We start from the raw sequence: 55,465 nt of genomic DNA, 5'->3' as shown, positions 1-55,465 counted from the left end.
CGGCCGCTCCGCGCTGCGGATCGCGGTCGCCGCCCGGGAAGCGGGCGAGCCCGTGGAACTGGGCGGGACCGAGCGGCCCCGGCGGGCGGGCCGGATCCCCCTGCGCCTCGACGTCGCGCTGGCACCGCTGGCGCCGCCGGCGCGGCTCGGGGACGCGACCGCAGGCGGGACGCCGGTGACCGCCCAGGCCCACCGCCTCACCGGCACCCTCGCGGTGGGCAGTGTGATCCACCGGGTCTCAGGCCAGGCGTGGTCGAGCCGGAGCCCGTTCGCGAGCACCGCCGTCCGCGCCGGATCGCGCGTCCACGCGGTGTTCCAGGACGACTCCGGCCTCTACGCCGCCCGCACCGAGGCGGTGGCGGACGGGCGGCTGGCGGCGCTCCAGCTTCACAACGCGATGAAGCGGCTGGACGTCCGGGAGATCCGGGTGGCGGGCCCGGAGCGCGGCGTCCCGTGGGACGTCACGTGTGAGCTGGGGGCGGCGACCGTGGTCACCGGTGCGCCGCGGCATTCGGAGGGCTACCAGCACGTGGCGTTCCTGCGGCCCGGCGGCGGCTCGGACACGTGGGTCAGGGTCGGGTACACGCCGTTCGACTTCGTGCGGGCCGGGAGGACCGGCTTCGGGCTGCTCGAGCACGTCGCCCGCGTGCCCGGCCCCGAGCGGCCGGAGCCGGTGCCCGGGCTGCCCGACCCCTGGGACTGAGCGCGGTCCCGCTTGACTCGCCGCCTCCCCGCTTGTTTCACTTAACCAACCAGTTAGTTGGTATCAACGCGATCGGAGCCCGCTGATGAAGGATTGGCCCTACGACGTCTTCCCGACCGGGTGGTACCAGATCGGGTACTCCGAGGAACTGGCGCCGGGCGATGTGCGTCCGGTCAAGTACTTCGACGAGGACCTCGTCCTCTTCCGCACCGAGGGCGGTGAGGTCTCGCTGCTGGACGCGCACTGCCCGCACCTGGGCGCCCACCTGGGCCACGGCGGCAGGGTCCGCGGGGAGTGCATCGCCTGCCCGTTCCACGACTGGCGGTTCACCGCCGACGGCGAGCTGCACGAGATCCCCTACGCGCCCGCGGCGACCCGCCGGGTCGGGCTCGGCCGCCGGCAGACGCGCGAGGTGCAGGGGATCATCCTGACCTGGTACGACGCGTTCGGCCGCGAGCCGTTCTGGGAGTGGCCGGGCATACCGGAGTTCGGCGACCAGGTGAACAACTATCCGATCTACCCCTACGGCGCCGACCACGTCGGCATCCGCCGGATCGTCGTGCAGTCGCCGGTCGAGAACACCCCCGACTACTTCCACTTCCCCGTCGTGCACGGCGCCGGCCAGCCCGGCCGGCCGCTCCTCTGGAAGGAGGAGAAGCACTACCTGCACACCCGCATCGGCTACTGGTTCGGGTACGGGCGTCCCGCGACCTGGCTGACCCCGAACGGCCCGGTCGACGGCGAGACGGAGACGGAGGCCTGGGGACTGGGCCTGTCCAACGCCCGGTTCCACATCGACGACATGGTCAACAACCAGCTGACCGCGACGACCCCCGTCGACAGGGAGCACTCCCAGATCTTCTGCACGATCTCGGTGACCCGCGAGCCGGGCAGCGACTCGGACGAGCCGACGGGCCGGGCGAAGAAGATGATCGAGTTCCAGAACGTCCAGATCCGCCGGGACTTCGCGATCTGGGAGAACCAGCGCTACGTGGAGCACCCCCCGTTCGCCGGCGGCGAGGACCTGTACTACGGGCGGTTCCGGCGGTGGTCGAAGCAGTTCTACTCCGACGCGCCGTACGTCGACGGGAAGACGATCGAGGGGGACGTCCGCAAGCCCGGCTCCTTCGTCGTCCCCGAGTACGAGCACAACCTCACCTGACGAGGCAGCCCCCACGAGCGTGGCCCCGGGCAGAGCCCGGGGCCACGCTTCTCACTTCCGCGTGGACTTTTCCCTGGCCCGGTACTCCTCGCGCAGCTCGCGCTTGAGCACCTTGAGCGCCGCCGACATCGGCAGCGGCTCGGTGCGCAGCTCCACGGACTTGGGCACCTTGTACCCGGCAAGCCGCTCGCGCGCGTGCCCGATCAGCTCCTCCTCGGTCACCTCGTGGCCGTCCCGTACGACCACCACGGCGTGGACCGCCTCCCCCCACGCCTCCGACGGGACGCCGATCACGGCCACCTGCTGCACGGCGGGATGGCTCGCCAGGACGTTCTCGACCTCCGTCGAGTACACGTTCTCGCCACCGGAGATGATCATGTCCTTGAGCCGGTCGGTGAGGAACAGGTAGCCGTCGTCGTCCAGGTAGCCCATGTCGCCGGTGCGGTACCAGCCGTCCCGGAACGCGCGGCCGGTCTCCTCCGGCCGCTCCCAGTAGCCGAGCATCGCGCTGCCGGAGCGGGCGACCACCTCGCCGACCCCGCCCCGCGGCACCGGGCGCCCCGACTCGGGGTCGCGCACCTCGACGCGCACCCCCGGAAGCGCCCGCCCGGCGGACCGCGCGCGCTCCCCGCGGTGGTCCGCGGTGCGCAGGCACGTCAGGACGGCCGCCATCTCCGTCATTCCGTACACCTGGAAGAGCTCCGCGCCCGGGAAGACCTCCAGCACCCGCCGGATCAGCGCCTCGGGCATCGGGGACCCGCCGTAGGCGACGCCGCGCACGGTGCGGAACTTCTCGGGCGTGAAGTCCGGGTGGGTGAGCAGCATGGAGAGCATGGTGGGGACGAGGCCGAGGAGGGTGACCTCGTGCTCCTCCACCGCGGCGATGGTGCTCGCCGGGTCGAACGACCTCTGGATGAGGGCCACGTTCCCCGCCGCCGGTGTGCCCATGGTCCCCAGGCAGCCGGCGACGTGGAACATCGGGGTGTTGAGCAGGCACACGTCGTCGTGGCTGAAGTACCGGTACATGAAGTCCATGTGGTAGATCGTCGAGACCTGGGCCCGCTGCTGGAGGAGCACCCCCTTGGGGGTCCCGGTCGTGCCGCCGGTGTACATGAGCACGACCACGTCGTCCTCGTCCGGCTCGTCCGCGGCCGCGGGGGCGTGCGCGGAGAGGAGATCCTCGTAGCGCATGTCGTGCGGGAGGTCGCCGTCGTCGAGCAGGACGACCTTCTCGATGCCGGTGGTCGACCGGAGGCGCTCCGCCACCGGTGCGTGCTCGCTGTCGGCGAAGATGACCCGCGTGCGCGAGTCCCGCAGGATGAACTCCAGCTCCGCCGCGGCCAGCCGGGGGTTCAGCGGGTTGATCACCCCGGCGCCGAACAGCGCCGCGTGCCAGAGTTCGAGGTAGCGGTGGCTGTTGCCGGCGAGGACGGCGAAGCGGTCGTCCTTGGCGAGCGACAGCTCGCGCCCGAAGGCCGCCTTGAGCCGCAGGACCCGGTCGAGGTGCTCCGCGTAGGTGGCCCGGTAGCCGCCGTCGTACGCCCCGATCACCGCGAGGCGGTCGGGCTGGCGCTCGACGACGGGGATCAGCAGCCGGGGAAAGTTCGCTTCTTGCACGGTCGTTCCTCAATGTCGGTGCCGAAGCCGGTGCCGCGCGGCCCCGGCGCTCGGGCGCGGTCCATGTCGTGGTGCGTGCGGGGTCGTGGTGCGTGCGGGGTCGTGGTGCGTGCGGGGTCGTGGTGCGTGCGGGCTGGAAGGCGTCAGCGGTCGGGGAAGCGGGGATCCGAGCGGGAGGTGAACGCGGTCTGCCCGATCTTCATGTCGGGCCGGTGCCGGTGCTCTTGCAGAAGCCGGGATTCCAGTTCGAGCCCCGCGTCAAGGGCGGCCCCGTCGAGCCCGTCCCGTACCGCCCGCTTCATGGACGCGACGGCCGCCGGGCTCCGGCGGGCGATCGTGCGGGCCATGCCGCGTGCGTGATCGAGCAGCTCTTCCGGAGGGACGACGGCGTTCACGAGGCCGATGGCCAGCGCCTCCCGGGCGTCGACGAGCTCGCCGCTGAAGAGCAGCCACGAGGCGTGCCGCTTCCCCGTGGTCCGGGGCAGCCGCTGGGTCGCTCCTCCGGAGGGGACCAGGCCCCACTTCGCGTGGCCGTCGCCGATCCTCGCGTCAGCGGCCATGGCGACCATGTCGCACGCCAGCGTCAGCTCGAGGCCGCCGGCCACCGCGACGCCGTGCACGGCCGCGATGGAGGGAACGGGCGACGATTCGAGCCGTTGGAGGACGCGTCGCCAGATCGCGGCGTGCCCCGCGAGTTCACCGGCGGCGTCGAGCCGGGCCCCGGCCGCCGCCAGGTCGGCGCCGGCGCAGAAGGCGCGGCCTTCGCCGCGGACGACGAGGGCCCTGACCGACCGCCGCGCCTCGATGAGGTCGATGCCGTCCTCGATGGCCAGCAGCATCTCTTCGGTGATCGCGTTCAGCCTGCGCGGCCGGTTGAGGATCAGCTCCGCCACCGAGCCATCGATGCCGACGACGACCTGCGGTTCCGCGATCACAAGCCACCCCGCCTCCGCCGCCGCCACCGACAATCCCCTGTATATCCAACCGATTAGTTGGTTGACAAGTCTCTGCAGGTGGTGGGCTCACGCGCGTGACCGGTCGGCAGCTCACCGTGTGGTTCGCGAGGTGCCGAGCCTCGGCGTCGAATCGCGAACCGGGTGCGCAGCCAGGCTGCGACCGCCGAGTCAGAGCCCCGGCGGGGGCGCAAGTGTCGGCACCGCTTAACCGACCATTCGGTTGACTAAGGCTCGGGGCGCGCCTTAGCCTCTCCTGCATGCGAGAAGTGGTGGGCCCCGAGCACCTGGACTTCCTGGCGGAGTTGCGCGCTTACCTCGACGGCCTCGACCCGGAGCTCGTCGAGGCGACCCGCGCGGAGAACATCGAGGATCCGATGCAGCCCCGGGAGAACGGCCGCCGGTTCCTGAAACGGCTGGCCGCCGACGGGTGGCTGGGCGTCTCCTGGCCGGCGGAGTACGGCGGCCGCGGGCTCGGGTGGATCGAGCAGTGGCTGTTCTGCGAGGAGCTCTACGACCGCCGGCTCCCCAACGGCCTGCTCACGCTCAACTCGATCGGCCCCACGATCGCGCTGATGGGCAACGAGAAGCACAAGCGCGAACTCCTCCCCCCGATCCTGGCGGCCGAGCGCGAGTTCGCGATCGGCTACAGCGAGCCCGACGCGGGCAGCGATCTCGGGTCGCTGCGCACGCGGGCCGTGAAGGACGGCGACGAGTACGTCATCAACGGCCAGAAGATCTGGACGACCGGGGCGTCCGTCGCCACCCATCTGTGGCTGGCCGCCCGCACCGGGGCGCAGGAGGACAGGCACCGGGGGATCACCCTGTTCGTCCTCCCGATGGACGCGCCGGGCATCACGATCCAGCCGATCCTCACGCAGGGCGGGGAGCGCACCAACGCGGTGTTCCTCGACGACGTCCGCGTCCACGAGGACTGGCGGATCGGCGAGGAGAACGAGGGCTGGGCCGTCGTCGTCTGCGTGCTCAACTTCGAGCGGATGTTCTTCCACAACGAACCGCGCTGGGAGCTGCGCCAACTCCGCGGCTGGGCCGAGGAGAGCGGCCTGCTGGACGGCGACACGCCCGAGGCGCACGCGCTGCAGGTGGCGATGGGCGAACTCGCCGTCGACGTCGAGATCTGCCGGCTGTTCGCCCTGCGGGGGGCCCGGATCCTCGCCGAGGGACGCGTGCCGCAGGCCGAGGCGTCGGCCAACAAGATCTGGTGGGGCGAGCTGAGGCAGCGCATCTGCGACACCGGGCTCGACCTGATCGGCGAGCGCGGGACGATCGCCCACGGCTCCGAGCACGCCCCGGCGCACGGCCACCTCGAACACGGGCTCCAGTCGTCGCCGGTATGGCGGTTCGGCGGCGGCGCCAACGAGATCCAGCTCGACATCATCGCCACACAGAGCCTGGGGTTGCCGCGATGACCGACGACATGCTCACCCGGGACGAGGCCGAACTCGCCTCGACCGCGCGGTCCTTCCTGTCCGGCTTCGCGGACAACTCCTACCTCAACGAGCAGGAGGAGTCGGAGGAGGGCTACGAGCAGGCCCGCTGGAAGCAGATGACCGGCCTCGGCTGGACGGCCGTGAACCTTCCCGAGAGGGTCGGCGGCGGCGACGGCAGCCTCGCCGAGGCGGCGATGGTGGCCCGTGAGATCGGCCGCGCGGCGTACGCCTCGCCGCTGCTGCAGACCATGCGGACCGGAACGCTGCTCGCCTCGCTGGAGCCGGGCGAGCAGGCCGACGACCTGATGGCGCGCATCGCCGGCGGGAGCCCCGCGGCGGCGGTCGCACCCCCGGACCGGACCGTGCGCGCGGGGGCCCGCGCCGGCGGGGCGTTCCTGCTCTCCGGATCCGCCGCGGTAGTGGAGTGGCTCACCGCGGCCGACACCGCGGTCCTGCTGGCGCCCCGCGCCGACTCGGACGGCTGGCTGCTGGCGACGCTGCCGCCGGAAATCGTGGGCGAGCGGGGCGTCGCCGTCCCCAGCGTCGACAACGAGCGCGAGTCCCTGCTCGACCTGGACGGAGTCGAGTTGCCCGCGAGCACGGCGCTGCGGGACGACGTGCCCGCCGCCGACGCGGAGTACGCGCTGGCACGGGCGAACCTGCTGCGGGCGAGCGCCATGGTCGGCGGAGCCGGGGAGGTGCTCGCGCAGAGCACGGAGTACGCCAAGACGCGGCACCAGTTCGGCCGGCCGATCGGCGCCTTCCAGGCGGTCCGCCACCACCTGGCCCGGATGGCCATCGCCGTGGACGGCGCCCGCCTGCTGACCGACGAGGCGCTGACGCGGGCGGAGCCCGGAGCCCACGAGACGGCGATCGCCGGCGCGGCGCTCTTCGCCGCGGGCAGGTCGTACGTCGAGGCCGTGCTCACCGGAGCGCAGGTGCACGGGGGAGTGGGCACGACCGTGGAGCACATCCTCCACCACCACTTCCGCCGGGCGAAGTCGATGCAGCTCCGCTGCGGCAAGCGCGCGAACAGACTGCGCGAACTGCACGGGTCGCTCGTGGTACGCCAAGAAGGCGGCCTGTGGTGAGGCGGGCATGACGGGCACGGGACGGGTCGCCGTCGTCACCGGCGCCAGCCGCGGCCTGGGCCGCGCGATATGCCTGCACCTGGCGTCCCAGGGCACCGGCATCGTCGCGCTGGCGCGCACCGAGGCCGACGTCCTGGAGACGGCGGAACTGGCCGCCGCGGAAGGCGTCGACGCCGTCGGCCTGGCCGTCGACGTCACCTCGTCCGAGCAGGTCGACCGCGCGCGAGCCGAGGCCGAGGCACGGTTCGGCCGCGTGGACATCGTGGTCAACAACGCCGGTGTGCTGCTCTACAAGCCGTTCGTGCCCCTCCCGGGCGTCACCGGACACCCGGGTTTCGACGAGCCGGTGAGCGACGACGAGTGGGCCGGGGTGCTCGACGTGCACCTCACCGGAGCCGTGCGGGTGCTGCGCGCCTTCGGCCCAGGCATGATCGAACGCCGGTACGGGCGCGTCGTGAACGTCGTCTCGAACGTCGTGCGCCGTACCGTCCCCTTCACCTCGGCGTACGACACCGCGAAGGGCGGGCTCGTGCAGCTCACGCGGTCCCTGGCGCGCGAGTGGGGCAGGTACGGCGTGACGGTGAACGCCGTTGCCGCGGGCCACTTCCCGACCGAGATGAGCAGGGCGCAGTTCGAGAACGAGGAGAGCCTCAAAAGGATGCTGCGCCGCGTTCCCGCGGGCCGCGCCGGCGACACCGGGGAACTCGCCTCGCTCGTCGCGTACCTCAGCGGCGAGGAGGCCGGCTTCATCACCGGCGAGACGATAGCCATCGACGGCGGCGAGACACTCTGAACCATCCCCCGGATCACAGGGTGAGGCACCCCGATGCCGCAACGCCCGCGTTAGGCGTCGCCCTTGTCCGACGTGCATCGCCGTACCGACGTGCATCGCCGTAGGCGTCGAGGTCGAGGCCCCGCGCAGAACCCGCCTCCCGCACAGAACCGGGGTCCCGCACCCGTGAACACCACGGTACGCCCGTTTGCCTATGGTGAGTAAATGATTACAATCTTATGTTGCATGGACCGGGTAGTCGCAGGCGAAAGGCAGCGTGGACAGTGGCACCGCAACGCGAAGTCCCCCGCATCAGCGGTGGGCCACCCCCGCTGACGAGCCTCAGTGTCGCCGAGGCCGTCGCGGCGCAGTTGCGCGCGCGCATCCTCGACGGGGACCTCACCGACGGCTCCGAGCTCCCGACCGAGGCGGTGCTGCTCGAAGAGTTCCAGGTCAGCAGGCCCAGCCTCCGCGAGGCGTTCCGGATCCTCGAGACGGAAGGACTGGTGAAGGTCCGGCGGGGGAAGCGCGGCGGCATGGTCGTGCTGCATCCGACGCACGATTCCGCCGCCTACCACGTGGGCCTCCTCCTGCATTCCCGCAAGATCCCGCTGGCGGACCTCGCCACGGCGCGCAACATGCTCGAACCGCTCTGCGCCGAAGAGGCGGCGCGGCGTCGCAGCCACGTGTCGATCGGCAGGAAGCTCGCGTCGCTGTGCACCCCGGACGAGGGGGAGCTCGAGGACGGCGTGGCCTTCACCGCCATGGCGACCAGGTTCCACGAGGAGCTCGTGGTCGCCGCGGGCAACAGCACCCTCGACGTGCTCGCCGGCATCCTGGAGAGCCTCTGGAGCGCGCAAGAGATCACCTGGGCCCGGTCGGCGGTGGACGAGGGCGACTACCCCGCGCTCAAACTCCGCCGCGAAGTGATCAACGCCCATCTGCGCATCAGCCGCGCGATCGAGAACGGCGACCATGTGGAGGCCGTACGCCTCACCCGCGGCCATCTCCGAGCGGCCACCCCGTTCGTGGTCTCCAGAGGCGGCCAGGTACGCGCCATCGACCGCGGAGGCCGCCGCGGCACCCCCCGCGGCTGACCGACTCCGCACGCTCCGCACCGCGAGTGCGCACTGGCGGCGGGTTAGCCGGTCGTGGGTTGGGAGCTTCGGTTGTGCTGGGCGGTGGTCGCGGTGTCCGGGATGGCTTGTTCGGTGAGGAAGCCGCCGGACTGGTGGTGCCAGAGACGGGCATAAGGGCCCTCGGACTGGAGGAGTTCGTGGTGGGAGCCCTCCTCGAGGATGCGGCCGCGGTCGAGGACGACCAGGCGGTCCATGCGGACGACGGTGCTGAGGCGGTGGGCGACGACCAGTGCGGTGCGGTCGCGCATCAGGTGCCACAGGGCCTCTTGGACGAGCAGTTCGCTCTCGGAGTCCAGCGCGCTCGTCGCCTCGTCCAGGAGCAGGATCGGGGCGTCTCGGAGGATGGCACGCGCGAGGGCGACGCGTTGCCGCTGACCGCCGGAGAGCTTGACGCCTCGCTCGCCGACCAGCGTGTCGAACCCGTCCGGGAGGCTCTCGACGAACTCGGTGACGTGCGCCGCCCGCGCGGCCCGGCGGATCTCGGCCTCGGTGGCACCCGGCCGGGCGAAGGCGATGTTCTCGCGCACGGACCGGTGGAACATGGCGGGGTCCTGCGGGACGTACGCGATCAGGTTGCGCAGGTCGCTCTGGCGCAGGCGCGCGATGTCCTGGCCGCCGACGAGGATCCGGCCGCCATCGACGTCCATCAGGCGCAGCAGCAGCCGGGTGAGGGTGGTCTTGCCGCCGCCGGACCGGCCCACCAGGCCGATCTTGGCGCCGCCGGGAATCTCCAGGTCCAGCTTCTCGAACAGGGGCGGGCCGTCGCCGTGCGCGAAGAGCACCCGTTCGAAGCGGACCGAGGCGTCGACGGGACGCAGCGGCTGCGGGTCGGGCGGGTCAACGACGGTCGGCGGTATCGCGAGCAGTTCGGTGAACTGCGCGCTCTCGGTGAGCGTGCTCTCCAGCCGCCGGTAGATCTGGTTGAACTCGAACATGATCCGTGTGGCGTTGGTGTAGTAGGAGAACGTCACCACGATGGCCTCCACGCCGAGTCCGCCGCGAAGACCCACCGCTACCAGGAGGCCCAGGGCGCTGGTCAGAATCGACATCGGAGCGACGATCGTGTCTACCCGCAGGTTGGCGTAATCCCAGGAGCGCAACGACAGGCGGTGCTGTTCGGCGACCCGGCCACGGAACTCGGCGGCTTCGCGCTGTTCGGCGGCGAACGCGCGGACCGTCTCCATGTTGGTGAGCACGTCGGCGACGTGGCCCGACACTTGCACCTTGGCCGCTTCGCGCCGGTCCACAAGCACCTGCCGGCGGCGGATGAGCGGGGTGACGATGAAGCCGGTGAAGACGATCAGCCCCAGCAGGACGACGACCAGAAGCGGATGGTAGCGCCACAGGATCACCGAGGCGAAGGACAACGGGATCACGTTGGCCACTACCGCGAAAGTGAGGGTGTCGGCGAAGTTTTCGAAGCCGCCGGAGAAGCTCAGTATCCGTTTGGTCAGCGAACCGGTGAAGTTGTCGTGGAAAAAGGCGGCGTCTTTGGCGAGCAACTCGTCCATGCCGATGATGCCGAGTCGTTCGATGCCCCGGCCGTTCGTTCGGTTGAGGAAATGCAGTCCCACCCGCCACAGTGCCTCGCCCGCCAGCATCAGGCCGGCGAAGCCGAGAACGTAGGGCAGGAGTGCGCCGAGGTCGCTTTCCCCGCCGTCTGCCAGGTGCCCCACCAGGGCGGCCACCACCAGCGGTGTCAGGTAGAACAGACAGGTATTCCCGAGCGCCGGTAATGTCATCGCCGGAATCGAGATACGCCACTGACGGCGCAGCACATCGCAGTAATAGCGCAGGGCCAGCAGAACCGCTCGCTGCCGGGCCGACCGGCCGCCCCTGGAGCCACCTCGTACTCCTAGCACGCCCACCCGCCCTCCACACCACCCGCTGCCCTCCCATGCTGCCTCAGACCGCCCGGCTGGGGCGAACGAATTTCGCGGGCGCAGATGCTGGTGCGCGATCGTCCTCAGAGGTAAAGGCGCACTGAACCTGAGTGGGCGATCTGAAGCAACACGGATGATCGCCCGGACGTAATCATATCAATGCAGGATGTTTGCTCACAGAAAGAACTCTGAGCGATACGCAGTGCTCCATTTTCCAGCCCATCCGGTATGCGTCACGGCGAGTGAGTGATGGCCTGTAGGCAGTGCCCGCTTTCGGGCAAACGGTGTTTGTGGCCGGACGTGGCCGCCACAGCGGCGAGTCACCCCAAGCTGGTCGATCTATAGTCACGGCAGCCAATTTGTCCCATTTGTGTGGTCGATTGCCGGGAGTGGCCGAATGCACCGTCGATACGCAGGTCAACGCTTATGCGCGATCTTGGTCGCCTTATCGGTCGGGCTGGCGCTCCTGCCCGGCTCGCCGGCCGGCCTGCGGGCCGGCGAGGCGGCCGCCGATGCGGAGGACGCGCCGCAGGGCGGGTGGTGCGCCGGCATGACCGAGCCGGAGGAGAACCACGCCTCCATCCGGCTGCGGGTCGACGAGCCGGCGGAGGGCGGCCGGGTCGCCGTTGGACGAACACGGAAAGATCGAGGTCAACGGCATCCTCCACAAGCACGCGACATCGTGGACGTCACGGACGAGTGCGTGGCCGTGCCCGAGTTCACGATCGGCCCGCCGCCGGACGGCGTGGCGGCCTGGGGCCTCGTCATGGACGGCGAGCATGCGGCCGCCGCACCTGGGTTCGAACAAGCTGTGCGCCCGCGCCGAACGCGACCCCAAGCGCACCGCGCGGATCGAGCGCTCCTTCACCGTGGTCGACCTGATCCCGCCGAGCGACGTTCCCGGCCTGACCGTCGGGAACATCACCGCGAACTCGGCCAGGGCGAGCTGGGGCGCGACCACAACAGCCTGAAGGTCTACGCCGAGACGGTAAAGATCACTAAGGATCTGACCGGCCTGTACGCGCCTCCGTTCGCATGGACCAGCGGGGACGACAGCAGGTTCAGGACGACCGTGGACCGGGCGTGCGCGGCCCAACAGGGGAGACCGACCAGCCCCTGGGCCGGCTGCGGCGATGACTTCGCCGTCTACGTCCCAGGAGGAACCAACTACAAGTTCGCTCCCATGAAGGAGACCGGCCGCCACATCGTGGACGCCATGGGCAACGGATTCCCGCGGCCCCCGTAACGGCCCCAGTGGTTCTGGCCGGCGCGCAGCGTGAACGGCCAGGCCGCACGCACCGCCGACTACAGCCGCCGCTGGTTCGAGACGGCGAAGTTCAGGCCGAACGCCTGTGTCGGCCGGCCGCGCGGCGACGTCTGCGACGAGTTCCCGTTCTGGAGCACGAACCAGGCGGTCGACCTGACGGGCATGGTGGCCAGCCTGAAGCCCGTTCCCGCCGCGGAGGCGGTGCCTCAGCGCGACGACATCAACCAGTTCTACCGAGAGCGCAAGGTGAAGGACACGGACAGGTTCATCGTCCTGCCGGTGAAGCCCTGGGTGGAGGCGAACGCGCCGAGCTTCGGCTTCCGGGTCACCCCGACCGGGGCCAGCGTGTGCATGGCGCCCGCCAAGCCCTGAGGACGGTAATGCTCGATGATCTTCGCGTCCTGCGGGACGCGGTGGACGGCTACCGCACGGCGGCGACGGCCGCGGGCCTGACCTGGCCCGAGCCCGCCGCCGCCGGCGGGCAGCCGCCCGGCATGGTCAACCGGTTGTTCGACGTGGACCGCATCGCCGAGCAACTCGTCTGGCTGCACGTCCAGGGATGGGGACCTGGAGCGGCTCTGGCCCAGCAGCGGATGGCTCATGCCATGGCCGGACGACGCGGGCGAGGCGCTCGCCAATCTGTCCCTGTCGGTGGCCACCCCCTTTCGCTGGCGGCATCAGATCCCGCTGTTCCACTTCGATTTCATCCTCTACACCTTCGTGCTCGCCGGTGACCGCGAGGGAGAGATCTGGCGCTACGACATCGACCCGGACGGCAGCGACACGATGCGCGCCGCCACCAGCCTGGCCGCCCTTTCAACGAATGGACGAAGGGCTTCGCCGCCGGCGTGATCGTCTATGCCGACGACGACAAATGCCTCCACACCGGCGAGGACGCGGGCGAGCCGTTCGACATGATCGTCCAACGGGCCCCAGACCTGGACCCGGCCGCGTTCCCCGAGCCGATCACGGACATGTCGCTGCTCAGAACATGGCAAAGGGAATGCGGCGTGGACATGGACCGCATCGACGATCCCGAGGCCTACGCAGAATTGCAAGACGCCGTCGACGCCACCCGACGGTCCCTCGACCTGTGAGGTCTAATCCGGGCGTCAGGGGATGTGGCCGGATGGGTCACTCGGTTTCGGCTAGTTCGCGCCATCGGTGCCAGGTGGTGAGGCGTTGCTGGTACACGCTTTCGGCGATCGGGTAGGGGTAGCCGCCAAGGAACAGGCGCAGCGGCGGTTCTGGCAGGTCGACCAGGCTGAGGACGACATCCGCGGTGACCGACGGGTCGCGCGGTGCGCGGGCGGTGGCGCCGGCCCGGCGGGCCTGCCGGATCGGCTCGTAGGCCGCGATCGGGTCGGTGTGCGCCGCGGACGCTCCGGCCCAGTCGGTGCCGTACGGTCCGGGCTCGAGGATCGTCACCTTGATACCGAGCGGGCCGACCTCCTGGGCCAGGGCCTCGCTCATGCCTTCAAGGGCCCACTTGGAGGCGTTGTAGAGGCCCAGCGTCGGGAAGGCGGCGATGCCGCCGATGCTGGAGACCTGGACGATGTGCCCGCCACCCTGCGTCCGCATGATCGGCAGAGCGGCCTGGGTCACCCAGAGTGAGCCGAAGAAATTGGTCTCGATCTGGGCTCGGGCCTGCTCCTCGGTAACCTCCTCGATCATGCCGAACAGGCCGTAGCCGGCGTTGTTGACGACCACGTCCAGGCCGCCGAAGGCTTTTGCGGCGCGGTCCACCGCGGCGAAGACCTGAGCCCGGTCGGTCACGTCGAGCGCGATGGGCAGGATGCGGTCGCCGTAGGTCTCGGCCAGGTCGGTGAGCGTTTCGGGTCGGCGTGCCGTCGCGGCGACCCGGTCACCGCGTTCGAGGGCCGCCGCTGTCCAGGTGCGTCCGAAGCCGCGTGAGGCACCGGTGATGAACCATGTCTTCATGGTCTCCGACCCTGCCGCTGCGCAGCATCGCCAGCCAGCACCCCGGCAGGGATACCCTGAACGGGCGATGACTCGCCACAACCTCCTCGGAGAGTTCCTCCGGGCGCGCCGTGCCCGCGTGCGTCCGGACGAGCTAGGGCTTGCCTCCTACGGCCGGCGCCGGGTCACCGGACTCCGCCGCGAGGAACTCGCAGGGTTCGCCGGGATCTCCGTCCAGTACCTGACAAGACTGGAACAGGGCGTGGACCGGCACCCGTCCGCACAAGTCGTGGACGCGTTGACCAAGGCGCTGCGCCTCGACCTCGACGCTGCCAGGCACCTGCGCGCCCTGGCCTGCCTGCCGACTGAACCACCCGGGCCAAGCGAAGTCGGCGCGGAGGTACAGCATTTGCTGGACTCATGGGGCGACACCCCGGCCTACGTCCGCGACCGCCGCTTCGATGTGCCGGCGGCCAACAAGGCGGCCATGGCGCTCGCCCCGATGTACCGACCCGGCCGCAACCTGGTCCGCGAGGTCTTCCTCGACCCCGCCGCCCGCAGCTTGTTCCCCGATTGGCCGGACATCGCCGAACAGACGGTCGCGGCCTTGCGGGCGACGGCCGATCTACGCGACCCGCGTACCGCCGCCCTCGTGAGCGAGTTGCAGCATCACGACCACTTCCGCTCGTTGTGGGCGAGACACGACGTACGCCCATCCCGCAACGAGACCAAGCGGTTCGATCACCCCGACGCCGGGCCCCTCACCCTACGCCGCCAGACGCTCACCATCGCCGGAGCCGAGGACCAGGCGATCATCGTCTACCAGCCCGAGCCCGGCAGCGCATCGGCCCACGCCCTGGCAAAACTGCTCCGCTCCGAAAGTCTGCCGCGTCCTCAGACCCCACGCGGCGATACCTTGACTGATTGAGCCGTGCCCGGCCATTCTCATCTGCCGCAGTCCGCGTGGCGCGGATGGAAGGTTAGTCGTCGAACTCGAAGCCGCTGGCCTCGCCGAGGCGATGAGCGTGCGCATGCGATCACCGTCTTCGGTGACGGTCGGTGATGTCGACACCGTGCTGCCGGTGGACGGTTCTAGCGCCGATGACGACGGCGCGGGATATCTTGCGCGAGCTCCACGACAAAGCCGTCGGGGTCCGCGACGTGCAGTGTCCGGTGTCCCCATGGCCGGTCGGCGGGGCCGCTGAGGATGGTGGCGCCCAGGTCCCGGAGCCGGCGGGACTCGGCGTCGACGTCCTCGACCATGAAGACGACCTCGGCCGCCGGGCCGGGCGCGGTCCGGCTGTCGGTCAGCCAGTCGGCGCGACGCTGCTCGTAAAGTGCGAACCTGATGGCCTCGGTGGCGAACTCCGCATAGCCCGCGTCCTCGAACTTGAACGCGAGCCCCACCACGTCCCGGTAGAAGGCGATCGAGGCGGCAAGGTCGCGAACGTACAGGATCACATAGCCAAGGCTGGGCGCCATGCCAACCTAGGTGCCCACGGACGGCAGCAATAAGACCTGAGACAGCCGGAAGCAACGCTCACTAACCATCGACCACGCCTGGCCCGAGGTCGCCCAGACCGCGCTCGTCGTCAAACGGTGTGCCTGAATAAGACCGGGGCGCGAGCCCCAGTCCGGCCGAACTCCCGGTTCAGGATGGGGGCCGTCCGGCAGGTCTCCCCGGCGCGGGATCAGGGGCGTTCGCCAGGGCGGTTGAGAGGATCGCCGCGGCGGTGTAGTCGTCCGCCGGTTCGACGTTCTGCCAGGCTCCGATCCGGTCGGCGTACCGGATGCCGTGCCCGTCGTACTGGGCGAGACCGGCGACCGTGCAGGGGCGCATGCCGTCGAGTGCGTCCGCGTCCTGGAAGGCCGTGACGGCGTTGGGGCCGTTGACGACGGCGCCTTCGAGGACGGCGCCCTGGGTCAGGTTGGCGACCGGGTGGTGGGGGCAGCGCGGATAGGTGGTCCCGGCACCGATGACGAACGACGATCCCCACGCGTTCGCGCCGAGGGCCCAGCCGCGCTGCCCGGTGCCGAGCGCGTCGTAGGACGTGCCGCCGCTCATCCGGCGGTAGAGCAGGGCTGTGCCCGCCAGGCCGAAGCTGGTCGCGGCCGAGTCGGAGACCGCCGGATCCGCGCCCGCCCCGAACGGATCGCGGGCGGCCCTCGCGGCGGCGGCGTCGAGCCGGTGCTTCACGCCCGCGACCAGCTCGTCCCGGCCGATGCCGAGACCGGTGGCGCCCTGGTCGAGGGCTTCGATCAGGTCGGCGTGGGCCAGCACGCTGACATCGCCGACACCCAAAGGACTCCGCTCGTCCGATTCCAGGGCTCTGGCGGCCCGGTGCGCCGCCTGGCGGAGCCAGCCGTCGGCCCGGCGGTCGCCGAGGGCTCGCGCCGCCCGCGCCAGTTCCACCGCCCCGAACTCCAGGTCGTCCGTCCAGGACTCCTCGGGGTAGAACTCGTGCGGGAAGGTGGTGACGAGGCCCTTGCCGGGAGCGGTGTCCGCGCGGGCATAAATGTCCGCCGCCTGTTCCAGTGCTCGGTGGGCTGCCCCGGGGTCATCCCGGGCGTGAGTCTGCGCCGCGAGCGCGAACGCGGCGGCGACGCGGCCGGCGAGGTTCGGGCTGATCGGCGCGCCGGGGGCGGCCGCGCGGAAGACGGGGCGGTACCGCAGCAGGTATTCGGGGTCGCCTCGCCCGACCCGCCGCATGTCGTCGCTTTCCGGCAACCGCCAGACATCGTGGTCGGACAGGTACCCCGCGCCGCCGATGCCGGTGCCGACCTGCGCGTACAGGGTGCCGGTCCGCCCGTCCCACATCTTGTCCAGCCACTTCAGGCCGTGGTCGGCCTCGGCGGCCAGCCCCGGCTCGGACGGCGCTGCACGGTATGCGTAGTAGAGAACGGCGGTGGAGTAGGACGCGGTGGCGGTGAACTTCAGGAAATCGCCCGCGTCCGCCCAGCCGCCGGACACGTCGACGGTGGCGGCGCCGGGCACCGGGACGAGCCCACCATTGCGGTGGCGCGGCGGCTGGTACACGGCGGCCGCCCGATCCGCCAGATGGCACGGCCGACGGCCGAGCACGGCCGGGACGACGTCGGCGCCGTCCCGCTGGGCCTGGAAGAACCGCAGCAGCCGGGGCAGCAGCGGCCCGAGCACCTCCGCGGCCGGGCCGACCCGGAACCAGGGGGAGTGCGCCCGCACGCCCGGACCGCTGACCGCGACGCGATAGGTGCCCCGGTCCGTCAGCCGTGTGAGGTCCAGGACGCGGACGGACGGGAAGGCCGCGTTCCACGAGCCGGTGCGCCGTCCGGGGGCCCCGGTGAGGACGGTCCGACCCCCGGCGTTCTCGACCGTGAAGCGGATCCCCCCGGTCTGCGCCGCCGCCGTCATCAGATATGCCCGCTTGGACTCGTCCGGACGGAAGCCGACCTGGTCGAGGCGGACCCTGGCGCCCCGGTCAGGCCCCGGCGAAGCCGGTGGGCCCGCGCCGCCCGAGGTGTGGCAGCCCGGCACGGCGAGCAGGAGGGTACCGCCCAGGATGAGCGGAACGGACCTGCTCCGCGTCACGAGCGGTTCTGGCTGACGAGGGCGTCCAGGCCGCCGGTGCGCTGCAGCTTGTGCCAGCCGAGCCGGATGCCGCCGGCCGCGGTGATGATCGACTGGATGAGGACCGCGTACATGAGCTGCCGGTAGACGAACTGCTGGACGGGCAGGGCCCACAGGACGCGCGCCTTCTCACGGTCCATGCGGAAGGCGTGGCACGCACCGATCAACTGGACGCCGAGGACGGCCCCCCAGGCGGCGGCCGTCTTGACCGGGTCGAGGAACAGGATCCCGTAGACGAGCAGGACGTCCACGAGCGGCGCGAGCAGCGGCAGCGTCACCTGGAACATCGCGAGATGCGCCAGGCCCCAGCGCCCGAACCGGCCGGACGGGCCGCGTTCGAGCACCGCGCGCCGGTGCTTCCACATCGCCTGCATCGTCCCGTACGACCAGCGGTACCGCTGCCGCCACAACTGGCCGATCGTGGAGGGCGCCTCGGTGTAGGCGACCGCGGACGGCTCGCACACCACCCGCCAACCGGCGCGGATGAGCTCGATGGTCAGGTCGGTGTCCTCGGCGAGGGTGTCGTCGCTGACCCCGCCCACCTCGCGCAGGGCCGACCGGCGGAACGCCCCGACCGCGCCCGGCACGGTCGGCATGCAGTGCAGCAGGTCGTACACGCGGCGGTCGATGTTGGTGCCGATGACGTACTCGATGTGCTGCCACCGGCCGAGCATGGAGTTCCGGTTGGCGATCTTGGCGTTGCCGGCCACCGCGCCGACCCGCCCGTCGGCGAACGGCTGGACGAGCCTGCGCACGGTGTCGCGGGTGAACACGGTGTCGCCGTCCATCATCACGACCAGGTCGCAGCGGGCCGCGGCGATCCCGGCGTTGAGGGCGGAGGGCTTGCCGCCGTTCGGTTTCCGGATCACCCGCACGCCCGGCAGGGCGAGCGACTCGGCGACGTCGGCGGTGCCGTCCGTGGAGCCGTCGTCCACGACGAGCACCTCGACCGGATGGGTGCCGCGGACCAGGGACCGGACCGTGTCGGCGATGCACTCCCGCTCGTCGTAGGCGGGGACGACCACGGACACGGGTTCGGTCACGGGCGGCCCCCACGACCAGCGGGCCGGACGCCGGATGCGCGCGTGCCGGCCGGCCACCACCACCATGAGCAGCAGCCGCACGACCATCAGCACCCCCACCAGCAGCAGGATCAGGGCCAGGACGGAGACGATGACGCCCGCGACCCCGACGATCCCGACCAGGAGGACGCCGCGCCAGTGCTGGTCGCGCGCGGCGGGCGGGTTCGCCTGCGACTCGCCGATGACCTCCGCGGTCGTCGCGAAGCGGTAGCCCTGTGCGCGCAGCCGCGGGATCAGCCGGTCCAGCGCGGCGACGGTGCGGGACCGGTCGCCGCCCGCGTCGTGCATCAGGATGACCTCGCCGCGGTGGCCGGCCGGTGTGGAGTTGGCGACGATCCGGCCCACCGGGGGGCGCTGCCAGTCCTTGGAGTCCAGCGTGGTGAGGACCGTGGTGTACCCCTCGTCGCTGAGGCCCCGCAGCACCCTCCATTGGCTGTCGTCGACCGCGTCCGTCGTGGAGGAGTAGGGCGGCCGCACGAGGGCGCTGGTCACGCCCGTCGCTCCCGCGAGCGCGAGCTGGCTCTGCGACAGCTCCATGCCGAACCGCCAGCCTGGCACCGTGGCGAGGTCGGAGTGCGTGAACGTGTGCAGCCCGATCTCGTGGCCCGACCTGTGCATGCGCTCGACGATGCCCGGGTGCTGGGTCACCTTGGAGCCGACGACGAAGAACGAGCCGTGGACCTTGTGCCGGTCGAGCACATCGAGGATCTGCGGCGTCCACTCCGGGTCGGGACCGTCGTCGAAGGTGAGGATGACCGTCCGGTCCGGTACGCGGGACTGCCATCGCTTCGCGCCGGCGCCGATGATGGGCCCGCCCGTCCGGACGTCCCGCGGGACCGTCGTCGCGCCGCGGGGCCGGGCCGCGTTCCCGTCCGCGCCGAACTCCGCGTTCACCAGGCCGTGGGCGAACAGCGCGCAGGCGAAGGCCAGTGAGGCCATGACCGTCAGCAGCCACCGTGGACGAAGGAGCGCGTGGACCGCTGCCTTCACCCCTGGGCTCCGGCCGCGGGCGCGGTCGGGTCGCTCTCGACGGTGAGGGGCGTGGCGGCCGCCGCCTGCGGTTCGGCGCCGGTCGACTCGGCCCCGACGTCGGCGCGCCGCTCGTCGACCGCGGCGGGCTCGCCGGTCTCCGGAGGACTCTCGGACGGGCTCGCCGGGTCCGCCGGCGGCGCCGCCGGCGGAGTGCCGCCCGGCCGGCTCGGCGTCACGGCCGGGGCCCGCGGCCCCGTGCGCCGCTCATCGGATGCCGGCGGGGACGGCACGGCCCCGGAGGGCGCGCTCCCGGAGACCCGGGGCAGCGGTGGCGCGCTTCCGGGCGTCCCCCGGACGGGCCAGGAGGGCCGGGGCGGCGGCAGCGCCGCGGGTCCGTCGTCGGCCGGCGGCCGGTGCTTCGAAGTCGGGACGACCTTGGTCTCGTCGCCCCCGCCCACTCTCGGCAGCAGCGTCTGCGGGGTGACCGGCCCGCCCACCAGGCTGATGCCGATCATGATCGAGTAGCCCCCGCACAAGGCCGCGGCCGCATAGCCGAGCCGGCGCAGCCGCCTGCGGCGGCGCCCGGTCACATCCACGAAGACCGGCGAAGCGGAACGGTCCCTCGAATCGATCACTTCTTGCTTGTCGGGCATTTAGTTACTCCCCAGGAAACAGTTCCCCCAAGTCCTGGAACCTAGCAGCAGAACCCCATTCGAATCGCCATTGGCGGCCGCGCCCCCCAGGCGTCTCGCGCGCTTGTGGCGTCCTTGATATACGGCCACTCCTGGACGACCGGGACCCGCATCTGCCGCCTCAATCAATAGGTCATCCCAGGTCAGCGCCATCGAGAGTGACACTCTAGACATAACCGAACTTGAGGACATTCTTCCCTCAGAGGCAATAAAGTGCATGTTCGAAGATCCATTAGCGGGCATCCCGGCCCCGCTTTCGCCGTGCACGGTGACCAGAATGGGTCAAGAGTTCGCAACCACTTAGAAGAGAATTCTAGTAAAGCGCCGCACGTCGTGCGCGTCAGGACGGTCGCCCCGGGGGTCAGCGGGTCAGCGTGGTTTCTTGCTCTATGCGGGACAGTTTTTCGGGGTTGCGGACGATGTAGAGGCCGGTGATGAGGCCGTCCTCGACCCGCATCGCCACGACGCCGTGGATGGTTCCGCCGAACCGCATGACCAGTCCCGGATGGCCGTTCACCTGGACGGCCTCGACCGTCATCCCGGCGGCGAACGTGCGCAGGCCGCTGTGCAGCAGGTTCGCCACCTTCCCGGCCCCAACGAGCGGCTGCTTCATCGCGTGTGCGACTCCGCCGCCGTCGGTCAGGAGGACGACGTCCGGTGCGAGGACGTCCAGCAGCCCCTGGAGGTCGCCGGTCTCGGTCGCCCGCTGGAAGGCCCGGATCGCGGCCCGGGTCTCGTCGGGGGAGACGATGTCGCGGGGGCGGCGCGCGGCGACGTGCGCGCGTGCACGGTGGGCGATCTGGCGGACGGCGGCGGGGCTCTTGCCGACGGCTTCGGCGATCTCGCCGTAGGCCAGGTCGAACACCTCGCGCAGCACGAACACCGCCCGCTCCGTCGGCGCGAGCGTCTCCAGGAGCAGCATCATCGCCATCGAGACGCTGTCGGCCAGTTCGACGTCCTCCGCCACGTCGGGCGTGGTCAGCAGCGGCTCGGGCAGCCACGGCCCGACGTAGGACTCCTTGCGCCGGCCGAGCGTGCGCAGCCGGTCCAGCGCCTGGCGGGTGGTGATGCGCACCAGGTAGGCGCGCGGGTCCCGCACCGTTTCCAGATCGACGCCCGTCCACCGCAGCCAGGTCTCCTGCAGGACGTCCTCCGCGTCGGCGGCGGAGCCGAGCATCTCATAGGCCACGGTGAACAGCAGGTTGCGGTGGGCCATGAACGCCTCGGTGGCCGGGTCCGTGCGGCCGCCCCCGGGCCTCCCCACCGTGCTCGCCGTCCGCCCGCCGCCCTCGCCCATCGTCCGGCTCCCCTCGTCGCCTCCCGACCATGCCATACGCACAAGACGCCGGTCCCCGCCGCCGTGTGACACCCGCGGGCCGTGGGTCACGTCACATCGCCCGCGCTGTCACAGGCGCCGGGACGCCGCCGTCTCGTGGGCATCAGGACGCCGTGCGAACGATCCGCGCGGCACGCACCACCGTGAATGAGGACGGATCCATGGCAACCACCAAGGCACCGGCGGGCAGTTCGCACCGCTGGGCCGTGCTGCTCTTCATCGGGCTGGCCCAGCTCATGATCATCCTGGACGCCACCGTCGTGAACATCGCGCTGCCGTCCCTCCAGCGGGACCTCGGGATCTCCGACGGCGACCGGCAATGGGTCATCACCGCGTACACGCTGGCGTTCGGCAGCCTGCTGCTGCTCGGCGGCCGGATCGCCGACTACACCGGACGCAAGCGGGCCTTCCTGATCGCGCTGCTCGGCTTCACCGGCGCGTCCGCGCTGGGCGGCGCGGCGAACGGCTTCGAGACGCTGCTGATCGCCCGTGCCCTCCAGGGCGGGTTCGGCGCGCTGCTCGGCCCGGCCGCGCTGTCGCTGCTGACGGTGACGTTCAGCGAGCCGAAGGAGCGGGCCAAGGCGTTCGGGATCTGGGGCGGCATCGCCGCCGCGGGAGGCGCCCTCGGGCTGCTGGTCGGCGGGGCGCTGACCGAGTACCTGGACTGGCGCTGGTGCCTCTACGTCAACATCCCCATCGCCCTGGTCGCGGCGATCGGCGGGCAGGCGGTCCTGACCGAGTCGCGGCGCCCGGGCGGGACCCGGTTCGACATCCCCGGCGTGCTGCTGGTGACCACCGGGCTCGTCGCGATCGTGTACGCCGCCGGCCGGGCCGAGGCCGACGGGTTCGACTCGGCACCGGTCATCGGGCTGCTGGCCGCCGGCGCGGTCCTGCTCGCCGCGTTCGGCTACGTCGAGAGCCGGGTGGCGCAGCCGCTGCTGCCCCTGCGCGTCATCGCCGACCGCACCCGCGGCGGCGCCTATCTGGCCGTGGGCGTCGTCGTCATCGGAATGTTCGGGGCGTTCCTCTTCATGACCTACTACATGCAGGTCGTCAAGGGGTACTCGCCGGTCAAGACGGGCGCGGCGTTCCTCCCGATGACCGCTGCGGTGCTGCTGGCGGCCGGCGGGCTCACCGCCCGGCTGCTGCCCAGGGTGCCGCCGCGCGCGCTGATCGTCCCCGGGATGCTGATCAGCGCCGGCGGGATGCTGTGGCTGCTCACGCTGGAGCCGGGCACCGGCTACGCGGGCGGCGTGCTGGTCGCGCAGGTCCTGTGCGGCTTCGGGGCGGGCATGATCATGCCGGTCGCCCTCAACTACGCCACCCACGGTGTCGCCGAGGGCGACTCGGGCGTGGCCTCGGCCACCGTCAACACCGCGCAGCAGGTCGGCGCCTCGATCGGTATCGCGGTGCTCAACACCATCGCCGCGGCCGCGACCGCGGACCACCTGGCCTCGCACGGCGCGACCCCGGAAATCGCCGGGCAGGCGGCGGTGGAGGGCTTCGCGACGGCCGGCGCCTGGGCGGCGGGGATCATCCTGCTCGGCGCGCTGGTCGTCGCCTTCGTGATGAACACCCCGCGCCCCGAGGCACGGCCCGTCCCCGACGGCGCCGAAGTACCGGAGCCGCTCCTCGCCCGCTCCTGACCCCTCGACCGGACGACCCCCGGCCGGCCCCGCAACGGCCGGCCGGGGCTCGCGCGCCCGATGCCACAAAACAGGGCGCTAGCGGCACTCGAAGGGAAGCTGGGACGAACCCTAGGGAGGGGCGTCCATCGGGCTGGGCTTTGGCGAGGGCCCGACGTCGCCTCAGTACCAGTGCTGTGTTGGCTGGGGCGTGGTGTGGGGGTGGGCCCAGGGCGGTGGGGTCACGCCCTTGATGACCATTGCCGGGTTGTGGGTGTGGAGGCGGTACACGAGGTCGCCGAAGTCCTTGCCGCCGTGCCCGGAGACGTACCTCAGGGACCATTTGGAGCGCGGTACGGGTGTGTGTCTCATGGCCTGCCAGATCCGGAACTTGCCGCCGTCGTGGTGGACCATTGCGGTGCCGAACCCGAGACGCCCTCTTCGCGAAACGGTGATTGCGTTGATGCGGTGCGCCTCAATGTCGAGACGCTGCCCGAATCCGGAGACGAGCAGGTGGCCGTCCGGTGTCAGGGTGACACTGCGCGCGAAGGCATTGGAGAGGCACCCGCTGATCAAGGGCACGACGAGAATCACCACGAAAGTCGGCAGGCCCGCGTACATGGCCGGCAAGGTCAGGGCCGCCAGCGCACCCGTTATCAGGACCGATAGGAGCATGGTGAGCCCGCCGGGCAGGGCGGCCTGATAGCGGAGCGAGTACCCGGCCGCCGGCCGGAAAGACGAGCCGGCCTCGCCGGGTTCCGGCGCTGCCATTTCGTCACCCTGCGAGTTCGGAGCCCAGTTTCGCCAGTTGGGCGTCGTAGATTCGCTGGAGGCCCTTGGGCGCGAAGGTTCTTTCGAAGAAGCCGCCGATGCCGCCCGCGCCGTTCCAGGTGGTCTTGATCTCGACCTGAGCGCCTTCGGCGGCGGGGGAGACGGTCCAAGTGGTGACCATCGAGGAGTTGGCGTCCTTCTCCACCAGCTGGTTCGGGCCGGGCGTGCTCACGGTGATGAGGCAGTCGCGTACGCGCTTGCTGGTGGCCGCCAGTTTCCAATGCACCACGGTGCCCTCGCCCTGTCCGCCTTCACGGACTTCGTACTCGCTGAAGTGCTCGGTCAGCATGCGCGGGCGCACGCCCGTGTAGTCGCCGAGTGCCTCCAGCACCCGCTCCGGGCTCGCGTTCAGCGTCTTTTCCGTGGTGACCACGACTTGTGCCATGCCGGTCATCTTCCCATGGCGCTCCTCCACACGCGCTCTGCCGGCGAGTTGACGGAAAGTGGAGATCATCTTGGCTCGTGGCCCTAAAATCGTGCGATCTGTAGCCAGGCGGGAGGTCTGTCCGTGACTGATGAGCATCATCCCGAGTGGGTGATCGATCCCGAGACCCCCAGTGTGGCCCGGATGTACGACTACTACCTCGGCGGCAAGGACAACTTCGCCGCGGACCGGAGGGCCGCCGACCAGGTGGTGGCGGCGATGCCGAACGTGCTTGAGTTCACCCGCGCGAACCGCGGGCTGCTGTCCCGGGCCGTGACGATGATGGCCCGGCGCGGCGTGCGGCAGTTCATCGACATCGGGTCCGGGCTGCCGACGCGGGAGAACGTGCACGAGGTGGCGCAGCGGGCCGCGCCCGACGCCCGCGTCGTCTATGTCGACAACGACCCGATCGTGCTCGTGCACGCGCGTGCGCTGCTGGCCGACAACCCGCTGACCGCGGTCGTGCAGGGCGACCTGCGCGAACCGGAGCGCATCATGGACGATCCCGAGGTCAGGTCGCGGATCGACTTCGACCGGCCGGTCGGCCTGCTGCTCCTGGCCATCCTGCACTTCGTCCCGGACGAGGACCGTCCCGCCGAGATCGTGGCGAAGCTGCGCAAGCCGCTGGCCCCCGGCAGCTTCCTGGCCATTTCCCACGGGCACCGGGGCGAGGTCGGCCAGGCCGTCGAGGACCAGGTGCGGTCCGCCTACGGCAGGACCGGGGCGGGCGACATCATCCCGCGCGGGATCGACGAGGTCATGAGGTTCTTCGAGGGCACCGAGCTGATCGGGCCCGGCCTGGTCCAGGTGGCCGACTGGCGGCCGGACGCCGAGCCGTTCGAGCCCGACATGTCCCGGCCCGGCTTCCTCGCCGGGGTGGGGGAAGTGGTGTGATGCTGCCGCTGGAGTTCCTGTTCGGCCGGGCGTTCACCGAGGACCCGTATGCCGCGTACGACGAGCTGCGGGCGTCCGGGCCGGTGCATCCGATCGACTTCCCCCGCGGCGCCACCGCCTTCCTGGTGGTGGACCACGAGCACGGCCGCGCGGCGCTGAGCGACCCCCGCCTCTCCAAGGACAGCGCGCACAGCTCCGTGCCCGTCGACGGCGAGCTGTTCTTCGGCGGGACGATGCTCGCCATGGACCCGCCCGACCACACCCGGCTGCGCGCGCTGGTCGCGAAGGCGTTCACCGCACGGCGGGTCGAGAAGCTGCGCCCCCGCGTCCAGGAGATCACCGGCGCGCTGCTGGACGGCGTCGCGGCCCGCGGCGAGGCCGACCTCATCGAGGAGCTCGCCGTCCCGCTGCCGGTCCAGGTCATCTGCGAGCTGCTCGGCGTCCCGGCGTCCGACCGGCCCCGGTTCCGCGAGTGGACGGCCGTGCTGACCGTCCCCGCGCTGACCGCGGAGGCCCGGGAGCGCCGCCGGGAGGCCGCCCGCGCGTTCAACGGCTACCTGGTCGACGTCATCGCCGAACGCCGGGCACACCCCGAGGACGACCTGATCAGCGGCCTGGTCACCGCCCGCGACGGGGACGCCGCCCTCACCGAGGCCGAACTGCTGGGCGGCATCGCGCTGCTGCTCATCGCCGGGCACGAGACCACGGTGAACCTCGTCGGCAACGGCGTCCTCGCCCTTCTCCAGGCACCTGACCAGCTCGAACTGCTCCGCGCGCGGCCCGAGCTGCTGCCGTCCGCGATCGAGGAGCTGCTGCGCTTCGACGGGCCGGTGGAACGCGCGAGCCAGCGCATCGCCCTGGCGGACATGGAGATCGCCGGGACCCCGATCCCCAAGGGCGCCTGGGTGCACGTCTCGCTTGGCGCCGCGGACCGCGACCCCGCGGTGTTCGAGGCTCCCGGCCGGCTGGACGTGACCCGCGCCCCCAGACGCCACGTCGCCTTCGGGCACGGCATCCACTTCTGCCTCGGCGCCCCGCTGGCCCGGCTGGAAGGCGAGATCGCCATCGGCTCGCTGCTGGAGCGCTTCCCCCGCCTGGCCCTGGCCGTACCGCCCGCCGAGCTGCGCCACCACCGCACCGGTTCGATCGTCCGCGGCCTGGTGTCCCTTCCCGTCCGGGTCTGAACGCCAGAGCGACCATTCGGATCGGCTCCGCCGTGATTCGCCCGGTGCTCGTCAGGGTTTCAGGGCGGGCAGCAGCATGCCGTCCAGGAAGGTGTCGACGTCGGTGGGCGGCGGGGCGACGACCAGCATCATGAAGACCCGCAGGAGCCAGTGGGCGAGGTCGAGCGGGTCCTGGGGCCGGATGCGCCCGGCGTCCATCAGGCTCTGGTAGAGCGGCGCCAGCATCCGGGCGCCCTGGTCGAGCATGGGCGCGGCGTGCACGGCGAGCGCGCGTCCGATGAAGTCGGGCTCGTCGCGCAGCACCTTGGCCAGCACCGGGTTGGCCCACGCGTGGCGCAGCAGCGCGGCCAGCGGCCGGGTGATCACTTCGGGGCCGTCGGCCTCGGCGAACATCCGGGGCAGCGTGCCGTAGAAGGCGTGCAGGTCGCGGGACAGCAGCAGCCAGGCGGCGTTCTCCACCGAGCCGATCTGCCGGTAGACGGTGCTGCGCGAGACGCCCATCTCCCGGGCGATGTCCGCCATCGAGGTGCGGGACAGGCCGTGCCGGGCCAGGCACAGCGCCGCGGCGTCCAGGCAGGGGCCGAGTTCCGGGGCGGGCGGGGGCGGCAGGCGCCGGGCGAGGTCCGGCAGGTCGATCGCGGCGTCCACGCGGCCATTATGCCCCCTCTGGACACATGCAACATTCTCGTGTCATCGTCTCAGCAACAAGTGAAGGAGGCCGGAATGGCGGCAGCTGAGCACCTCGACGACCCGGCCGTCCAGGCCGCCGAGCCCATCGGCCCGCAGTCGCTGCTGTGGCGGATCGCCGGTGACTCGCGGGCGGCGCTCGCGGGCGGCGCCACCGGACTGCTGCAGCTCATGTACCCGCCGCTGGGCACGGCCGTCGCCGAGCAGTCCGGCTTCTTCGACGACCCGTTCGGCCGGATCTGGCGGTCGGTCCCGCAGATCTGGGCGACGATCTTCGAGCCGGACGGCCCCGAGCGCGCCCGCAGGATCCGCGACCTGCACCTGGACATCAAGGGCGTGGACTCCTCGGGCCGCCGGTTCCACGCCCTGGACCCCGAGACGTTCTGGTGGGCGCACGCCACGTTCACCTGGCACATGTTCCGGACGGCCGAGCTGTTCTTCCCGGCCGGCGCCCTGACCGCCGCCGACCACGACCGCCTCTACGCCGGGACGGTCGCCTGGTACGCCCGGTACGGCGTGAGCATGCGCCCGGTGCCGTCCGACTACGCCGCCTTCCGGGAGACGTTCGACGCGTTCTGCGCCGAACGCCTGGAGATGACCGCCCCGGCCGCGCGGTCCATCGAGATCGCCCGCACGGACGGCATCGGCGCGGTCCCGTTCGTGCCGTCCATGGCGATCCGGGCGGCCCGGCCGGTGCTGCGGCCGCTGGGCACGCTGGTGGCGATCGGCTGCCTGCCCGAGCCCGTCCGGACCCGCTTCGACATCGAGTGGACCCCGCGCGACCAGCGCCGCTTCGACCGCATGGCCGCGCTGATCCGCACCTCGGCGCGCCTCGTCCCGCGGCGCCTCGACCAGTGGATGCTGCTGACCCAGCTGCGCATCATCGGCGCCAAGACCCGCAAGGAGCGCTACCGCCCCACCGAAAACTGACCCGCCCCGTCCGCCGGGCCGGCGGCCTGGGGTCAGTCCCAGCGGAGGCGTTGTTGGAGGAGGGCGTGCTGGGCCGGGTTGGTGGTGTGGGCCAGGGCGTGCTGGTCGGCGGTGCGGGCGGCCTCGTGGTGGCCGGTGGCGCGCAGGAGTTCGGCGCGGGTGGCGTGGAACGGCGGGTAGTGCTCCAGGGCCTTGCGGTCGGCCGGCGGGAGGGCGTCCAGGTCGGCCAGGGCGTTGCGGGGGCCGCCGCGGGGGCCGGGGTGGTGGTGCAGGGCGATGGCGCGCTGGAGCCGGTGGACGGGTGAGGGCGCCAGGGCCAGGAGCATGTCGTAGAGCACCACGATCTGCGGCCAGTCGGTGTCGGCCCAGGTCGGGGCTTCGGCATGGCAGGCGAGGATGGCGGCCTGGAGCTGGTAGGGGCCGGGACGGCGCAGTTTCGCGGCGCGTTCGATCAGGCGGGTGGCGTCGGCGATCGCCTCGTGGTCCCACAGGGCTCGGTCCTGGTCGGGCAGGAGGATGAGGCCGCCTGCGGCGTCGAAGCGGGCGCCGGTACGGGCCTGGTGCAGGCGGACGAGGGCGAGCAGGCCGAGGACCTCGGGCTCCCGGGGCAGCAGCCAGGCCAGCTGGGCGGCCAGCCATTCGGCGTCGCCGGCAAGGTCGGCCGCGTGGGGGCGCTCGCCGGTGCTGGTCAGGTAGCCCTCGTTGAACAGCAGGTAGATGACCGCGAGGACCTGGCCGAGGCGCTCCGGCAGCTCGGTGCCGGCGGGGATGCGGTACGGGATGCCCGCCTGGGTGATCTTGCGTTTGGCGCGGGTGATGCGCTGCCCGACGGTGGCCTCGGGGACGAGGAACGCGGCGGCGATCTGCGCGGTGGTCAGCCCGCACACGGTGCGGAGGGTCAGTGCGATCTGCGCGGTGCGGGGCAGCGCGGGGTGGCAGCAGGTGAAGATGAGCTTCAGCCGGTCGTCGGGCTCGGCCGGCGCCGGCCAGGCGAGCCGGGCCAGCTTGTCGCGGTAGGTGGCCTGGCGGCGCAGGAGGTCGATGCCGCGGCGGCGGGCCGTGGTCAGCAGCCAGGCGTCCGGGTGCTCGGGGACGCCGTCGGCGGGCCAGCGGCGCAGGGCGGTCTCGATGGCGTCCTGGACGAGGTCCTCGGCGGCGGCGAAGTCGCCCAGCACCCGCACCAGGCTCGCCGTCAGCCGGCCCGCGTGCTCTCGGACCACGCGGGCCAGCTCGGCGCGCACCTCGTCCTGCGGGTGTGCCGGGTCGTGCGGGTGCGCGGGGTCGTGCGGCGGTGGCATCCGGGTCAGGTGATCGGGCGGATCTCGACGACCGGGCAGCCCGGCCACGTGCGCGCGAGCGCCATCGCCTCGTCCAGGTCGGCGACCTCGATCTCTGCGTAACCCGAGACGACCTCCTTGCCCTCCACGAAGGGGCCGTCGGTGACGATGGCGTCGCCGCCGGCCAGCCGCATCGTCGTGGCCGTCTCCGGGCCGTGCAGGTGCGCGTGGTGCGTGATCTGGGCGGCGTGCTCGGTGAACCAGCGGCCGGCGGCCTCGAACGCCTCCTGGCGCTCGGTCTCGGTCATCGCCTCCAGCTCGCGGACGAACTCCTCGGTCTCCACGAACATCAGCACGTACTTCACGCTGTCTTCCCCTCCCGGATCGGTGTTGGCTGCGCCCCGCGGGCGGTCACTGAGCGTCGGACGGTTCGGCCAAGGGGCAGTACAGGTCGATGCCGTTCCCGTCTGGGTCGGTCACGGTGGCGTACCGCATCCCCCAGAAAGCGTCCCAGGGCTCCTGCACGCCGGGGTACCCGGCGGCGGTGAGCTCGGCGTACTTGGCGTCGACGTCGGCCGGGGCGGCGAACTGGAACGCCAGGAAGTTGCGCGGGTCGCCGGACGGGCTGCTCCAGCCCCTGGTCTGGCTGGAGGCGCGGAACTTCTCGGTGTCCAGCATCAGGTGCAGTCCGCCGGGCAGGTCGCAGCTCGCGTGGTCCGGGTAGGCGGGATCGACGGTGAAGGCCAGGCCGAGCCGGGCGTAGAAGCCGATGGCGGCCTCCATGTCGGCGACGACGATGTCGATGGTGTTCAGGGTCGGGTTCACGGGTCCGCTCCTTGCGCTGTCGGGAATCGTGTCTTCACCCCTAGACGAATGGGACGGGCCCCGATCCGACATCGGCCACGTGTGCGGCGCCTGTTCGGGCATGGATGGGCGGCTTGGCCCGTGATATGGCCCGTGATATTGAACGAGTATGGAGCCCCCTCGCCCGTTCAATACGTGGATCTCCGTCCGACCGGACGTGGTCGGTCCGGAGGTCGTGCGGCTGGTGGTCGACTTTCGTGAGGGGGAGGCGCAACCGGCCGCCGCGCCGGCCGATCGGCCCGTCGCCGAGGCTGCGGTCCGCGGGTTGTACGAGCTGGTCGGCGCGCCGCAGCCGCGGCTGGTGTGGATCGACTCTCCCCGCGGGGATCCGGACTGGGACTGGAGCGAGTTCGGTGCGCCGGATCCCGAGGAGATCGCGGCGGCCCACGGTGTGCCGGAGCCGGGGGAGTTCCTCCTGCTGCGGCTCAACGGTGTGGAAGGCGAGAAGGGCGGCTGGTTCTCCCGCGGCCGGCGCCGGAAGGTCTGGGAGCGCAGGCTGGCGCTGTGGCAGGACCTCGTCGGATCCTGCGGCGGCTGGTGGCCCTTCGAGGACGTCTGCCTGGTGTGCGAGCGTCCCGCGCAAATCCGTCTCGCCCCCGAGCCGAGGGCAGGGGAAGAGCCCTTGCGGCTGCACTGCCGGACAGGTCCGGCGATCCGCTACCGCGACGGCTTCCGCCTGTACGCGCTGCACGGAAGGGTCGTGCCCGCGGACGCCGTCGCCGGCGAGCGGACCGGGACCGGCCGGCCGGCCGGCTTACCGGAGAACCTGGCGGAACTGACCGAGGACAAGAGCGCCGGGGACCTGGCCCGCCTCGCCGGCAAGGACTTTCGCGGGGCCGACCTGCGGGGCGTCCGGTTCCCGCAGGGTGCCGACCTCATCGACGCCGACCTCAGCGGAGCCGACCTGCGCCGCGCCGACCTGTCCTGGGCCTGCCCGGGCCCGTCGGCCCTGTGCGTGGGAGTCGAGTTCGCGGGCGCCAGACTCGTCGGCGCCGATCTGCGCGGCGCCGACTTCGGCATCATCGGCGGATTCACCGGCGCCGACCTGACCGACGCGGACCTGAGCGGTGCCGCCCTCGGCGGCGCGCCCGAGGTCGGCGCCTCGAACTTCGACGGCGCCAAGCTCGTGCGGACCAGGCTCATCGGCGCCGACCTGCTCGGCGCCGTTTTCACCGGTGCCGATCTCACCGGCGCGGATTTCACCCACGCCCGCTTCGCCCACATGTCCGGACGGCCTTCCCCGGACCACGTGCTGACCCTCTTCGCCCGCAGTACCTGGGACGCCTCCACGAGATGGCCGGACGGGGGATGGGCCGAGGCCGTCCGCGAGGTATCCGACCCCATCGGCCAGGACGCCTTCCAAGTGCGTGAAGAGTCCCCTGAGCCGTCCGTACCGGAGAGGTCCGGTCCGCAATCGCCCGCGCCGGACGATTCCTACGCCGACTTCGATGTCGGCCACTGAGTATTCGCCGACGACGCCTGTCCCGCTCGACGGCTGCGAGGGCGCGGCTCCGGTCAGGCGGCCGAGCCGGTGATGTTGACCATCCAGTTGATGCCGAAGCGGTCGGTGCACTGGCCGAACTCGTCGCCCCACATCTGCATCTCCAGCGGGACCCCCACGGTGCCGCTCCCGGACAGCTTCTCCCAGTAGCCGCGCAGCGTGTCGGCGTCGTCGCCGCTCAGGCTGATCGTGATGTTGTCGCCGGGGTTGTGCGGCATGCCGGGCGGGGTGTCGGCGGCCATCAGCGTGTAGCCGAGCTCGGACTGCAGCGTGCCGTGCATGATCCTGTCGGCCTCCGGCGCGCTCTTGTCGCCGTACTCGCCGAAGGTGTGCATCGTCAGCTCGCCGCCGAGGACGTCCTTGTAGAACTCCAACGCCTCCCGGGCGTCGCCGTCGAAGCTGATGTACGGGTTGAGCTGCGATGTCACCGAACGCCTCCTCTTTGAGCCGGATTGCGCTTCGATCCTCGCCACCCGTCTCCGCGCGCGGCAACCGTCCTCGGGACTCGGCATGGCCCAGCTTCGGTAAAGGCGTTCCCGGCGATGAGTCCGGCCGCGGCCGCCGGTCAGTATCCCCGACATGCGATCGGCCGCTGTGGGAGGAGCATCATGACCGCGACCTATACCTTCGACGTCTTTTCCAGCCTCGACGGCTTCGGTGCCGCCGGGGGCGACTGGACCGGCTACTGGGGCAGGCAGGGTCCCGAACTCCTCGACCGCCGCCTCGCCCTGTACGAGGAGGACCAGCGGATGGTGTTCGGCGCCAACACCTACCGGGCGTTCGCGCAGATGCTGGCGTCGAGCACCGAGGAGTCGGACGTGCGCGACCCCTGGGTCACGCGGATGCGGCACCTGCCGGCGACGGTGGTGTCGACCACCCTGGAGGGCCCCCTCGACTGGCCGGACGCGAACGTCGCGAGCGGCGACGCCGTCGACGTCGTCGCCCGGCTCAAGGAGGAGTCCGCGGTGCCGCTGCGGTCGCACGGCAGCCTGGCGATGAACCGGGCGCTGATGGCCGCCGGGCTGGTCGACCGCGTCCAGGTGACGCTCTTCCCGGTCATCACCGGCGCGACCGGGCTGGACCCCATCTTCCAGGGAGCGGCCGACTTCGACCTGGAGCTGATCGAGCACCGGACGCTCGACGGCCACATCCAGGAGCTCACCTACCGGCCCAGCCTGCACGGCTGAGCGCGTCCACGACCCGCTGGCGCGCTGCCCGGGCGCCGCCGTCCCGGAATAGCGGGCACATAGCGGTGTCTATGTGCTCGGCCGCTCCGGGGCGGTCGGGGTGCCCGCCGGCTGGATGAAGACGCCTTCGGCCTCGACGGTGACGCCGTCGGCGTCGGAGATCGAGCCGGCCACGAAGATCTTGCGGCGCTCCTCGCCGACGATTCTCCCTTCGAGCCGCAGGGGGCCCAGGGGAGTACCGCGCCGGTAGCGCATGGTGAGCGTTCCCGTGAAGGCCGTCCGGCGCCTTCCGGACGCCGTCTCGCCCATGATGTGGTCGAGGAGCAACGCGGAGACACCGCCGTGCACCAATCCCGGAGGCCCCTCGTACGCCGCACCCAAAACCACGTCGGCGTGGCACCCGTCCGAATCATGGACGATGCGGAGCGGCGGAGCGATCCCATTCGCCGCGCCCACCACGGCATTGCCCCAGTTCCAGGAGCGGAACTCGGTGTTGTACCTGACTCCGGCGGGACCGGGCAGCTGGGAGACCCGCAGCCTGTCGACGAGTGCGGCGAGGTCGTCGCGGACCCGGTGGACCTCGTCGTCCTCGACCGTCGTGCGGATCGTGGCGTCGATCAGGTCGCGGACGGTGCCGGCCAGCGACTCGATCACCGCTTCCCGGCGTTCCACCTCGGCGGTCGGCGTGTCGTCGCGGACGAATCCGCCGGCCTGCCACGCGGACGCTCTGAGGGAGGGCTGGCGGCTCGTCATGCGCCGACCGTATACCGGCGGGACCGGTGCCACCAGCTTACATAGATGTGTCTATGCTCACTCCGCCGATGCGCCCGTTCCGGCCATGCCGCCCGAACTAGAATCGCACCCGTGACCGAGCCCTCGTCCGCCCGCGGCGCGCAGCCGGTGGAGCCGGCGGGCCGCGGTGTCACCGGCCCCCCGCTGAACGCGCGGGGCGCCCCGCTCAACCGGCGCGGCCTGGAGACGCGCGCCCGCGTGATCAGGACCGCGATCGCCATGCTCGCCGACAGCGAGCACGCCGGTGAGGCCAGCGCCAACCTCGTCGCGAAACGCGCCGGGGTCACCTGGGGGACGGTCCAGCACCAGTTCGGCGGCGTCGACGGGCTGTGGGCCGCCGTCCTCGAAGAACTGGCGGGCCAGGGCGACATGCTGCCGTGGAAGGACATCGACGACGGGTCCGTCGCCGAGCGGATGAGCCGCATCGTCGACGCCCTCTGGTCGGGCCTCGACTCGCCGCCGGGCCGGGCGGTGGCGGCGCTGCGGAGCCTGCTGCCGCGCAACACGGCCGAGTTCACCGAGGCGTACCCGCGGACGGCCGAGCAGCTCAACCTCTGGGACCGCCGGTGGCGGCGCGCCTACGCGCGGGCGTTCCGCGGGCTCGTCGTGGACGCCTACCGGCTGGAGCGGGTGCGCCACCTCCTGCCCGCCGCCGTCCGCGGCCTCTATCTGGAGCAGCACCTGAGCACCTGGACCGACATCGACGACGCGCGCGCCGTGCTGGCCGAATCGATCGCCGGCTACCTCGACCCCCGCCGCTGAGGCGGTGTCAGGGCCGGATGCCGTCCACCAGGCGCCAGGCGAGGGCGGTCTCGGCGGGGACGGGTGTTCCGGTCAGGGCCATGTAGAGGGTTCGCCAGCGGCCGATGCGGCGCGGGATGCTCACCGTGCCGCCGGCGCCGGGGATGAGGCCCATGGACACCTCGGGCAGCCGGAACGTCGCGTCCGGGTGGGCGGTGACGCGGCCGGCGAACGCGGGGAGCTCGATGCCCGCGCCGACGCAGGGGCCGTGCACGCGGGCCTCGACGCGTCCGGCGAGGCGGTGGATCAGGCGGCCCGCGCCTCCCCGGGTGCGCACCAGGTGGGCGGTCGCCAGGTCGGGGGCGGCGCCGAACTCGGCCAGGTCGCCGCCGGAGCAGAACGCGGGGCCCGCGCCGCGCAGGGTCACGCGGGTGATGCCGGGGTCGGACGCCGCGACGGTCAGGGCGTCCACGAGGGCGTCGCGCAGCTGCCGGCCGAAGGCGTTGCGCCGTTCCGGGCGGTTGAGCGTGATCGACAGGTCGCCGGCGTCCCGCGCCAGCAGGACCGGGTCGTCCGCCTCGGGCGGGAGCGGGCGCGGGGGGCGGGCGGCCAGCCAGCGGGCGAACTCCGGCCCCCCGAGGAGCGTGGAGTAGGCATAGGACTCGACGTCGAGCGCCGCGTCGACCGGCATGCCCTCCGTGGTGCGCAGGACGTCCCGCAGGAGCAGGGACGCATGCGGATTGCGGGTGACGGCCTCGCGCAGCACGTCCGGCGAGGCCGCCGGGTCGTCCGCGGCCTCTCGGCCGCCCGCGCCAAGCGTCAGGTCGAGTGCTCGGAGGAGTTCCGGGTCCGCCGTGCCGAGGCCGATGAGGATGCGGTCGCAGTCCCTGGCCCGCTGGGCCGCCCGCGCGGCGACCGCGGGATCGGCGGGGGCCAGGTCAACGGTGACGAGCGGGTCGCGGACGGACCCGTCGGGCGCGAGGAGCGGCAGGTCCGCCGCGCCGTCGGCGAGGTCGGCGACGGAGATGTGCACGGCCGGTCCTCTCCCGAAAGTGTCGATCGGGCCGGAGTGTATCGTCGGGCCATGTCGCCGGGTGGGGACGCATCGCCGCAGGGGAGCGGGCCGGACGCCCTTGTGAGCTGGGCGTCCTCCGGGGTGCTGCCGCTGTGCGGGCATCCCGGCGGGCCGCCCCTCGTGCCGCCGGGGAACGCGGCGGCGGTGGCCGCCGGCCTGGGGGAGCGGTTCGGGGTGGACGGCGCGCGGCTGCTGTCCGAGCGCGCCGCGTTCACCGGGCACCGCCGGAGGGGACGCAGGTCCGCCGGCGGCGCCTGCCGGCTGCTCCCGACGGCGGACGGCTGGGCCGCCGTCTCCAGCGCCCGCCCCGACGATCCCGCCCTCCTCGGCGCGCTCGCCGGAGCCGACGTGGACGACGACCCGTGGCCGGCGCTCGTCCCATGGCTGCGCGAGCACACCGGCGCCGAACTGGCCGAACGCGCCGAGCTGCTAGGGGTCGCGGCGGGGCCCGTCGCGGCCTGCCCGTCGAGCGTCCCCGAACCGCTGGCGCCCCGCCCGCTGGACGGCGCGCTGGTGGTCGACTTCAGCGCGCTGTGGGCGGGCCCGCTGTGCGCGCACCTGCTCGGGTCGGCCGGAGCGCGCGTCGTCAAGGTCGAGACCCCCGCCCGCCCGGACGGTGCCCGCCTCGGCGACGCCGCGTTCTACGACCTGCTGCACGCCGGGCACCGGTCGGTGGTCCTCGACCCGGCCGAGCCCGCGGGCCGCCGCGCGATGCGGGCGCTCGCCGACGCCGCCGACATCGTCATCGAGGCGTCCCGCCCCCGCGCCCTCGCCCGGTTCGGTCTCGACGCCGGGGCGGCGGTCGCCGGCGGGACGACCTGGGTGTCGATCACGGCCTACGGGCGCGCGCACGACCGGATCGGCTTCGGTGACGACGTGGCCGCCGCCGCGGGCCTCGTCTGCCGCGACCCGGACCTCGCCCCGCTGTTCTGCGGCGACGCCATCGCCGACCCCCTCACCGGGCTGACCGCCGCCGCCCTCGCCGCCACCGCGCCGCCCGGCGGAGGAGGAATGCTGTGGGACGTCGCCATGTCCGCCGTGGTCGCCGCGACCCTCCCGGCGGGGGAGCCCGTCGCGAGCCGGGAGGCCGTCCGCCGCGGGGACGCATGGGTGCTGGAGAGCGAGGCCGGTGCCCTGCCCGTCGCTGCACCTGCCCGGCGCGAACCACCGGGCAGGGCCCCCGCGATGGGGCGGGACACCGCCGAAGTGCTGGCCGGCCTCGGCATCGCCGTCCCGTGACCGGGCTGCTGCTGCGGGACGCCGAGCTCCTCGGGCGCGGGCACGCGGACGTCCGCCTGGCGGGCGGCCGGATCGCCGAGATCGGCGGCGGGCTGTCGCGGCGGCGCGGCGAGCGGGTCGTGGAGTGCGGCGGTGGAGCGCTCATCCCCGGACTCTGTGATCACCACCTGCACCTGCACGCGCTGGCCGCGTGGCGGCGCTCGGTCGTGTGCGGGCCGCCCGCCGTGGCCGGCCCGGACCGGCTCGCGGCGGCCCTGCGGGACGCCGAACCCGATGAGCACGGATGGGTGCGCGGCGTCGGCTACGCCGAGAGCGTCGCCGGTGACCTGGACGCCGCCGCGCTCGACGCGCTGCGCCCGGGCGGGCCCGTCCGGATCCAGCATCGCAGCGGGGCCCTGTGGATCCTCAACTCGGCGGCCGTGCGCGCCGCGGGCCTGGCCTCCGCCGACCACCCCGGTGTCGAGCGGGACTCCGCCGGACGGCCCACCGGCCGGCTCTGGCGGGCGGACGACTGGCTGCGCACCCGCCTCCCCGCGGCGCGCCCGGTGGACCTCGGCACGGTCGGGCGGGAGCTGGCGCGGCTGGGCGTCACCGCCGTCACCGACGCGACGCCCGACCTCGGCGCCGGGGCGCGCGCCGCGATCGAGGCGGCGGTCCGCGACGGGACGCTGCCCCAGCGCGTCCACCTCCTCGGACTGCCGCCGGACGCCGGGACGGCCCCGCACCCGCGCCTCAGCACCGGCCCGTACAAGATCGTCCTGGCGGATTCGGGCCTGCCGCCGCTCGACGAGCTGAGCGCGCGGATCAGGCACGCCCACGAGCACCGGCGGCCGGTCGCGGTGCACTGCGTCACCCGCGAGGCGCTCCTGCTCCTGCTCGCCGCCTTCGACGACACCGGGACCCTGGACGGCGACCGCATCGAGCACGCGGCGCTCGTCCCGGAAATCATCGTCCCGGAGCTCGCGCGGCGCGGCCTGCGGGTCGTCACGCAGCCGGGGTTCCTCGCCGACCGCGGTGACGACTACCTCCGCGACGTCCCGGCCGAGGACGTGCCCGACCTCTACCGGTGCCGGAGCCTGCTCGACGCCGGGGTCCCGGTCGGGCTGTCCAGCGACGCGCCCTACGGACCGCTCGACCCCTGGGCCGTACTGGACGCCGCCGCCGACCGCACCACCAGGTCGGGCGCGGTCGCCGGCCGGGACGAGACCATCCCCGCAGCCGTGGCCCTGCGCTCACTCCTCACCGACCCCGGTACGCCCGGCGGCCCTCCCCGACAGGTGACCGAAGGGGAGACCGCAGACCTCGTACTCCTGCACGTCCCGCTAACCGAGGCCCTGCACCGCCCGTCAGCGGTCAACGTCCGCGCGACGATCGCGGGCGGGCGCCTGCTCCCGGAGTAGGAGCTTACGAATCTACAATGTAAAGGGCGGGGCCTGTGACCGTAGGAAATGCCGATCACCGCCGCGTACAGACTTCTTCCGTTCATCGAATGCAATCGGCATGGCCGTCGGTGGCGGACGGGGGGCTGATCTAGCCTGAGCTGGGGGAACGGGGGACGTCGGCGGGGGGAATCGTGGCGGCCAGGGTGGGGCTCGGCTGCGTTGCGCTGGGATATGTGGGACTGCAGGCGCTCACCGGCGGGCTCGGGGTTCCGCTCGATCTGGACGAGGCCGTTTACGCGAGCCAGTTCTCCGGCGACGCGCCGCGGACGCCGTTCGCGGCGCACCGGTCCCTCGGAGAAGGGGTGCTGGCCGCGCCGGTCACGCTCTGGACGTCGGACGTGACGCTGATCCGGGTGTACTTCGCCGTACTGTCGGCCGTCCTGCTGGTGCTGGCCTTCTGGCCGTGGTTCAAAGTGCTGGACCGGGCGAGCGTGCCCGTGGCGGCGGCGCTGTTCGCGGTGCCGTGGGCTTCTCTGCGGTACGGCGCCACCGTGCTGCCGAACATGCCGGTCGCGCTGGGGGCCGTCGCGGCCGTTGGGGTGCTGGTCGCGGGCGGGCGCCGGGCCTGGGCCGTGCTGGCGCTGATCATCGCGGGGGTCGGGCTGCTGCGGCCCACGGATGCGGTGTGGCTCGCGCTGCCGCTGTTCGTGGCGGCGCTCCGGGTTCCGGGGTGGCGGTGGTCGGCGGCGGGCATCGCGGGCGGTGTCGCGGCCGGGTGGGGCGTGTGGGTCGTCGAGTCGTTCGTCCGGTTCGGTGACCCGGGGACCCGGCTGGAGGCGGTCCAGTCGCTCGGCGGCGGGAGCGGGCTGCATTTCGTCCTGCCGCGCTACCTGGCGACGGTGGACGGGCGGGAGTCGTGCCCGCCCACGACGGCGGACTGCGGCGTGGTCGGGGTCGCCGCGATGCTGTGGTGGGCCGGGGGCCTCGCGCTGGCGGGCGCGGGGTTGTGGGCGGCCAGAGGTGAGGCTCGCCGCGCCCTGCTGGTCTGCGTCGGGACGGTCGTCGTCTTCGGCGGTGCCTATTTCGTGCTGACCGACCTCGCTGTGCCGCGTTACCTGCTTCCGGTGTTCGCCCTGCTGTCCCTGCCGGCCGGTGTGGGGCTCACCGCGATCGTGCGCGGGGCGCGAAGATGGCGTGCGGGTTGGGTCTTGGCCGCCGGTGTGACGGTGGCGGTCCTCGTGCACACGGGGCTGCAGGTCGCCAAGGCCGACCGTGTCGCGGATCGCGCCGAGGTGGCCCTGTCCTGGCCTGAGGAGGCCGCCGATGCCCTGGCCGTTCGCGGTGTCGGCGGGAACTGCGCCGTGCTCGGCAGGTTCGCGCCGCAGATCGCCTTCCTGCGCCGGTGCCGGGGAGCGGACATGCGCGACGGCCTCGGCGACCGCGACGCGTCCGCCGCGCTCACCGCCGCCAACGTCGGAAGGCTGCAAGACCAGGGCCTACGGGTGGCCCTGGCAGTCGACGAGCGCCCTGACCTTCCCGGACACTGGCAGCGCGTCCCCGTGGCGGCCACCGGACCACGCCTTTACCTCGCCCCAGCGTCAGGACGCCCGTGACCTGCACCGGGATCTCGTTACTCCAGGACGGCGCCCTTGGAGGCTGACTGGACGAGCTTTGTGTACTTCGCCAGTACGCCCCGGGTGTACGGGTGGGGGACCGGTGTCCAGTCCGGTGTTCGCCGGGCGGCGAGTTCGGTGGCGTCTACGAGGATGTCGAGTCGCTTGGCCTTTACGTCCAGGCGGATGCGGTCGCCGTCGTGGACGAAGGCGACCGGGCCGGCGTCGACGGCCTCGGGGGCGATGTGGCCTACGCAGAGGCCCGTCGTGCCGCCGGAGAAGCGGCCGTCGGTGATCAGCAGGACGGTCTTGCCGAGGCCCGCGCCCTTGATCGCGCCCGTGATGGCGAGCATCTCGCGCATGCCCGGCCCGCCCTTCGGGCCCTCGTAGCGGATGACGACGACGTCCCCGGCCGTGATGGTGCCGTCCTCCAGCGCGTCCAGGGCCGCCCGTTCGCGCTCGAAGACGCGGGCCGTGCCCTCGAACACGTCCTCGTCGAAGCCGGCCGACTTCACGACGGCGCCTTCGGGTGCGAGGGAGCCGTGCAGGATGGTGATGCCGCCCGTCCTGTGGATCGGGTCGCCGAGCGCCCGCAGGATCTTCCCGTCGGGGTCGGGCGGGGCGAGGTCGGCGAGGTTCTCGGCCACGGTCCGCCCGGTGACGGTGAGCGCGTCGCCGTGCAGCAGCCCGGCGTCGAGCAGGGCCTTCATGACGACGGGGACGCCGCCGATGCGGTCGACGTCGTTCATGACGTACCGGCCGAAGGGCTTGAGGTCCCCGAGATGCGGGACGCGGCTCGCGACGCGGTCGAAGTCGGCGAGGGCGAGGTCGACCTCGGCCTCGTGCGCGATCGCCAGGAGGTGCAGCACCGCGTTGGTCGAGCCGCCGAACGCCATGACCACGGCGATCGCGTTCTCGAACGCCTCCCTGGTCATGACGTCCCGTGCGGTGATGCCCCGCCGCAGCAGGTCCACGACGGCCTCTCCCGAGCGGTGCGCGAAGGCGTCGCGGCGCCGGTCCGCGGACGGCGGCGCGGCCGACCCGGGCGGCGACATCCCCATCGCCTCGGCCGCGGACGCCATGGTGTTCGCCGTGTACATGCCGCCGCAGGCGCCCTCGCCCGGGCAGATCGCCCGTTCGATCCGGTCGACGTCCTCGCGGCTCATCAGGCCCCGCGCGCACGCGCCGACGGCCTCGAACGCGTCGATGATCGTGACGTCCTTCTCGGTGCCGTCGGACAGCCTGACCCACCCGGGCGCGATCGAGCCCGCGTAGAGGAAGACGCTCGCGAGGTCCAGCCGGGCGGCGGCCATGAGCATCCCGGGCAGCGACTTGTCGCAGCCCGCGAGCAGCACGGTCCCGTCGAGGCGCTCCGCCTGCACGACGGTCTCGACGGAGTCGGCGATGATGTCGCGGCTGACGAGGGAGAAGTGCATCCCCTCGTGCCCCATCGAGATGCCGTCGGACACCGAGATCGTGCCGAACTGCAGCGGGTACCCGCCGCCGGCGTGCACGCCCTCCTTGGCGCCCTGCGCGAGCCGGTCGAGCGACAGGTTGCACGGCGTGATCTCGTTCCACGAGCTCGCGATGCCGATCTGCGGCTTGCCGAAGTCCTCGTCGCCCATCCCGACGGCCCGCAGCATGCCGCGCGACGCCGTCGCCTCCAGGCCGTCGGTGACCTGGCGCGACCGCGGCTTGAGCTCGGCCCCCGGCTCCCCTGGTGACATGGCTGACATTCCCCGTCCCTACCCACGGAGCGCCGCCTCGCCCCTGCCGGGCCGTGGTCAGGTGCTGCGGCCGCCGTTGACGCCCGATCTGGCCGCCACGTAGCGCGCCATGTACGGCTGGCCGGAGTGGGTGCTGGAGGAGGAGATGTCGACGATCCGCACCCAGCCCGCGTCCAGCATGTCGGGGAGCACCGCCTGCACGCAGTGGAACGTCCCGTGCAGGTTGACGTCGACGACCCGCTCCCACTCCTCGAACGACACGCCGCCCGCCGAGCCGCCGGCACCTCCGCCAGGTGGGGAGGCCGCGACCCTCATCGGCGAGCGCTACGTGAACGCCGCGGAGACCCTGGAGCTCCTCTGCACCTCATCCGGGACGGGCGAACTCAGCTGCGACGGGACCCCCATGGCCCTCAAGGCGGCCAAGCCGCTCCCGGCCTCCGACTGAATGTCGCCGATGGGCGGTTCGTTCCGCCGGTCCTGGCGCCGCGATGCTCTAGGGCCCGGCGCGGGCCGCCGGATTCGGCTCCGTCCCTGGGCCGATACGGTTCCGGTGTGGATCGAGGTCGGGAGGCTGTATGGGGTCGAAACGGCGTTTGCCTCGGCGGATGTACGAGAGCGAGCTGCTCCGGCTCCAGGAGCAGTTGCTGATACTGCAGGAGTGGGTGCGCGAGGAGGGCGTGCGCATCGCCGTGGTGTTCGAGGGGCGGGACGCCGCCGGCAAGGGCAGCACGATCAAGCGCGTCACCGAGTACCTCAACCCCCGCTTCGCACGCATCGTGGCGCTTCCGGTGCCGACCGATCGGGAGCGGACCCAGTGGTACTTCCAGCGGTACATCCAGCACCTGCCCGCCGCCGGAGAGATCGTCCTGTTCGACCGGTCGTGGTACAACCGCGCGGGCGTCGAGCGGGTCATGGGGTTCTGCACCGCTGACGAGCACCGGCGTTTCCTGCATCAGTGCCCCATATTCGAGCGGATGCTCGTCGAGGACGGCATCCTGCTGCGCAAGTACTGGTTCTCCGTCAGCGATGCCGAGCAGGAGCGCCGGTTCCGCAAGCGCCTCGAGGATCCGATGCGGCGGTGGAAACTGTCCCCGATGGACATGGAGTCCATCTCGCGCTGGGAGGACTACTCGCGCGCCAAGGACGAGATGTTCGTCCACACCGACATTCCCGAGGCGCCCTGGAACGTGGTCGACAGCGACGACAAGCGGCGGGCCCGCATCAACATGATCCACCACCTCCTGTCGAGCATTCCCTACCGCGAGGTGGAGCGTCCGCCGCTCCATCTGCCGGAGCGCCCGCCGTCCAAGGGGTACGTGCGGCCCCCGCGCGGCGAGCAGAACCACGTCCCGGACCACGCGGCGACCCTGGAAGCCTGACGAGCGGCGTGGACGGGTCGCCGGGCCGCTGACCTCCCCTTTTCCGTGCCGACCCCATAGGCTTCGGCGTCAACGTGATCACCCGCGCCGCCACGGCACCCGCCGTGGCGGCGCATGACGTAGGCGGGCCGGAGCCCGGCCGCGAGGAGTGAGCCATGAGTTCCACCCCGACCAGTCACGTCGGCCGGCTGGGCGAGCCCCTCACCCTGCCGTCGGGGCTGACCCTGCCGAACCGGCTGATGAAGTCGGCGCTGAGCGAGGGGCTCGCCGAGGCCGACGGGTCGCCCGGCACCCGCCTGGAGACCCTCTACCGCAGGTGGAGCACCGGCGGCTACGGCCTGCTGGTCACCGGGAACGTCGCCGTCGACCTCCGGCACCTGAACGAGCCCGGCAACGTCGTCATCGAGGACGACCGCCACCTGGACGCCTTGACCCGGTGGACCGGGAGCTACCGCGGGCGCGGCGGGCCGATCTTCGCGCAGCTCAACCACCCCGGGCGGCAGGCCAACCGGCGCGCCGGGCGGAGCCGTCCGGTCGCGCCGAGCGCGATCGCGGCCCGCGTCCCCGGCGCCGCCAAGCCCCGCGCCCTCACCGACGAGGAGATCCGCGAGATCGTCAAGCGGTTCGGCGCCGCCGCGGCCGTCGCCGAGGCCGCCGGGTTCGACGGCGTGCAGATCCACGGAGCGCACGGCTACCTCGTCACCCAGTTCCTGTCGCCCATCTCCAACCGGCGGGACGACGCCTGGGGCGGCGACCCCGAGCGGCGCCGGGCCTTCGTGCTGGAGGTCCTGCGCGCCGTCCGCGCCGAGGTGGGCCCCGGGTTCTCCGTGGGGATCAAGCTGAACTCGGCCGACTTCCAGCGCGGCGGATTCACCGAGGAGGAGTCCCGCGAGGTCGTCCGCGCCCTCGTCGCGGAGGGGATCGACCTCATCGAGGTCAGCGGGGGATCGTACGAGGCCCCGGCCATGATGGGCGTGCTGGCCGACTCCACCCGGGCGCGCGAAGCGTACTTCCTGGACTACGCCCGGACGGTCCGCGAGGCCGCCGGCCGGACGCCGATCGCCGTCACCGGCGGGTTCCGCACCCGCGCCGCGATGGAGGAGGCACTGGCCGAGGGCGACTGCGACATCGTCGGCATCGGGCGGCCCACCTGCCTCACCCCCGACGCGCCCAGGGCGCTGTTCGAGGACGGCCGGGAGCGGCTGGAGGTCCCCGCGATCGGGGTCGGCGCCCGCCGGGTGATCGGGCGCCTCACCGACATCCGCCCCCTGGACAGCGCGCTGAACGTGCAATGGCACGCCGACCAGCTCCACCGCATGGCGGCGGGCCGGGACCCCGACCCCGCCGTGCCGTGGTGGCGCACCCTCGGCTCGATGGTCCGGCACGGCCCCGCCGCCCTGCGTCCCAAGCGCGGCTGACCGCTCCGCCCGGCACGCCGGCCAGGTCAGCCGCCGATGCCGGTGAGGGCGACCATCAGCGGCAGGCCGAGGATGATCAGGAGGGCGCCGAAGACGTCGAAGGCGAAGCCGGAGCGGATCATGGTGGTGATCGGGACGGCGCCGGAGCCGTAGGCGATCGCGTTCTGCGGGGTGGACACCGGGAGCATGAAGCCGAACGAGGCCGCGAACGTGGCGGCCAGGGCGGGCACGAACGGGTCGACCTGCGCGGCCTGCGCGATCGGGATGATGATCGGGACGACCACGGCGGCGGACGCGGTGTTGCTGGTCGTCTCCGAGATCAGGATGGCCAGCACCGCGGCGAACGCGGTGATGAAGAACGTGCTGGTCAGGCCGAGGGCGTCGGACGCGGAACCGCCGATGGTGCGGGCCAGCCCCGTGTCGGCGAGCAGTGAGCCGAAGATGATGCCCGTCCCGAACAGCAGGATGGTGCCCCAGTCGATGCGCGCGGCGTCGCTCCAGTTCAGGGTGGTCTGGCGGCGGCGCCAGTCGGTGGGGAGGATGAACAGCAGGGACGCGCCGAGCACGGCGACGATGCCCTCGTCCAGCCGTTCGCTGATTGTCTCGTAGATCGACGAGTCGGTGCCGGCGGCCAGCGCGATGACGCCGGGGAAGATCCACAGGACGACGGTGACGGCGAAGGCGACGAGCGTGGTCTTCTCCGCGCGGCTCATCCGGCCGAGGTCGGCGCGCTCGCGGGCCACGTACTCCTGGACGCCCTCGATCCGGCGGATCTCCGGCTTGTTGAGCAGCAGCAGGACGACGACCAGCACGACCAGCATCACCGCGCACAGCGGCAGCGCGGTCAGCGTCCACTGCGCGAAGGAGATCCGCTCGCCGGTGGCCTCCTCGATCAGCCCGCGCCCGATCAGGTTGGGCGGGCTGCCGACCGGGGTGAGCAGGCCGCCGACGGACGCGCCGTAGGCGAGCATCAGCACCAGCGCGGCGCCGACGCGCAGCCGGGCCGGGTCGAAGTCGGCGGCGACGAGGCCGCGGTCCTGCAGCATCTTGGCGATGACGGTGAGCAGCCCGAGCGCCGTCGGCAGCAGCATCGCGACGGTCGCGGTGTTGGACACGAACGCCGACAGCAGGCAGGTGACGAGGCCGAACGTGGCGATCAGCCGGAAGGTGGACTCGCCGACGCCGGGCAGCGACAGGATGAAGAACGCGAACCGCCGCGCGACCCCGTGCTTCAGCATCGCCTGGGCGAGGATGAACGCCCCGATGAACGTGAAGATCGTGGTGGAGCCGAACGGTTCGAGCGCGTCGTCGGCGGGGACCACGCCGAACAGCACGATGACGCCGACCCCGATCAGGCCGCCGATGGGGATCGGCACCGGCTCGGTCACCCACAGCACGATGACGCCGAGCAGGATCCCGGCCAGGGTCTGCTGGGACGGCGCCATGTCCAGCGGCAGGAGCAGGAAGACCGCGGTGACCAGCGGCGCCAGCCAGAACCCGGTGGTGCGGCGGGCCTTCTCGAAGCGTTCCTCCGCGGCGGAGAGCCGCTGCTCGCCGAGGCTGCGGTAGGTGGCCTGGCCCATCAGCGCCTTGGCCACGTCGGTGCGGGCGGGCGCCGCGGTGCCCGCGGGCCCGGTGGCGGGCGGGGCGGCGGGGTCGCGCGGCGGGGTCTCGTCCGATGTCATGGGAGCACTCCTCGGGAGCGGAGCCCGCCGTTGCGGCCGGGTTCCTAGGGCGTTCCGGACAAGCGATTCTGCGTCAAATTGAAGATCGCCCGGGACGGCGAATCCAAGACGTGTCGGCTACTTGACTGAAAGGCTCCCCCTATAGGCGAGCGGAGGCGCGGGTGGACGTCCGGCAGCTGGAGTACTTCCTGGCCGTGGTGGACCACGGCGGCTTCAACCGGGCGGCGGGCGCGCTGTTCGTGGCGCAGCCGTCGCTGTCGCAGGCGATCCGCGGCCTGGAGAAGGACCTGGGGACGCAGCTGTTCCACCGCAACGGGCGGCGCGTCGTGCTGACCGAGGCGGGCCGGGCGCTGATCGGCCCGGCGCGGCAGGCGGTGCGCAGCCTGGAGGTGGCGCGGGAGAGCGTGACCGCGGCGCACGGCCTGCGGACGGGCCGCATCGCCGTCGCCTCGATGCCGTCCCCCGCGATCGAGCCGCTCGGCGGCATGGTGCAGCGCTTCGCCGCGCGGTACCCCGGGGTGGACGTGGTGCTGCGCGACGCGCCGGTGCCGGGCGCGGTCATCGACATGGTGCGGACCGGCGTCACCGAGCTGGGGCTGCTGTCGGCGTGGGAGCCGCCCGCCACGACCGACGTCGACCTGCACCCGGTGGGGGAGCAGCGGCTCGTCCTGGTGGCGCCGCCGGACGGCCCGTTCGAGCCGGGCCCGCCGCTGCCGCGGGAGCGCCTCGCCGGGCACCGGCTGATCGCCGGGGAGCGCGGGACGGGCATGCGCCGCCTGGCCGACGAGATCCGGGCCTCCGGCGTGGACGTGCCGTTCGCGGTGGAGACCGACCACCGGGCGGCGATCCTCTCGCTGGTCCTGAAGGGGGTCGGCGTGGCGATCCTCGCGGAGGCGTGGCGGCCGCTGGCGCTGCGCGCGGGCGCCGTCGTCCGCGACCTCGACCCGCCCGCCAGCCTGCACATCGCCCTGGCCGGCCGGAAGGGCTGGCTCAGCCCGATCGCCGAGGAGTTCCTGCGGATGGCCCTCTCCCGCGACCCGTGGACGGACCCGGAGACAGGCCGGTAGATAGGCGCGGCTTATCGGACGCATTGGGGACGCGTCTTGGACGAGCCCGCAAACCCTTGATCCAATTCCCGGCATGAGCAGCAGCACCCCTCACCGCATCGCGCTGGTCCCCGGGGACGGCATCGGCCGCGAGGTCGTCCCGGCGGCGCGGCGCGTCCTGGACGCCGTGTGCGAGCGCCGCGGCCTGGCCCTCGACTACGCCGAGTACGACTGGTCCTGCGAACGGTACGAGCGCGAGGGTGCGATGATGCCGGACGACGCCCTGGACCGCCTGGCCGAGCACGACGCGATCCTGCTGGGCGCCGTCGGCTACCCGGGCGTGCCCGACCACGTGTCGCTGTGGGGGCTGCTGATCCCGATCCGCCGCCGGTTCCAGCAGTACGTGAACCTGCGTCCGATCAAGGTGTTCGAGGGCCTGGACAGCCCGCTGCGCGGCGCCCGCGCCGGCGAGGTCGACTTCGTCGTCGTCCGGGAGAACGTGGAGGGCGAGTACAGCGAGATCGGCGGGCGGATCTACCAGGGCACGCCGCAGGAGACCGCCGTGCAGGAGTCGGTGTTCACCCGCGCCGGCGTCACCCGCATCCTCGACTACGCCTTCGGCCTCGCCGGCCGGCGCCGGGGGCGGCTCACCTCGGCGACCAAGTCGAACGGCATCGTGCACACGATGCCGTTCTGGGACGAGCTCGTCCGGGAACGCGCCGCCGCCCACCCCGCCGTCACCTGGGACCAGGAACACATCGACGCCTTGGCCGCCAAGTTCGTCCTCCGGCCCGAGCGGTTCGACGTGGTGGTTGGGTCCAACTTGTTCGGCGACATCCTCAGCGACCTGGCGGCGGCCATCGCGGGCAGCATCGGGATCGCGCCGTCCGCCAACCTCAACCCGGAGGGCCGGTTCCCGTCGATGTTCGAGCCGGTGCACGGCTCGGCGCCCGACATCGCGGGCCGCGGCATCGCCAACCCGCTCGGGACGATCTGGTCCGCCGCGATGATGCTCGACCACCTCGGCCACACGGAGGCCGCCGCCGACATCACCTCGGCGATGGCGTCCGTCCTGGCGGAAGGCACGGTACGGACCCCCGACCTGGGCGGCGCCGCCACCACCGGCGAACTGGCCGAACACGTCATCACCGCACTGCGCCCCCTGAGTTGAGGGGCCGCGCTCTACCCGGCTGTTACCGGCCGCTGCGCACAATGCGGTGGGAGGTACCCGGTGCTGACGGTGAACCGCGCGGACTACGCCCGCCTTCTGCGGCTCGCGTATCTGGTGCTCGACGACGGCGACGCACCCCTCGCGCGCGCCCGCCGCGCCGCCGCGCGCGCCGCCCGGGGGCGGCCGGGCGGCTACCCGGCCAAGCGGGCGCGGCTGGTCGGCGTCCTGCTGACCGAGCCGCCCGCCGGGTGGAGCCCGCTGCACCGCGTCCTCTTCGAGCCCGCGCCCCCGCCGCGGGGGCCCGTCCGGGAGGCGCTGTCGGAGCTTCCGCCGCACGAGCGGCTCGCGTGCCTGCTGCGCCTCGACGGCCTCACCGTTCCCGAGGTCGCCGCCGAGCTCGGCCCGCACCGGCCCACCGACTTCCGGGACGTGGAGCGGGCCACCGCCGCCGTGGACGCCCGGACCGGGCTGGACGAGGCGGCGCAGCGGGCCGAGATCGAGGCGTTCGACCCCGATCTCGTCCGGCTCCGCCCGCCGTCCGTCCGGCCGGCGTGGCGCGCCGCGGTGGCGGCCGCGGTCGCGGTGGCGCTGCTGGCGGTCGCCGGATCCGTCCTCACGCGGGCGGAGGAGGGGGCCGGCGGGCCCGCGGCGGTCGACCCGGGGGCCTGGCGCAAGACCCCCGCCCCCTCGATCAACGAGTGGCCGGCCCAGGGCGGGCTGCGGCACGACGCGGCGCTGCTGCGCCGGGCCGCCGAGGCATGGCGGGACCACCACCGCCACCCGCCGGTCGGCCGCGTCTTCCTCCTGTACGCCGGGACGGTGGACGGCGCGTCCCTCGTCGTGCTGCGCGACACCCCCGGCGCCCGGGACGCGCCGAGCATGGCGCAGTACTTCGAGCGGCGCCTGTCGCGCGGCGTGGAGTCGGTCCGCCGGCTCGGCAACGGCACGGGGCAGCTGATCATGCTCGGCATGACGTGGCGCTACCTCGTCCCGCCCTGGCTGCAGGACGTGCGGGCGGCGGTACCGGAGGGGCGCGCCCCGGACTGGACGCCGCTGCCGGTCCGGGACGGGCTGACCGGCCCGCTGCCGTGGACCTGGTTCACGCCGCGCTGCCAGAACTACGTGGTGTTCCGGATGATCTTCCGGCCGGCGGCCGGCGGGACGGTGCGGGCGGTCACGCAGCTCGCCTCGCACGACCCGTGGTCGGCGGCGCCGCGGGTGTGGTTCCCCGACCGGCCCGAGCCGGAGGAGCGGTTCCGCTGGGCGGCGCTGCACGCCGTCGCCTGCGAGGGCGCGGCGACGCTCAGCGAGTCGGGCGACCTGCGGCTCGGCCGGCTGTGGAGCGGCGAGCTGCCCGACGGCGGCGGCCGGGCGACGCTGCTGACGGTGGACGCGTCGTCCCAGTGGGCCGCCCCCGGCAGCGCGGTGCTGATCTCCGAGGGCGGGAAGGCGCTGTCCGAACGGGGCAGGACCAACAGCGACACCACCTCGTCCGCCGCGTCGATGGCCGCCGCCCTGTGGTGGCGGTCGCCGCGGCGCTGGCACCTGGTGGCGGCCGCCGGGCCGAACGTCAGGCGGCTGAAGACGGTCGGCGAGCTGGACTCCCGCGAGGAGGACACCGCCGGGAAGGACGAGGCGCTCCTGCTGCTGGTGCCGGGCCCGCGCACCGGCGGCAGGCTCCCGGAGCGGGCGCACCTCCCGGTCGTCCACGTCGTGGCCTACGAGAACGACGGGGACCGCACGGTCGTCAGCCCCTGGTGACCGGCGCCGGCCGGGCGGGCGTACCCGCCGCGGCCGGCGCCGGCGCGGTCAGAGGGGGTAGCGCGGGGGCTCGCCGCGCATGGTGATCCAGCGGGTCTCGGTGAACGCCTCGACGTTGGCCGCCGCGCCGCCGAAGCGGGACCCGGTGCCGGACGCCCCCAGGCCGCCGAACGGGGCGTTGGCCTCGTCGTTGACGGTCTGGTCGTTGATGTGGACGATCCCCGTCGGGATCTGCTCGGCGACGGCCAGGCCGCGCATCGCGTCCCGGGTCACGATGCCGAGCGACAGGCCGTACTCGCTCGCGGCGGCCAGCTCCACCGCCTGGGAGACCGACGACACGCGCGTGACCGGCGCGACCGGGCCGAAGACCTCGTCGGCGAAGGCGGGCGCGGTGAGCGGCGTGCCCGCCAGCACCGTGGGCCGGTAGAACAGCTGCTCGTAGGTCCCGCCGGAGGCGAGCGTGGCGCCCTGGTCGACGCTCGCGGTCACCATGCCGTGGATCCTGTCGCGCTGGCCGGCGTCGATGACGGGGCCGAGCGCGACCTGGTCCGCGGCCGGGTCGCCGACCGGGAGCGCGTCGGCCTTGGCGGCCAGGCGCTCCACGAAGTCGTCGTAGAGGCGGTCGGCGACCAGGTGCCGGCCGGTGGTCATGCAGATCTGGCCCTGGTGGAAGAACGAGCCCCAGGTGGCCAGGTTCACCGCCGCGTCCACGTCGGCGTCGTCCAGCACCAGCAGCGCGGAGTTGCCGCCGAGCTCCAGGTGGGCGCGCTTGAGGTGGCGGCCGGCCAGCTCGCCGATCCGGCGGCCGACCGGGGTGGAGCCGGTGAAGGAGATGACCCGGACGTTCGGGTCGGTGACCAGCGCCTCGCCCACGTCCGCGCCGCCCGGCAGCATCTGCAGGACGTCCGGCGGCAGCCCGGCCTCCTCGAACACCCGCGCCATCAGGGCGCCGCCGGTGACCGCGGTGCGCGGGTCGGGCTTGAGGAGGACGGCGTTGCCGAGCGCGAGCGCCGGGGCCACCGAGCGGATGCCGAGGATGATCGGCACGTTGAACGGCGAGATCACCGCGACCACCCCGGCCGGCATGCGGCGCGCCATGGACAGCCGCGGCTCCTCCGACGGCAGCACCTCGCCGATCGCCCGGGCGGGCAGGGAGGCGGCCTCGTAGCACTCCTCGGACGCCACGTGCAGCGCGAACCCCGCCATGCCGGGGACCGCCCCGACCTCGCGGACGTTCCAGCCGCTGATCTCCTCGGCGTGCCGCTGCCACAGGTCGCCGGCCTTGCGCAGGACTGCGGCTCGGGCGGGGTGCGGCAGCGCGGCCCACTCCCGCTGCGCCTCGGCGGCGCTCGCGGCGGCCTCGGCGACGTCCTTGGGCGCGGCCTGCCCCATCCGGCCGAGCTCGCCGCCGGTGGCGGGCTCGACCACGGCGTAGTCGCCGCCGTGTCCCGGCGTCCACGCACCGTTCTTGAAGATGTTTCCCTGCCAGTCGACGCTGTCGAGCAGTCCCACGGGCCTCTCCCCTGTCGTTTCGCTGGTTCCTGCGCAGTACCCGGGCCTGAGCCCCTGGCTCATCTCCTCATGAACCTGCGTCGCAGGGGAAGGGCGGCCGGGGGACGAGTCGCTCGACGAGGCGGGCCGCGCCGAGGACGGCGCCGCCGCCCGGGTGCGGCTCCGGCGGTGCGGCGAACGCGGACACGAGCAGCGCGGCGTCGTCCACCGTGCCCGCCAGCATCCCGAGGTGGTCGAGGGACGGGGCCGGCGGCGGCACCCCCGTCGAGCGGGACGCGGCCGCGGGTCGGCTTGAAGCGGCCGACGAGTTCTGCGAACTCCCGTGGATCACCGTCCGCGACCGGGACCGCGCGTTCCCCTTCTGACCCGCTCCGTCTCCCCGACCCCGCCCCGGCTCAGGCGCCCTTCCAGTACGGGTCCCGGCCGATGAAGCCGAGCAGCCTCGTCTGGACGTCGGCGTCGCCGGGCACCTCGACGCGGGGCCCGTACTGGCCGGAGGAGCGGATAGCCTCCTCCACCTCCTCCATCCCCGCGAGGAGGTCGGCGCAGAAGCCGGGGTCCAGCCGGTCGTCCTGGCCGGTGGCCCTGGCGAGGTCCCACGTGTGCATGAACACGTCGGCGGTGTAGAACCGGTCGATCGCGGTGTCCAGCGGCACGGTGCCGATGTGCGGGTTGTTCAGTTCGCGGTGCGCGGTGCCCGGGTCGTCCAGCACCGCCTGCACACCGTCGCAGTGGACCCGCCAGGCTTCGACCGGGTCCTCGTCCACCGACGGCCCCCGGGGCAGGTCGATGCCGGCGCCGGCGGCCAGGAACCCGGGGAACCACTCGGTCAGGTGCCGGACGACGTCGCGCGCGGTCCAGCCGGCGACCGGCGACGGCGCGTCCCAGGACGCGGTGCCGCGGACCCGGTCGGTGAACAGCCCGGCGACCTGCCGGTGCCGCTCGGCGGGGCGGTCAGACAGTGCCATCGGCAAGCAGCCTCTCCAGCTTGGCGTACCCCTCGTCGACACCGGTCTCCATGCCGCTGCGCAGCCACATGTCGCGGTCCTCGAAGCTGTCGACCAGCGACTGCGCCCGGAGCCGGGTGCGCCCGTCGCCGAGGTCCTCGAACCACAGCGTCTCCAGCGCGACCCCGTCCGGCTCGCCCTCGTAGGTGAAGGTCTGCACGATGCGGTCCGGGCGCACCTCGTGGAAGGTGCCGCGGAACCAGTACTCCTCGCCGTCCCGCGCCGAGACGTACCGCCAGCTCCCGCCGGTGCGCGCGTCCCAGTGGTCGATCCGGGTGTCCATGCCCTCGGGCCCCACCCACCGGGCGAAGAGCTCGGGGTCGGTGTGGGCGCGGAGCAGCTGCTCGGGCGCCGCCGCGAAGTCGCGCGTCATCCGGATGACCGGCAGCTTCGGGTCGACCTCGATCGCCGTCTCAGTGATCTTCGGCATCTTCGTCCTCCTTCATCTCCGCCAGGACGGCGTCGAGGCGGCGGTAGCGCCGCTCGGCGCGGGCCCGGTGGCGTTCGATCCAGGTGTCCATCAGGTCCAGGGCCCCGACCTCCAGCCGCACCGGCCGGGGCTGCGGCCCCGGTGGCCGGCTGACGAGCCCGGCGTCCTCCAGGACCCGCAGGTGCTTGTAGACGGCCTGCAGCGACATCCGGTACGGCTCGGCCAGCTGGCTCGCGGTCGCGTCGCCCTCGGTGAGCCGGGCGACCATGTCGCGCCGGGTCGGGTCCGCGAGGGCGGCGAAGACCCGGGACAGCGTGTCCTCGGTCATCGCCCTCCTGTTTTCAACCTTTTGGTTGAAACCCACGCTAGGGCGCGCGGTTCCACACTGTCAACTATTCGGTTGAAAGACCTGATCGCAGCCCTGTGGTGCAGCTCGGTCCAGGTTCTGCCGGTGTGCCCGATGCGGGCGGAGCGAATCCGGCATGCGCGACCGGACGTCTGGAATGCTCCGCTGCGGTAAGGATTGGGGCATGGTGACGCGGAGCGGGCGATGAGCGGAGACGCGCAGCGGGCGAGGATCGCGGACGAGCTCGAGATGCGGGGCTCGCCCCTGTGCGACTGCGCGCGGCACGGGCCCGCGTTCAGCCGGGCCACCGGGGCGGCGATCGCGCACCACTGCGGCTGCGCGGCGGTGCGGGCGTCGGCGCTGGCCCGCCGCGCCGCGTCCGCCACCCGGCACGCCCGCGAGTGCGGCTGCGACCAGGCCGACCGCGAGGCTGCGCTGTACTGGGAGAGGGAGTTCGCCGCCCGCCGCCCCGGCGGCCACGTACCGGGCTCGGGCGCCTGCTGACCCGCGCGGCCGCCGGGCCCGCGCCGGACTCAGACGGCGAGCAGGCGCTTGACCTCGTCGCTGCGCAGGTCCTCGGCGGTCCCGGAGTGCCGGACGACGCCGCCGTCGAGGATCGCGAACCTGTCGGCCAGGCGCAGGGCCAGGTCGAGGTACTGCTCCACGAGCAGGACGGCGAGGTCGTGCTCCCTGTGCAGCCGCTCGATGGCCTCCTCGATCTCCAGGATGATCGAGGGCTGGATGCCCTCGGTCGGCTCGTCCAGGATCAGGATCCGCGGCCGGGTCACCAGGGCGCGGGCGATCGCCAGTTGCTGCTGCTGCCCGCCCGACAGGAACCCCGCCCGGCGCTGCAGGAGCTTGGTCAGCCGAGGGAAGACCGCCAGGGCGTCGTCGACGGCCCCGGGATCGCGGCGGCCCATCGCCTCCTGCGTCACCTGGAGGTTCTCCCAGACCGTCAGCTGCGGGAACGTCTCATGGCCCTGCGGCACGTAGCCCATGCCCGATCTGACCCGCTGGCAGGTGCTCGTCCGCGTGATGTCCGCGCCGTCGAAGACGACCGTGCCCGCCGTCGGCGCCAGCAGGCCCATGATCGTGTTGAGCAGGGTGGTCTTGCCCGCGCCGTTGCGGCCCATGACGCACGTCAGCTCGCCCGGACGCACCGCCAGATCCACGCCGAACAGCACGCGGGAGCGGCCGTAGGCGGTCTCCAGCCCGCTCACCCGCAGCATCACGTCGGTCATGCGGTGTCCCCGTTCTCATCGCGGGTCATCGGACCTCCCCGTTCGCGGATCGGCCGAGATAGACCTCCTGGACCCGGGGGTCGTCCTGCACCGTGGCGACGTCCCCCTCCACCAGGACGGTGCCCTCGTGCAGGACCGTCACCTGCGACGCGTACCGCCGCAGGAACTCCATGTCGTGCTCGACGACGATGACGGTGTGGTCCCTGGCGATCTCGGTGAGCAGTTCGCCGGTCCGCTCGCGCTCCGCCCGGCTCATGCCGGCCACGGGCTCGTCGAGGAGCAGCAGCCGGGGCCCCTGCACGATCAGCATCCCGATCTCCAGCCACTGCCGCTGGCCGTGCGAGAGCACCCTGGCGGGCCGGTCCGCCAGGTCCGCGAGCCCGGTCCGCTCCAGCGCGGCCGCCACGACGTCCGACACCCCGCGCCGCCGGCGCAGGAGCGTGACGAGCGGGCGGCGGAAGCTCGCGGCGAGGTCGATGTTCTCCACGACGGTGAGCTCCTCGAAGACCACGGACGTCTGGAACGTCCGGCCGATCCCGAGGCGCACGATCCGGTGCTCCGGGCGCCCGACGAGGGACGTGCCGGCGAAGGTCACCGAGCCCATCGACGGCCGGGTCAGCCCGGTGACGACGTCGAGCAGGGTGGTCTTGCCCGCCCCGTTCGGGCCGATCAGGAAGCGCAGCTCCCCCTGCTCCACGGTGAGGTCGATGCCGTCGACGGCCTTGAACCCGTTGAAGACGACCTCCAGCTCGCGGATCTCCAGCAGGGCCGGGGCACGGGCCCCGGTGGTCACGACCTGACCGTTGGCGGGCTTGGTGTGGGTGTTCACGCGGTCGCCGCCTCCTTCCG

Annotated in this window: 55 protein-coding genes (1 of these 55 cut by a window edge); 27 read left to right on the top strand and 28 right to left on the bottom strand. The window is 72.6% G+C overall.

Features of this window, described 5'->3' with window-relative positions; all coding sequences use genetic code 11:
* A protein-coding gene (locus tag IEZ03_RS15935; protein WP_184883753.1) for a hypothetical protein crosses the window boundary here: on the top strand, positions 1–703 show its 3' portion. The gene continues 227 nt to the left of window position 1, outside the view; only the last 703 of its 930 coding nucleotides appear in the window; its start codon lies beyond the left edge, outside the window; the stop codon is at positions 701–703.
* Between the two features lie 85 nt (positions 704–788).
* Positions 789–1,865 carry an aromatic ring-hydroxylating oxygenase subunit alpha gene (locus IEZ03_RS15930; RefSeq protein WP_184883755.1) on the top strand — a complete coding sequence of 359 codons (1,077 nt, stop codon included), beginning with the start codon at positions 789–791 and terminating at the stop codon, positions 1,863–1,865.
* A gap of 51 nt (positions 1,866–1,916) precedes the next feature.
* Here IEZ03_RS15930 and IEZ03_RS15925 read toward each other — a convergent pair whose 3' ends face one another.
* Both IEZ03_RS15925 and IEZ03_RS15920 read right to left on the bottom strand, forming a co-directional pair.
* Positions 1,917–3,482: a long-chain-fatty-acid--CoA ligase gene (locus tag IEZ03_RS15925; RefSeq protein ID WP_184883757.1), complete on the bottom strand. Its 1,566-nt coding sequence runs from the start codon at positions 3,480–3,482 to the stop codon at positions 1,917–1,919.
* Positions 3,483–3,625: 143 nt separating this feature from the next.
* Positions 3,626–4,444, bottom strand: a complete 819-nt coding sequence (locus IEZ03_RS15920; RefSeq protein ID WP_184883759.1) for an enoyl-CoA hydratase/isomerase family protein — start codon at positions 4,442–4,444, stop codon at positions 3,626–3,628.
* Positions 4,445–4,695: 251 nt separating this feature from the next.
* On the opposite strand from IEZ03_RS15920, the gene IEZ03_RS15915 reads away from it, so the two are divergent.
* The 4 genes from IEZ03_RS15915 (at position 4,696) to IEZ03_RS15900 (ending at position 8,846) form a co-directional block, all read left to right on the top strand.
* Positions 4,696–5,865 (top strand): acyl-CoA dehydrogenase family protein, encoded by a 1,170-nt coding sequence (locus IEZ03_RS15915; RefSeq protein ID WP_184883761.1) that lies wholly within the window; start codon positions 4,696–4,698, stop codon positions 5,863–5,865.
* The gene (locus tag IEZ03_RS15910) at positions 5,862–6,977 is read left to right on the top strand and encodes an acyl-CoA dehydrogenase family protein (RefSeq protein WP_184883763.1); all 1,116 of its coding nucleotides are present in this window, start codon (positions 5,862–5,864) and stop codon (positions 6,975–6,977) included. Before IEZ03_RS15915 ends, IEZ03_RS15910 begins: the two co-directional genes overlap by 4 nt.
* A gap of 7 nt (positions 6,978–6,984) precedes the next feature.
* Positions 6,985–7,770 carry an SDR family NAD(P)-dependent oxidoreductase gene (locus tag IEZ03_RS15905; protein ID WP_184883765.1) on the top strand — a complete coding sequence of 262 codons (786 nt, stop codon included), beginning with the start codon at positions 6,985–6,987 and terminating at the stop codon, positions 7,768–7,770.
* Between the two features lie 263 nt (positions 7,771–8,033).
* On the top strand, positions 8,034–8,846 hold the full coding sequence (locus IEZ03_RS15900; RefSeq protein ID WP_165965923.1) for a FadR/GntR family transcriptional regulator: 813 nt from the start codon (positions 8,034–8,036) through the stop codon (positions 8,844–8,846).
* Positions 8,847–8,890: 44 nt separating this feature from the next.
* Here IEZ03_RS15900 and IEZ03_RS15895 read toward each other — a convergent pair whose 3' ends face one another.
* Positions 8,891–10,666: an ABC transporter ATP-binding protein gene (locus IEZ03_RS15895; RefSeq protein WP_229808326.1), complete on the bottom strand. Its 1,776-nt coding sequence runs from the start codon at positions 10,664–10,666 to the stop codon at positions 8,891–8,893.
* An 884-nt stretch (positions 10,667–11,550) separates the two neighbouring features.
* Here IEZ03_RS15895 and IEZ03_RS15890 point away from each other — a divergent pair.
* The 4 genes from IEZ03_RS15890 (at position 11,551) to IEZ03_RS37935 (ending at position 13,135) form a co-directional block, all read left to right on the top strand.
* Positions 11,551–11,742, top strand: a complete 192-nt coding sequence (locus IEZ03_RS15890) for a hypothetical protein (RefSeq protein WP_184883767.1) — start codon at positions 11,551–11,553, stop codon at positions 11,740–11,742.
* 305 nt (positions 11,743–12,047) lie between these two features.
* Positions 12,048–12,410 (top strand): NucA/NucB deoxyribonuclease domain-containing protein, encoded by a 363-nt coding sequence (locus IEZ03_RS15885; protein ID WP_184883769.1) that lies wholly within the window; start codon positions 12,048–12,050, stop codon positions 12,408–12,410.
* Between the two features lie 228 nt (positions 12,411–12,638).
* A complete protein-coding gene (locus IEZ03_RS37940) occupies positions 12,639–12,890 on the top strand; it encodes a hypothetical protein (RefSeq protein ID WP_221480684.1) in 252 nt (83 codons plus the stop codon).
* The gene (locus IEZ03_RS37935; protein WP_221480685.1) at positions 12,887–13,135 is read left to right on the top strand and encodes a hypothetical protein; all 249 of its coding nucleotides are present in this window, start codon (positions 12,887–12,889) and stop codon (positions 13,133–13,135) included. The genes IEZ03_RS37940 and IEZ03_RS37935 overlap by 4 nt, the downstream gene beginning before the upstream one ends.
* A gap of 37 nt (positions 13,136–13,172) precedes the next feature.
* Here the strand turns inward: IEZ03_RS37935 and IEZ03_RS15875 are convergent, their stop codons facing one another.
* Positions 13,173–13,979, bottom strand: coding sequence for an SDR family oxidoreductase (locus IEZ03_RS15875; protein ID WP_184883770.1), 807 nt, complete (start codon positions 13,977–13,979; stop codon positions 13,173–13,175).
* Here IEZ03_RS15875 and IEZ03_RS15870 point away from each other — a divergent pair.
* Positions 13,963–14,886 (top strand): helix-turn-helix domain-containing protein, encoded by a 924-nt coding sequence (locus tag IEZ03_RS15870; protein ID WP_221480686.1) that lies wholly within the window; start codon positions 13,963–13,965, stop codon positions 14,884–14,886. The two genes, IEZ03_RS15875 and IEZ03_RS15870, sit on opposite strands and share 17 nt — an antisense overlap.
* Positions 14,887–15,050: 164 nt before the next feature.
* Here the strand turns inward: IEZ03_RS15870 and IEZ03_RS15865 are convergent, their stop codons facing one another.
* The 5 genes from IEZ03_RS15865 to IEZ03_RS15845 all read right to left on the bottom strand — a co-directional run bounded on the left by IEZ03_RS15865 (position 15,051) and on the right by IEZ03_RS15845 (position 21,608).
* Positions 15,051–15,419, bottom strand: a complete 369-nt coding sequence (locus tag IEZ03_RS15865) for a VOC family protein (protein ID WP_221480687.1) — start codon at positions 15,417–15,419, stop codon at positions 15,051–15,053.
* 190 nt (positions 15,420–15,609) lie between these two features.
* The gene (locus IEZ03_RS15860; protein ID WP_184883774.1) at positions 15,610–17,526 is read right to left on the bottom strand and encodes a glycoside hydrolase family 9 protein; all 1,917 of its coding nucleotides are present in this window, start codon (positions 17,524–17,526) and stop codon (positions 15,610–15,612) included.
* A complete protein-coding gene (locus tag IEZ03_RS15855; protein ID WP_229808325.1) occupies positions 17,523–19,637 on the bottom strand; it encodes a bifunctional polysaccharide deacetylase/glycosyltransferase family 2 protein in 2,115 nt (704 codons plus the stop codon). The genes IEZ03_RS15860 and IEZ03_RS15855 overlap by 4 nt, the downstream gene beginning before the upstream one ends.
* Positions 19,634–20,272 (bottom strand): hypothetical protein, encoded by a 639-nt coding sequence (locus IEZ03_RS15850; RefSeq protein WP_184883776.1) that lies wholly within the window; start codon positions 20,270–20,272, stop codon positions 19,634–19,636. The genes IEZ03_RS15855 and IEZ03_RS15850 overlap by 4 nt, the downstream gene beginning before the upstream one ends.
* 400 nt (positions 20,273–20,672) lie before the next feature.
* A complete protein-coding gene (locus IEZ03_RS15845) occupies positions 20,673–21,608 on the bottom strand; it encodes an RNA polymerase sigma-70 factor (RefSeq protein WP_184890576.1) in 936 nt (311 codons plus the stop codon).
* Between the two features lie 200 nt (positions 21,609–21,808).
* Between IEZ03_RS15845 and IEZ03_RS15840 the strand changes: the two genes are divergently transcribed.
* Positions 21,809–23,293, top strand: coding sequence for an MFS transporter (locus IEZ03_RS15840; RefSeq protein ID WP_184883778.1), 1,485 nt, complete (start codon positions 21,809–21,811; stop codon positions 23,291–23,293).
* A gap of 162 nt (positions 23,294–23,455) precedes the next feature.
* On the opposite strand, the gene IEZ03_RS15835 is transcribed toward IEZ03_RS15840, so the two are convergent.
* Together IEZ03_RS15835 and IEZ03_RS15830 are read right to left on the bottom strand one after the other, a co-directional pair.
* On the bottom strand, positions 23,456–24,043 hold the full coding sequence (locus IEZ03_RS15835) for a hypothetical protein (RefSeq protein WP_184883780.1): 588 nt from the start codon (positions 24,041–24,043) through the stop codon (positions 23,456–23,458).
* 4 nt (positions 24,044–24,047) lie between these two features.
* Positions 24,048–24,497: an SRPBCC family protein gene (locus IEZ03_RS15830; protein WP_229808324.1), complete on the bottom strand. Its 450-nt coding sequence runs from the start codon at positions 24,495–24,497 to the stop codon at positions 24,048–24,050.
* 114 nt (positions 24,498–24,611) lie between these two features.
* Between IEZ03_RS15830 and IEZ03_RS15825 the strand changes: the two genes are divergently transcribed.
* Together IEZ03_RS15825 and IEZ03_RS15820 are read left to right on the top strand one after the other, a co-directional pair.
* Positions 24,612–25,421 carry an SAM-dependent methyltransferase gene (locus IEZ03_RS15825; RefSeq protein ID WP_229808323.1) on the top strand — a complete coding sequence of 270 codons (810 nt, stop codon included), beginning with the start codon at positions 24,612–24,614 and terminating at the stop codon, positions 25,419–25,421.
* Positions 25,421–26,605 carry a cytochrome P450 family protein gene (locus IEZ03_RS15820; RefSeq protein ID WP_184890579.1) on the top strand — a complete coding sequence of 395 codons (1,185 nt, stop codon included), beginning with the start codon at positions 25,421–25,423 and terminating at the stop codon, positions 26,603–26,605. The genes IEZ03_RS15825 and IEZ03_RS15820 overlap by 1 nt, the downstream gene beginning before the upstream one ends.
* Positions 26,606–26,656: 51 nt before the next feature.
* Here the strand turns inward: IEZ03_RS15820 and IEZ03_RS15815 are convergent, their stop codons facing one another.
* A complete protein-coding gene (locus IEZ03_RS15815) occupies positions 26,657–27,253 on the bottom strand; it encodes a TetR/AcrR family transcriptional regulator (protein WP_132043878.1) in 597 nt (198 codons plus the stop codon).
* A gap of 75 nt (positions 27,254–27,328) precedes the next feature.
* Between IEZ03_RS15815 and IEZ03_RS15810 the strand changes: the two genes are divergently transcribed.
* Positions 27,329–28,222, top strand: coding sequence for an oxygenase MpaB family protein (locus tag IEZ03_RS15810; protein ID WP_184883782.1), 894 nt, complete (start codon positions 27,329–27,331; stop codon positions 28,220–28,222).
* A gap of 32 nt (positions 28,223–28,254) precedes the next feature.
* Here IEZ03_RS15810 and IEZ03_RS15805 read toward each other — a convergent pair whose 3' ends face one another.
* Genes IEZ03_RS15805 through IEZ03_RS15795 form a run of 3 tightly spaced genes read right to left on the bottom strand, consistent with a single transcriptional unit; the run spans position 28,255 to position 30,324 of the window.
* On the bottom strand, positions 28,255–29,520 hold the full coding sequence (locus IEZ03_RS15805) for an RNA polymerase sigma factor (RefSeq protein ID WP_184883784.1): 1,266 nt from the start codon (positions 29,518–29,520) through the stop codon (positions 28,255–28,257).
* Between the two features lie 5 nt (positions 29,521–29,525).
* Complete coding sequence (locus IEZ03_RS15800; RefSeq protein WP_184883786.1) at positions 29,526–29,864, bottom strand: YciI family protein; 339 nt, start codon at positions 29,862–29,864, stop codon at positions 29,526–29,528.
* Positions 29,865–29,910: 46 nt separating this feature from the next.
* On the bottom strand, positions 29,911–30,324 hold the full coding sequence (locus IEZ03_RS15795; RefSeq protein ID WP_229808322.1) for a VOC family protein: 414 nt from the start codon (positions 30,322–30,324) through the stop codon (positions 29,911–29,913).
* Between the two features lie 148 nt (positions 30,325–30,472).
* On the opposite strand from IEZ03_RS15795, the gene IEZ03_RS15790 reads away from it, so the two are divergent.
* Positions 30,473–31,825, top strand: a complete 1,353-nt coding sequence (locus IEZ03_RS15790; protein WP_184883791.1) for a pentapeptide repeat-containing protein — start codon at positions 30,473–30,475, stop codon at positions 31,823–31,825.
* 53 nt (positions 31,826–31,878) lie between these two features.
* On the opposite strand, the gene IEZ03_RS15785 is transcribed toward IEZ03_RS15790, so the two are convergent.
* The gene (locus IEZ03_RS15785; protein ID WP_184883793.1) at positions 31,879–32,292 is read right to left on the bottom strand and encodes a VOC family protein; all 414 of its coding nucleotides are present in this window, start codon (positions 32,290–32,292) and stop codon (positions 31,879–31,881) included.
* A gap of 180 nt (positions 32,293–32,472) precedes the next feature.
* On the opposite strand from IEZ03_RS15785, the gene IEZ03_RS15780 reads away from it, so the two are divergent.
* The gene (locus tag IEZ03_RS15780; protein WP_184883795.1) at positions 32,473–33,051 is read left to right on the top strand and encodes a dihydrofolate reductase family protein; all 579 of its coding nucleotides are present in this window, start codon (positions 32,473–32,475) and stop codon (positions 33,049–33,051) included.
* Between the two features lie 69 nt (positions 33,052–33,120).
* Here the strand turns inward: IEZ03_RS15780 and IEZ03_RS15775 are convergent, their stop codons facing one another.
* Positions 33,121–33,804 carry a PaaI family thioesterase gene (locus tag IEZ03_RS15775; protein WP_184883797.1) on the bottom strand — a complete coding sequence of 228 codons (684 nt, stop codon included), beginning with the start codon at positions 33,802–33,804 and terminating at the stop codon, positions 33,121–33,123.
* A gap of 111 nt (positions 33,805–33,915) precedes the next feature.
* Between IEZ03_RS15775 and IEZ03_RS15770 the strand changes: the two genes are divergently transcribed.
* On the top strand, positions 33,916–34,605 hold the full coding sequence (locus IEZ03_RS15770; protein ID WP_221480689.1) for a TetR/AcrR family transcriptional regulator: 690 nt from the start codon (positions 33,916–33,918) through the stop codon (positions 34,603–34,605).
* A 7-nt stretch (positions 34,606–34,612) separates the two neighbouring features.
* On the opposite strand, the gene IEZ03_RS15765 is transcribed toward IEZ03_RS15770, so the two are convergent.
* The gene (locus IEZ03_RS15765; protein ID WP_221480690.1) at positions 34,613–35,617 is read right to left on the bottom strand and encodes an enoyl-CoA hydratase/isomerase family protein; all 1,005 of its coding nucleotides are present in this window, start codon (positions 35,615–35,617) and stop codon (positions 34,613–34,615) included.
* Positions 35,618–35,668: 51 nt separating this feature from the next.
* On the opposite strand from IEZ03_RS15765, the gene IEZ03_RS15760 reads away from it, so the two are divergent.
* The 3 genes from IEZ03_RS15760 (at position 35,669) to IEZ03_RS15750 (ending at position 39,893) form a co-directional block, all read left to right on the top strand.
* A complete protein-coding gene (locus tag IEZ03_RS15760) occupies positions 35,669–36,898 on the top strand; it encodes a CoA transferase (RefSeq protein WP_184883802.1) in 1,230 nt (409 codons plus the stop codon).
* Positions 36,895–38,298 (top strand): amidohydrolase family protein, encoded by a 1,404-nt coding sequence (locus IEZ03_RS15755; protein WP_184883804.1) that lies wholly within the window; start codon positions 36,895–36,897, stop codon positions 38,296–38,298. The genes IEZ03_RS15760 and IEZ03_RS15755 overlap by 4 nt, the downstream gene beginning before the upstream one ends.
* Before the next feature lie 173 nt (positions 38,299–38,471).
* Positions 38,472–39,893 (top strand): hypothetical protein, encoded by a 1,422-nt coding sequence (locus IEZ03_RS15750; RefSeq protein WP_184883806.1) that lies wholly within the window; start codon positions 38,472–38,474, stop codon positions 39,891–39,893.
* A 17-nt stretch (positions 39,894–39,910) separates the two neighbouring features.
* Here the strand turns inward: IEZ03_RS15750 and ilvD are convergent, their stop codons facing one another.
* Positions 39,911–41,620, bottom strand: coding sequence for a dihydroxy-acid dehydratase (ilvD, locus tag IEZ03_RS15745; protein WP_221480691.1), 1,710 nt, complete (start codon positions 41,618–41,620; stop codon positions 39,911–39,913).
* Between the two features lie 57 nt (positions 41,621–41,677).
* On the bottom strand, positions 41,678–41,935 hold the full coding sequence (locus tag IEZ03_RS15740; RefSeq protein WP_221480692.1) for an SDR family NAD(P)-dependent oxidoreductase: 258 nt from the start codon (positions 41,933–41,935) through the stop codon (positions 41,678–41,680).
* 290 nt (positions 41,936–42,225) lie between these two features.
* On the opposite strand from IEZ03_RS15740, the gene ppk2 reads away from it, so the two are divergent.
* Together ppk2 and IEZ03_RS15730 are read left to right on the top strand one after the other, a co-directional pair.
* Positions 42,226–42,999 carry a polyphosphate kinase 2 gene (ppk2, locus tag IEZ03_RS15735; RefSeq protein ID WP_229808321.1) on the top strand — a complete coding sequence of 258 codons (774 nt, stop codon included), beginning with the start codon at positions 42,226–42,228 and terminating at the stop codon, positions 42,997–42,999.
* 155 nt (positions 43,000–43,154) lie between these two features.
* Positions 43,155–44,417 (top strand): NADH:flavin oxidoreductase/NADH oxidase family protein, encoded by a 1,263-nt coding sequence (locus tag IEZ03_RS15730; protein ID WP_184883812.1) that lies wholly within the window; start codon positions 43,155–43,157, stop codon positions 44,415–44,417.
* 26 nt (positions 44,418–44,443) lie between these two features.
* Here the strand turns inward: IEZ03_RS15730 and IEZ03_RS15725 are convergent, their stop codons facing one another.
* Entirely contained in the window at positions 44,444–46,102 is a 1,659-nt protein-coding gene (locus IEZ03_RS15725) for an SLC13 family permease (protein WP_184883814.1), read from the bottom strand.
* A 161-nt stretch (positions 46,103–46,263) separates the two neighbouring features.
* On the opposite strand from IEZ03_RS15725, the gene IEZ03_RS15720 reads away from it, so the two are divergent.
* The 3 genes from IEZ03_RS15720 (at position 46,264) to IEZ03_RS15710 (ending at position 50,080) form a co-directional block, all read left to right on the top strand.
* Complete coding sequence (locus IEZ03_RS15720) at positions 46,264–47,169, top strand: LysR family transcriptional regulator (protein ID WP_184883816.1); 906 nt, start codon at positions 46,264–46,266, stop codon at positions 47,167–47,169.
* A gap of 73 nt (positions 47,170–47,242) precedes the next feature.
* Positions 47,243–48,319, top strand: a complete 1,077-nt coding sequence (locus tag IEZ03_RS15715; protein ID WP_184883818.1) for a tartrate dehydrogenase — start codon at positions 47,243–47,245, stop codon at positions 48,317–48,319.
* A 60-nt stretch (positions 48,320–48,379) separates the two neighbouring features.
* Positions 48,380–50,080, top strand: a complete 1,701-nt coding sequence (locus tag IEZ03_RS15710) for a sigma-70 RNA polymerase sigma factor region 4 domain-containing protein (protein ID WP_184883820.1) — start codon at positions 48,380–48,382, stop codon at positions 50,078–50,080.
* 48 nt (positions 50,081–50,128) lie between these two features.
* On the opposite strand, the gene IEZ03_RS15705 is transcribed toward IEZ03_RS15710, so the two are convergent.
* The 5 genes from IEZ03_RS15705 to IEZ03_RS15685 form a co-directional block, all read right to left on the bottom strand.
* Entirely contained in the window at positions 50,129–51,592 is a 1,464-nt protein-coding gene (locus IEZ03_RS15705) for a benzaldehyde dehydrogenase (protein WP_229808320.1), read from the bottom strand.
* A gap of 67 nt (positions 51,593–51,659) precedes the next feature.
* Positions 51,660–51,851: a hypothetical protein gene (locus tag IEZ03_RS15700; protein WP_184883824.1), complete on the bottom strand. Its 192-nt coding sequence runs from the start codon at positions 51,849–51,851 to the stop codon at positions 51,660–51,662.
* Between the two features lie 136 nt (positions 51,852–51,987).
* On the bottom strand, positions 51,988–52,560 hold the full coding sequence (locus IEZ03_RS15695) for a TIGR03086 family metal-binding protein (protein ID WP_184883826.1): 573 nt from the start codon (positions 52,558–52,560) through the stop codon (positions 51,988–51,990).
* A complete protein-coding gene (locus IEZ03_RS15690) occupies positions 52,547–53,029 on the bottom strand; it encodes an SRPBCC family protein (protein ID WP_184883827.1) in 483 nt (160 codons plus the stop codon). Before IEZ03_RS15690 ends, IEZ03_RS15695 begins: the two co-directional genes overlap by 14 nt.
* Positions 53,013–53,357: an ArsR/SmtB family transcription factor gene (locus IEZ03_RS15685; RefSeq protein WP_132046589.1), complete on the bottom strand. Its 345-nt coding sequence runs from the start codon at positions 53,355–53,357 to the stop codon at positions 53,013–53,015. The genes IEZ03_RS15690 and IEZ03_RS15685 overlap by 17 nt, the downstream gene beginning before the upstream one ends.
* A 222-nt stretch (positions 53,358–53,579) precedes the next feature.
* On the opposite strand from IEZ03_RS15685, the gene IEZ03_RS15680 reads away from it, so the two are divergent.
* The gene (locus tag IEZ03_RS15680) at positions 53,580–53,879 is read left to right on the top strand and encodes a hypothetical protein (protein WP_184883829.1); all 300 of its coding nucleotides are present in this window, start codon (positions 53,580–53,582) and stop codon (positions 53,877–53,879) included.
* A gap of 29 nt (positions 53,880–53,908) precedes the next feature.
* On the opposite strand, the gene urtE is transcribed toward IEZ03_RS15680, so the two are convergent.
* The gene (gene urtE, locus IEZ03_RS15675; RefSeq protein ID WP_229808319.1) at positions 53,909–54,616 is read right to left on the bottom strand and encodes an urea ABC transporter ATP-binding subunit UrtE; all 708 of its coding nucleotides are present in this window, start codon (positions 54,614–54,616) and stop codon (positions 53,909–53,911) included.
* Between the two features lie 25 nt (positions 54,617–54,641).
* Complete coding sequence (urtD, locus tag IEZ03_RS15670) at positions 54,642–55,409, bottom strand: urea ABC transporter ATP-binding protein UrtD (RefSeq protein ID WP_308427978.1); 768 nt, start codon at positions 55,407–55,409, stop codon at positions 54,642–54,644.
* Positions 55,410–55,465 lie beyond the last annotated feature (56 nt).

The organism is Actinomadura livida, from assembly GCF_014648675.1.
Classification (GTDB): Bacteria; Actinomycetota; Actinomycetes; order Streptosporangiales; family Streptosporangiaceae; genus Spirillospora; species Spirillospora livida.
Note: the sequence above shows the minus strand (reverse complement) of the source record. Positions and strands in the feature narration are given on the sequence as shown.

What these genes read in the sequence shown, in the direction of transcription:
- IEZ03_RS15930 (WP_184883755.1), top strand. Translation starts at nt 789, where the DNA reads ATGAAGGATTGGCCCTACGACGTCTTCCCGACCGGGTGGTACCAGATC.
- urtE (WP_229808319.1), bottom strand. Translation starts at nt 54,616, where the DNA reads ATGACCGACGTGATGCTGCGGGTGAGCGGGCTGGAGACCGCCTACGGC.
- IEZ03_RS15680 (WP_184883829.1), top strand. Translation starts at nt 53,580, where the DNA reads ATGAGCGGAGACGCGCAGCGGGCGAGGATCGCGGACGAGCTCGAGATG.
- IEZ03_RS15790 (WP_184883791.1), top strand. Translation starts at nt 30,473, where the DNA reads ATGGAGCCCCCTCGCCCGTTCAATACGTGGATCTCCGTCCGACCGGAC.
- IEZ03_RS15820 (WP_184890579.1), top strand. Translation starts at nt 25,421, where the DNA reads ATGCTGCCGCTGGAGTTCCTGTTCGGCCGGGCGTTCACCGAGGACCCG.
- IEZ03_RS15725 (WP_184883814.1), bottom strand. Translation starts at nt 46,102, where the DNA reads ATGACATCGGACGAGACCCCGCCGCGCGACCCCGCCGCCCCGCCCGCC.
- IEZ03_RS15775 (WP_184883797.1), bottom strand. Translation starts at nt 33,804, where the DNA reads ATGACGAGCCGCCAGCCCTCCCTCAGAGCGTCCGCGTGGCAGGCCGGC.
- IEZ03_RS15715 (WP_184883818.1), top strand. Translation starts at nt 47,243, where the DNA reads ATGAGCAGCAGCACCCCTCACCGCATCGCGCTGGTCCCCGGGGACGGC.
- IEZ03_RS15690 (WP_184883827.1), bottom strand. Translation starts at nt 53,029, where the DNA reads ATGCCGAAGATCACTGAGACGGCGATCGAGGTCGACCCGAAGCTGCCG.
- IEZ03_RS15685 (WP_132046589.1), bottom strand. Translation starts at nt 53,357, where the DNA reads ATGACCGAGGACACGCTGTCCCGGGTCTTCGCCGCCCTCGCGGACCCG.
- ilvD (WP_221480691.1), bottom strand. Translation starts at nt 41,620, where the DNA reads ATGTCACCAGGGGAGCCGGGGGCCGAGCTCAAGCCGCGGTCGCGCCAG.
- IEZ03_RS15875 (WP_184883770.1), bottom strand. Translation starts at nt 13,979, where the DNA reads ATGAAGACATGGTTCATCACCGGTGCCTCACGCGGCTTCGGACGCACC.
- IEZ03_RS15840 (WP_184883778.1), top strand. Translation starts at nt 21,809, where the DNA reads ATGGCAACCACCAAGGCACCGGCGGGCAGTTCGCACCGCTGGGCCGTG.
- IEZ03_RS15810 (WP_184883782.1), top strand. Translation starts at nt 27,329, where the DNA reads ATGGCGGCAGCTGAGCACCTCGACGACCCGGCCGTCCAGGCCGCCGAG.
- IEZ03_RS15730 (WP_184883812.1), top strand. Translation starts at nt 43,155, where the DNA reads ATGAGTTCCACCCCGACCAGTCACGTCGGCCGGCTGGGCGAGCCCCTC.
- IEZ03_RS15760 (WP_184883802.1), top strand. Translation starts at nt 35,669, where the DNA reads ATGTCGCCGGGTGGGGACGCATCGCCGCAGGGGAGCGGGCCGGACGCC.
- IEZ03_RS15870 (WP_221480686.1), top strand. Translation starts at nt 13,963, where the DNA reads ATGAACCATGTCTTCATGGTCTCCGACCCTGCCGCTGCGCAGCATCGC.
- IEZ03_RS37940 (WP_221480684.1), top strand. Translation starts at nt 12,639, where the DNA reads ATGCCATGGCCGGACGACGCGGGCGAGGCGCTCGCCAATCTGTCCCTG.
- IEZ03_RS15830 (WP_229808324.1), bottom strand. Translation starts at nt 24,497, where the DNA reads ATGACCGGCATGGCACAAGTCGTGGTCACCACGGAAAAGACGCTGAAC.
- IEZ03_RS15850 (WP_184883776.1), bottom strand. Translation starts at nt 20,272, where the DNA reads ATGCCCGACAAGCAAGAAGTGATCGATTCGAGGGACCGTTCCGCTTCG.
- ppk2 (WP_229808321.1), top strand. Translation starts at nt 42,226, where the DNA reads ATGTACGAGAGCGAGCTGCTCCGGCTCCAGGAGCAGTTGCTGATACTG.
- IEZ03_RS15845 (WP_184890576.1), bottom strand. Translation starts at nt 21,608, where the DNA reads ATGGGCGAGGGCGGCGGGCGGACGGCGAGCACGGTGGGGAGGCCCGGG.
- IEZ03_RS15915 (WP_184883761.1), top strand. Translation starts at nt 4,696, where the DNA reads ATGCGAGAAGTGGTGGGCCCCGAGCACCTGGACTTCCTGGCGGAGTTG.
- IEZ03_RS15695 (WP_184883826.1), bottom strand. Translation starts at nt 52,560, where the DNA reads ATGGCACTGTCTGACCGCCCCGCCGAGCGGCACCGGCAGGTCGCCGGG.
- IEZ03_RS15740 (WP_221480692.1), bottom strand. Translation starts at nt 41,935, where the DNA reads ATGAGGGTCGCGGCCTCCCCACCTGGCGGAGGTGCCGGCGGCTCGGCG.
- IEZ03_RS15805 (WP_184883784.1), bottom strand. Translation starts at nt 29,520, where the DNA reads ATGCCACCGCCGCACGACCCCGCGCACCCGCACGACCCGGCACACCCG.
- IEZ03_RS15890 (WP_184883767.1), top strand. Translation starts at nt 11,551, where the DNA reads ATGCGGCCGCCGCACCTGGGTTCGAACAAGCTGTGCGCCCGCGCCGAA.
- IEZ03_RS15905 (WP_184883765.1), top strand. Translation starts at nt 6,985, where the DNA reads ATGACGGGCACGGGACGGGTCGCCGTCGTCACCGGCGCCAGCCGCGGC.
- IEZ03_RS15835 (WP_184883780.1), bottom strand. Translation starts at nt 24,043, where the DNA reads ATGGCAGCGCCGGAACCCGGCGAGGCCGGCTCGTCTTTCCGGCCGGCG.
- IEZ03_RS15910 (WP_184883763.1), top strand. Translation starts at nt 5,862, where the DNA reads ATGACCGACGACATGCTCACCCGGGACGAGGCCGAACTCGCCTCGACC.
- IEZ03_RS15780 (WP_184883795.1), top strand. Translation starts at nt 32,473, where the DNA reads ATGACCGCGACCTATACCTTCGACGTCTTTTCCAGCCTCGACGGCTTC.